The organism is Nesterenkonia aethiopica, assembly GCF_039534665.1.
In the GTDB taxonomy this organism is placed as follows: Bacteria; Actinomycetota; Actinomycetes; order Actinomycetales; family Micrococcaceae; genus Nesterenkonia; species Nesterenkonia aethiopica.
Genome location: NZ_BAAAVT010000008.1, coordinates 56778 through 114448 on the forward strand (window position 1 = coordinate 56778; position 57671 = coordinate 114448).

A 57671-nucleotide genomic window follows, 5' to 3' on the forward strand; every position below is an offset into this window, starting at 1 on the left:
GTCTCGGCCAGCACCTCGCCGGTCGGAGTGTTCGGGTGCAGGGGAGAGGTCTCATCGATCAGGCCCTCCTCCCCGCCATGGACCGCGGTGGAGGACACCAGCACCATCCGAACCCGCCGTCCGGAGCGGCCGCCCAGCCGATCGGCACGCTCCAGCAGTGCACGCAGGCCGTCACGGTACACCGCTCGGTAGCGCGCTGCGGAGCGCGCCCCGGCGGTCGGACAGAACACGACGGCGGCGGTGTCTTCGGGCAGCTCGGGCAGCTCCGAGCCGCGGGTGAGGTCCGCCGCGACGCGGCCGAACCCCTCCGGCAGCGTCGAGGGGTCACGCTTCCAGCCGTCGACGGCGCGGCCCGCCGACCGCAGCAGTCGTCCGATGCGGGCCCCCAGGTCGCCCGCGCCCACGATCACCACCCGGCCGACCTCGGAGGACTCTGCGGTGGGGCCGGTGCTCGCCGTGGGGGAGGTCATGGGCTTCAGGCTACCGGCCCCGTGCTGTTCAGGCCCAGTGCTGTTCAGGGCCAGGGCAGCTCAGCCCCAGGGCCAGGGGGCGCCGTCGAGCAGCTGCCAGCCGCCCAGGGCCAGCGCCGCGACGCAGACCAGCCAGAACAGCCCCACCCACAGGGCCGCGGGAGTGCGGGTGAGGCGGGCCAGCTGGTCGGCGTCGCTGTCACCGCCGCGGGTGCGTCGGCGCTGGCGCTGCAGCTCGACGACCGCCCGCGGCGCCGCGAGGAGCAGTGACCACACCACCAGCTGGGCGGCCGCCGAGAGCACCGGACCGGTGGCCCACCAGGACAATGCGCCCACCGTGGCGCCGAGCAGCAGCACCACCCACAGGCCGTAGAGGTTGCGCACCAGCAGGAGCATCAGGGCGCTGGTGATCACCAGGATCCACAGCACCGCCGCCGCGTGGCCGGCGCCCAGCAGCATCGCGCCCGCGGCCCCGGCCACGGCCGGGGCCGGGTAGCCCGCGCACAGCGTGGCGATCATGCCGGGGCCGTCCGCCCGTCCCCGGGAGACCGTCAGACCGGAGGTGTCAGCATGGAGGCGCACCCCCTGCAGTCGCCGGCCCGCCAGGGCCGCGACGACGGCGTGGCCCGCCTCATGCACCAGCGTCACCAGGTGCCGCACCAGGCGGTACCCGCCCGGGCTCCAGATCACGGCCAGCACGACGGCGGCCAGGAGCAGGGACACCTGCCATCCCACGGGATCCTGGGCGGCGGCCACCCTGTCCCAGAGCTGGGCGGGCCAGTCTGCGAGCGTCGACATGTGCGGTGCCAGGGAGGTCGCAGGCGGGGGCGACGCTGTAGCACCCGCGGAGGGGGCGGTCTCGGAGACGATCATGACGGACAGTGTGCCGTCTCCGTCCGGATGCGAGCTGACAGCGCGCGGTCGGCGTCGCCGACGTCTGACGTGACGCTGCTCACCGCGATACTCTGGCTGGACGTCTGACGGGACGACGGCGTCCTCTGCGGTGCGGCCGCGGCGTCGTCCGGCTCCCGGACAGGATGCGACCATCACTGCAGCAGAGGAGAGTCATGTCTGGAACTGTCATCGTCGCCGGTGCCCGCACGCCCATGGGGCGGCTGCTGGGAGGGCTGTCGTCGCTGTCGGCCGCGGAGCTCGGTGCGGTCGCCATCTCCGGCGCCCTGGAGCGTGCCGGGGTCTCCGGTGACGCGGTCGACTATGTGGTCATGGGTCAGGTGATCCAGGCCGGCGCGGGGCAGAACCCTGCACGCACCGCCTCGATCGGGGCCGGGATCCCCGCCTCGGTGCCGTCGATCACCCTGAACAAGGTGTGCTTGTCCGGCCTCAATGCCGTGGCCACCGCCGACCAGCTCATCCGCGCCGGGGAGTGTGAGATCGTCGTCGCCGGCGGGATGGAGTCGATGTCCAACGCGCCGCACCTGCTGCCCGGCTCCCGGACCGGTACCAAGTACGGCGACACCGCGCTGGTGGACTCCATGGCATACGACGCGCTCTACGACCAGGCCACCTCTCAGGCGATGGGGGCGCTGACCGAGTCCTGCAACACCGGCGAGGCCGAGGTCTCCCGGGAGGAGCAGGATCGGGTGGCCGCCGCCTCGCACCAGCGCGCCGCCGCCGCCCAGGAGAACGGCCTCTTCGCCGCGGAGATCGTCCCGGTGGAGGTGCCGCAGCGTCGCGGGGAGCCGCTGGTGGTCGACGCGGACGAGGGCATCCGGCCCGAGACCACCGCCGAATCGCTGGGCAAGCTGCGTCCCGCCTTCGCCCAGGACGGCACCATCACCGCCGGCTCGGCCTCACAGATCTCCGACGGCGCCGCCGCCCTGGTGGTCATGGCCAAGGAGAAGGCCCAGGAGCTCGGGCTGGCGTGGATCGCCGAGATCGGTGCCCACGGCATGGTCGCCGGTCCGGACTCCTCCCTGCAGCTGCAGCCGGCCAACGCCATCGCGGCCGCCTGCGCCAAGGAGGGCATCGAGGCCGCGGAGCTGGACCTGGTGGAGATCAACGAAGCCTTCGCCGCCGTCGGGGTGGCCTCGGCGCGGCAGCTAGGGATCGGGCAGGAGAAGCTCAACGTCAACGGTGGGGCCATCGCCCTGGGACACCCGGTGGGGATGTCCGGCGCTCGGCTGCTGCTGCACCTGGCGCTGGAGCTGGGACGCCGCGGCGGTGGGATCGGCGCGGCCGGCCTCTGCGGCGGCGGCGGTCAGGGTGACGCCCTGATCCTGCGGGTCTGGGCAGGAGGATCTGAGTCGCAGGCCTGACCGTTTTGCCCCGACATGATTCTGGAACCTCGCGAAGGTCAGCGGGGTTCCAGAATCATGTCGGGGCGCCAGTGGTGGACGATGACGCTGTGGCGCGTCAGGTCGAGGAGCGTATCGGACGATTGCCTCCTTGGCAATGCACTCAGCGTCGAATCTCCTTCTCTGTGACGATAATCACCTCTAAGTTAGTCGGGACAGCGCTGTCCACTGCCTGAGGGGGAGACCAGATGTCCGAGCCCGCCGCACCCGAGCGACCCACCGTCCGCAGAAGAAGAGGCCCCGCCGTGAGCTCCCGCGGAGCGACGACGGCCGTCGCCCTGGCGCTGGTCGGCGCGCTGCTGGCGCCGCCGTCGGCCTGGGCCGACGCCGAGCAGGAGTCCGCTCCGGAGCCAGACGTCCAGGCGGAGGAGCTCGAATGGCAGGAGATCACCTTCGGCCAGTCCACCGACCTGGACTTCTCCTCCAACGTGCTGCCGGAGAAGGTCGGCGTGAATCATGCTGTGCCTGATGAGCCCGGCACTATCGAGGGGGAGATCTTCATGGAGAGTCGCGGCGGTAAGCTCGCCCCGGGCCACGACGGCCTGACCTTCTACCATGTGACGCTCGACCCGAACGAGCACAATTTCGTCCTCGAGGCGGAGGTGACCGTCCACCAGCTCGGCCCCGAGACCGGGGCGAACCCGAACGGTCAGGAGGGCGCGGGGCTGATGGTCCGCGATCTCAACGGCGGACCCCGTCAGGACCCCATGCTCGAGGGCTTCGAAGAGGTCCCGGCGGCCTCGAACTACGCCTCCACCACCATGCTGCGTCATGGGTCGGTGGGGATGACACGCACCGGCGTCACAGAGCCGTGGGGGACGGTGGGCTCGGAGCGCAGCGCCACGGACCTCGGACGGCACGGACTGATGATCGACGAGCCGGTCACCATGCGCCTGGAACGCACCGACGACGCCTTCCTCATGTCCACCACCTATACGCATCTGGATGAGCCGGAGACCCACACCCACGAGCTCGAGGGCGCGGACTGGGTCCAGGACATCGAGCCGGACCTGATGACCGTGGGCTTCTTCGCCTCCCGCAACGTGGCGGTGACCTTCTCCGACGCCTCCCTGACCCTCAGCGATGCCGACACCCAGCCCCGCCCCGAGCAGCCCGAACCGGTCACCCCGGTCGCCTTCGACCTGCGTGCCCCCGAACATTCCGACAGCACCGACTATCCCTTCGCCGCATCCGCCAGCTACCCGGGCACCGTCGACGTCGCCGTCGACGGGGAGACAGTCCTGGCCGGTGAGCCCATCACCGCGGAGGAGGAGTTCACCGCGCAGCTGGAGCTGCCCGAGGGGGCGAGCACCATCAGCGCCACCTACCACCCGGCCGACGGGCCGGACTTGAGCCCGATCACCCGCGGCGTCGATGTCACCGTGCGCGAGTTTCGCGACGACGCCCCGCTGGTGGTCTCGCCTGAGGGAACCCCCGAGGGGGACGGCACCGAGGAGAGCCCGCTCGATGTGCACACGGCGGTCACCCACGTGCTGCCGGGCCAGGAGGTCCAGCTGCTCAAGGGCGACTATGAGCCGGAGAGCACCATCTCGCTGTCCCCGGCCTACTCCGGCACGGCCGAGGAGCCGAAGACGCTCACCGCCGCAGAGGATGCGGAGGTCACGCTCGACGGTCGGTCCGCCCTGCAGCAGATCATCCGCTTGGACGCTGACCATTGGGTCATCTCGGACATGGAGCTCACCCGCTCCGCCGGCAACGGGCTGCGCTCCTCAGGCTCGCACAACGTCGTCGACTCGATGGTCTTCAGCCATAACGGCAACTCCGGCTTCCAGCTCACCGGTTCCGGCGACTCGGAGGACTGGCCCGCCGAGAATCTGATCGTGAACTCTGAGGCCCACGACAATCGCGACCCGGCCGACATCAATGCCGACGGCTTCGCTGCCAAGCTCGGCGTCGGCCCCGGCAACGTCTTCCGCGGCAATGTGGCCCACCACAACATCGACGACGGCTGGGACCTCTACAACCGGACCAACGAGGGCCCCAACTTCCCGATCACCTTGGAGGACAACATCGCCCACCACAACGGGCAGCTCTCCGACGGCTACAACGCCGGGTCCGGCGTGGGCACCGGCTTCAAGGTCGGCGGCGAGGGCCTGCCGGTGGACCACGTGCTCGCCGGGAACCTGGCCTACGCCAACAACCTGGACGGCTTCTCCGACAACTTCAACCCGGGCCGGCTCGAGCTGACCAACAACACGGCGGTGGACAACGCCCGGTACAACTACATCTTCCGCACCAATCCGTATTTCGAGCCCGAGGAGCAGGGCGTCTTCCGCAACAACCTCTCGGCGCACACGGACAGCCATGACCGGGCGGACCAGGTCTCCGGCGACGTCGACGCCAGCAACGTCCTCTACGACGGCAGCCGCTCACAGACCTCCGACGGGCAGCGGCTCGTGGTGCAACGCGACCTGGTCTCCGCCACGCCGCCGGACTCCCACGCGCGCGACGAGGACGGGGCACTGGTCCACGGCGACTTCGCCCGACCCACGTTCCATTCGTTCCTCACCGGTGGTGGGATCGACGGTGGGCATGTCGGCGCGGTGGAGCCTGCGGGTCATCCAGGAGGACGCGACTGAGCGGAGGTGTGAGTCCACCCCGCCCCGAGTTGATTCTGGAACCCCGCAAAGATCAGCGGGGTTCCAGAATCAACTCGGGGCGCAAGCGGCTGCGGCGCCGACCGGAGCGGTCGGCGGCGGTGCCGCGTCCGTGCGATTCCTGGGCTCCCGGTCTCCTGGGCTCCCGGTCTCCTGGGCTCCCGGGGTTCGACACCTGAGGACACAGACTTGCCCTGATCGCGCAGATCAGGGCAGACTGTGAGGCAGGTCAAGAGTGCCAGCGTCAAACCCCGGTTTGCTGGCCGGCAACCCTCCAGTTCGCGGTGGGGTGCCCCGGGTGACGACCAGGCCCTGCCGCCCATGCGGTGGGGCAAGCGCGGGCCATCACACCACAGTGCGGCCCACAAACCCATGTCCTCGACGACAGGGCCGCCACACGGGCAACAGCTTCGGGCGTCACGCCTGGAGTGTCTCCGACGGTCCTGTCGACACGACCGCATTGAACGGAGACACCTCCCATGACGACCACCGAGCACACGCAGACCCCTCGGTTCGAGACCCAGCAGATCCACGCCGGCGTCGCCCCGGATCCGGTGACCGGCGCCCGAGCCCTGCCCATCCAGCAGACGACCTCCTTCGTCTTCCCCAGCACCGAGGCCGCCGGCAAGCGGTTCGGGCTGGAGGAGGTCGCCCCGATCTACACCCGCATCGGCAACCCCACGGTGCAGGCCGTGGAGGACAAGATCGCCGCGCTCGAAGGAGGTGTCGGTGCCCTCGCCGTCGGCTCCGGCCAGGCGGCGGCCTCGTTGGCGCTGCTCAACGTCGTCGAGGCGGGCGGCCACATCGTCGCCTCCCCGTCGCTGTACGGCGGCACCCAGAACCTCTTCAAGCACACGCTGACGAAGTTCGGCATCGAGGTCACCTTCGTGGAGGACCCGGACGACACCGAGTCCTGGCGGGCCGCCATCCGGGAGAACACCGCGGCCTTCTTCGGCGAGGTCGTGGCCAACCCGCGCGGTGACGTCCTGGACCTGGAGGCGGTCTCCGCCGTGGCCCACGAGCACGGCGCCCCGCTGATCGTGGACAACACTCTGACCACGCCCTACCTGATCCGGCCGATCGAGCACGGCGCCGACGTCGTGATCCATTCCGCCACCAAGTTCCTCGGCGGCCACGGCACGGCGATCGCCGGTGTGATCGTGGACTCGGGGAGCTTCGACTACACCGCCTACCCGGAGCGCTTCCCCGGCTTCAACACCCCGGATGAGAGCTACCACGGCCTCGTCTTCGGCCGGGATCTGGGCGCCGACGGCGTCTTCGGAGTGAACCTGTCCTACGTGCTCAAGGCCCGCGTGCAGCTGCTGCGCGACCTCGGCCCGGCGCTGTCTCCGCACAACGCCTTCGAGATCAACCTCGGCCTGGAGACTCTGAGCCTGAGGATCGAGCGCCACGTGGAGAACGCCCAGAAGGTCGCCGAGTTCCTGGAGGCACACCCGGCCGTGAAGCGGGTCTCCTACCCAGGCCTGGCCTCCAGCCCCTGGTACGAGCAGGCCCAGCGGTACCTGCCGAAGGGCGTGGGAGCGGTGCTCGCCTTCGAGGTCGACGGTGGCGCGCCGGCCGGCCAGGCCGTGGTGGACGCCCTCGAGCTGCACTCGCTGGTGGCCAACGTGGGCGACGTCCGCTCTCTGGCCATCCACCCGGCTTCCACCACCCACCGCCAGCTCACCGAGGACGAGCAGCGCGCCGCCGGCGTCGTGCCCGGTCTGGTGCGCCTGTCGGTCGGCCTGGAGCACATCGACGACATCATCGCCGACCTCGAGCAGGGGCTGGAGAAGGCGATCACGACCGCGGCCACCGGTCCGCAGAGTGAGAAGGCGGCCGCTCCCGAGCCGCAGCCGGTGGCCTGAGGCTAGCCTGAGAGGCCGATGAGGCCCGTACGAATCCGCCGGACCGTCCCGGCAGGCCTGTCCACACTATGAACGACGCAGGAGCTCCGACCCCGATGACCGCCCAGGTGCTGACCTCGACCCTTCGTCCCGACGGCGCGCTCGCCGTCGTCGACGTCGGGGCCCACACCTTCGACGCCGGAGGTGAGCTGCCGGACGTGCAGCTGGCCTACGAGACCTGGGGAACGCTCAACGCGGCGGGCGACAACGCGATCCTGGTCGCGCACGCCCTGACCGGAGACACCCACGTCGCCGCCACGGAGGCCGACCCGGCCCCGGGCTGGTGGGAGGGCCTGCTGGGGCCGGGGCGCCCGATCGACACCGAGAAGTGGTTCGTGGTCGCCCCGGCGATGGTCGGCGGGTGCTACGGCTCCACCGGGCCCGCCTCTCCGGATCCTGAGGGGCGGCCCTGGGGCTCTCGGTTCCCCTTCACCACCGTCCGCGATGCCGTCCGCCTGGAGGCGCGCCTGGCCGATCAGCTGGGGATCCGGCGGTTCCACACGGTGATCGGCGGCTCCATGGGCGGGGCTCGGGCGCTGGAGTGGGCGGCCACCTTCCCGGGCCGAGTGGGCTCGGTGGCGGTCTTCGCCTGCGGCGCGGCCGCCACCGCCGAGCAGATCGCCTTCGGGCAGGCACAGATCAAGGCCATCGAGAACGACCCGCACTTCGCCGGCGGAGACTACTACGGCGGGCCCGTTCCGGAGGAGGGGCTGGGCCTGGCCCGCCGGATCGCGCACATCACGTACCGCACCGAGCACGAACTGGAGGTGCGGTTCGGTCGTCAGCCCCAGGGGGAGGAGGACCCCTTCGGCTGGAGCGCCCGACGTCGGGGCCGCTACCAGGTGGAGTCCTACCTGGACCATCAGGCCCGCAAGCTGGTGGACCGCTTCGACCCGAACGCCTACATCGTGCTGACCGAGGCTCTGATGAGCCACGACGTCGGCCGCGGGCGCGGGAGCGTCGCCGAGGCGCTGTCCCGCGTCACCGCCACGCCGTTCATCGCCGCCGTGGAGTCAGACCGGCTGTACCTGCCCGAACAGTCCCATGAGCTGGCGGCACTGCTGCCCGGCGAGCACGAGGTCCACATGATCTCCTCACCCATCGGGCACGACGGCTTCCTCACCAGCCCGGAGCAGCTCGCGGACCAGATGCGGGAGACGCTGGGGCTCTGAGGCGCTGAACCTCACTCCTCCTCGGCGGCGCCGCTGCCGGGAGGCATCGAGCCGCCGAACAGCGGCTCGAAGGACGGCCGCTTCGCCGTGACCCCGTCCCCGGAGGAGCGTCCGCGCAGTCTGCGCACCACCCAGGGGAACAGGTGGTGGCGGGCCCAGACGACATCGTCGACCCGAGCCTCCCGCCAGGTGCGCTCCGGCACCGGCCGCGGTTCCAGGGGTTCGAGGTCGTGCTCCACATTGAGGGTGTCCAGCACCATCGCGGCGATGGTGTGGTGCCCCAGCGGGGAGAAGTGCAGGCGGTCCTCGTCCCACATCTGGGGGTGCGCCAGCTGCCGCAGGGACCACATGTCCGCCACCAGGGCGTCGTGTCGGGCGGCGACGGTGCGGATGTTCTCGTTGTAGATGGCGACCTTCCCGCGGATCGACCCCACCACAGGGGTCTCACGCACGTCGGGGCCGTTGAACAGCACCACCGCGGCACCCGTGGTGGAGAGGATCTGGACCATCGTGTCGAGGATGCGAGCGGTCTCGTCCGGATCGCCGCCGGGACGGATGACGTCATTGCCACCCGCGCACAGGGTGATCAGATCCGGCTGCAGGTCCAGGGCTGGGGCGATCTGATCGTCACGGATCTGTCCGATCAGCTTCCCCCGGACCGCCAGGTTCGCATAGGCGAAGCGCTTCCCGCCCGGGGAAGGGTCCGCTCCGGCAGCCAGCTCCTCGGCCACCCGGTCGGCCCAGCCGCGGTGGTACCCGGGCCGAGACTCGTCGGGATCGCCGATGCCCTCGGTGAAGGAGTCCCCCAGGGCCACGTAGCGCGTCCAGGGGTGTGTCGGAGTGGTCACCACACCAGCGTCCTGGCCGGGGCCGGGGTGCTGGTGGTCTGGTTGCTCGTCTGGTCTCTCGGCTGATCGGTCCACACGTCTTATTGTGCCTGAGGTTACCGGTCGGTTCCATCCTCCCTGAGGCGGACATCAGCCCGGTTGCACCAGCCGAAGGGACCGGAATGAGAAGATGGTCCGGCCGTCCAGCAGAACAGGCGGTCATCGACGTCGCGTACGAGGAGCAGCCCCGCATGAGTCCCACCCATCCCGAGCCCGTCGTCGTGTGGTCCCGCGAGCCGCAGGACCGCGAAGGCACCCCGCTGGTGGTGATGCTGCACGGCTACGGATCCCACGAGCATGATCTGTTCGGTCTGGTGCCCAGCCTGCCCGAGGAGTTCACCTACGCCTCCCTGCGCGCACCGGTGCCCATGGGTCACGGCGGCTACACCTGGTTCGACCTCGACCCGGAACGGCTGGCCTACTCCTCGGCCGCGGCGCGCGACGCCGTCGAGGACCTGTGGTCCTGGATCGCCTCGGTGAAGGACCAGCACACCTCGGTGACGCTGCTCGGCTTCTCCATGGGGATGGCGATGGCCACCTCCTTGCTGCGCGCTCGGCCCGAGGAGTTCGCCGCCGTCGTCGGGCTCTCCGGCTTCGCGGTGGACCCCGGAGAGAGCTCGGAGATGCAGGACTGGTTCGACGACGCCGCGCTCGCCGCCCGCCGGGTGCCGTTCTTCTGGGGCCGGGACCAGGACGACCCGATCATTCCCGAGGAGCACATCGACTACACCCACCGCTGGGCGAACTCGTCGGTGGAGCTGACCAAGGTGCTCTACGCCGGGGCCGGCCACGGTGTCGTGCCCCAGGAGATCGCCCATGTGGGCGAATTCCTCACCTACATGGTGCTGCGGTCTCGGAGGTCCGCCGGTCGAGCCTGAGGAGCACGACGACGGCGCCCGCTTGCCTCACTCTGCGCTCATCTCACGCTGCGCTCACCTCACTCAGCGGTCGGAGAGATGACGGCGCCGGGCAGCCCCAGCTCTTCGGCGTTGAGCCGGACCACCTGGCCGTGGCGCACCTGACGCCCCCGGCGCGTCTCCACCTCGCCGTCCACGGTCACCGCTCCGGCGTCGATCACCTCACGGGCCATCACCCCGTGCTCGACGACGCCGGCGAGCTTCAGCAGCTGCCCCAGGCGGATGGACTCGTCACGGATCGGGACCTGCTGCACGTCATCTGCGTTCATGGTGTCAGTGTCTCCCACGGGATGCGGCCGTGGCGAGCTGACCGCTTCTGACGCCGCGGCGCAGAAGGCGGCCAGGCGGGTCTACAGTGTTGCCCATGAGCGCAGTCGATCAGTCGCGGCAGTCCTCCGCCGCTTGGTTCGGATTCCTGCTCACCGCTCTCGTCGCCGGGGCGGCCATCCCCAGCCAGGGCCGCATCAACTCGGAGCTGGCCGCAGAGGTGGACGACCCGTTCCTCGCCGCGCTGCTGTCCTTCGGCACCGGGCTGCTCCTGATGCTGGTGATCGCGTACCTCACCCCCACCGGACGCCGCACTCTGGGACAGGTCCGGCCAGCCCTCCGGCGCGGCGAGGTCCGCTGGTGGTACCTGCTGGCCGGCTGCATCGGCGGCTATTTCGTGCTCACCCAGTCCCTGACCATCGGGCTCATCGGGGTCGCGGTCTTCACCGTGGCGGTGGTGACCGGGCAGACCCTCGGCGGGCTGCTGTGGGACCGCATCGGTCTGGGCCCGGCGGGGCGGAAGCGGCTCAACGCCGTCCGGGTGCTGGGCGCACTGCTCACCGTGCTGGCGGTGCTGTGGACGGTCTCGCCGCAGCTGGGAGGCCACGCCGGTTCCTGGGCATGGCTGCTGCTAGTGATCTTCCCGCTGACCGCCGGTTTCACCAACAGCGCCCAACAGGCTCTCAACGGACGCCAGTCGGCGGCCTACGGCAGCCCGATCCCCGCCACGCTCATCAACTTCGTGGCCGGAACGGCAGTGCTCCTGCTGGCCTACCTGGTGAAGGTGCTGGTCAGCGGGGTGGGGGAGACGCTGCCCACCGCTCCCTGGTACTACCTCGGCGGGCCGCTGGGCTGCGTGTTCATCGGGCTCGGGGCCGTGCTGGTCACCCGAGTGGGTGTGCTGCTGGCCGCCATGGGGATGATCGCCGGTCAGCTGATCGGCTCGCTGCTGCTCGACCTCATCGTCCCCGCCCCGGGAAGCGTGGTCACCCTCTCCACGGTGCTCGGCACGCTGCTGACCCTGGTCGCCGTCGTGATCGCCTCCCTGCCGGACATCCGCCGCACCCGCTGAGCCGATCCTCTGCCCGGTGCTGGGCCCCCGGGGCGGCTGACGGGCGGCGGCCGCTGACCTGGCCCTGACTCCGGACGTAGACTCGCCATTCCGCAGTCCTTCCTGCGCCCCTGGTCAGACGGGCCCGAGGGGTCGCGTCGGACGACGGGCAGCGCAGAGCACCGGGGGAGGTCACGATGGAGCAGGGCATCCACATCATCACCGTCGCCACGCGGGATCTGGCGACCGCGCGCCGCTTCTACGTGGGCGGGCTGGGCTGGCGCCCGATCTTCGAGGCGGCAGGGGAGATCCAGTTCTACCAGGTGGCGCCTGGGCAGGTCCTCGGGCTCTTCGACGCCGACAGTCTCAGCGAGGACATCGGGGACGGCCGGGACCACAGCACCCCCGGAGGCTTCACCCTGGCCCACAACGTCCACGACGCCGATGCGGTCCACCGCACGGTCGAACGCCTGGAACGTGCCGGCGGCACGGTGCTGAAGCACCCCCAGCCAGCCGCGGTGCCGGGCATGCTGCACGCCTATGTCCAGGACCCGGTCGGAGTGATCTGGGAGATCGCCTACAACCCTGGCTGGCGGGTCGCCGACGACGGCGCCGTCGTCTTCGACTGACGGTCCCCGCGCAGCCGTGCCCGCACCGTGCGTCCCCCGGGGACGGACGTGTTGCCGGGTGAATCGGCGGTGCGCGCGTCGGCGCGGTAAGCTTTCCCCCGTCTGTCCCGTCCCCTCCCGACCTGAGGTGTACCGCCCTATGGCCCCCAAGACTGCCCTCGACCATGTGATCACCCTGGCGAAGCGTCGCGGCTTCGTCTTCCAGTCCGGTGAGATCTACGGGGGATCACGGTCGGCATGGGACTACGGTCCCCTGGGCACGGAGCTGAAGGAGAACATCAAGGCGGAGTGGTGGCAGACCTTCGTGCGCGGTCGGGGCGACATGGTCGGCCTGGACTCCGCCATCATCCTGCCGCAGGCCGTCTGGCACGCCTCCGGGCACGTGAAGACCTTCACCGACCCGCTGGTGGAGTCGCTGCACACCCACAAGCGGTACCGTGCCGACCACCTGTTGGAGGCCTATGAGGCCAAGCACGGCCACCCGCCGGCCAACGGTCTGGCCGACATCAAGGACCCGGAGACCGGCCAGCCCGGCAAGTGGACCGAGCCGCAGCAGTTCTCAGGCCTGATGAAGACCTTCCTGGGTCCGGTCGACAACGAGGAGGGCCTGCACTACATGCGGCCCGAGACCGCCCAGGGCATCTTCGTGAACTTCTCCAATGTGATGACCTCCGCCCGGAAGAAGCCGCCCTTCGGCATCGGCCAGGTCGGCAAGGCCTTCCGCAACGAGATCACCCCCGGCAACTTCATCTTCCGGACCCGCGAGTTCGAGCAGATGGAGATCGAGTACTTCACGCACCCGGACGAGGCCGGCCAGTGGTTCGATCACTGGGTGGACGCCTGCTACGACTGGTTCATCGAGTTGGGGCTGAACCCGGAGAATCTGCGCAAGTTCGACGTCCCCGAGGACGAGCGGGCCCACTACTCCGCGGCCACCATCGACCTGGAGTACCGCTTCGGCTTCCAGGGCTCCGAGTGGGGCGAGCTGATGGGCATCGCCAACCGCACCGACTACGACCTCAGCTCCCACATCGAGGCCTCCGGCGAGAAGCTGCAGTACTTCGACCCGAAGACCGAGGAGCACTACACCCCGTACGTGATCGAGCCGTCCTTCGGCCTGACCCGCGCGATGATGGCCTTCCTGGTGGACTCCTACCATGAGGAGGAGGCCCCCAACGCGAAGGGCGGCGTGGACACCCGCACCGTGCTGAAGCTCCACCCGCGGCTCGCCCCGGTGAAGGCGGCGGTGCTGCCCCTGTCGAAGAAGCCGGAGCTGGCCGAGCCCGCCCAGCGGCTGGCCGATGAGCTGCGCCGGAACTGGAACGTCGACTACGACGAGGCCGGTGCGATCGGTCGCCGGTACCGCCGTCAGGACGAGATCGGCACCCCGTTCTGCCTCACCTTCGACTTCGACAGCCTCGAGGACCAGGCAGTCACCATCCGCGACCGGGACGAGATGACCCAGGAGCGTGTCAGCCTGGACCAGGTGCAGGGCTACCTGGCCGGCCGCCTCCTCGGCTGAGCACCACGACGTCGAGCGCGACGACGTCGAGCGCGACGCCCGGCACAGATGCCCGGGACAGACGCCCGGCACCGGCCCAGGGTCCCTGACCCTGCGGCACGGGGCCGGGCGTCGCTCGTTTGCCGTGCCGCGGCGGCAGGACTAGACTCGCGTGGCTGATCAACCCTGCGCCACCGCGCAGACGGACGCTTCCGAAGGACAGGCGATGAGCACCACCGAAGACACAGACCGGCTCACCCTCGAGTCCGGCCTGACCGTCCGGCCCTGGGCCGAGGGCGACGACCTCGCCCTGCTTGAGGTCTGGGGCGACCCGGAGAACGCGATGCACCACCAGGACCGCGCGCTGCTGCGGCCCTCCTCCAACGATCCCTGGTCACGGTGCATCGTCGCCGAGGACCAGGGGGTGCCCGTGGCTGCGGCCACCATCCTGCGCTCCTCGCTGCACCCGGACCGGCTGTCCTTCTACGCGGAGGTCGCCCCGGACCACCGCCGCCGCGGGGTGGCCGCAGAGATGCTGGCGATCCTGGAGGCCGAGGCCAGCAACTGCAGCGCCACCGGTCTGAAGGCCCGCTGCGCCAAGCGTTCCGCCGCCCAGTGCTTCCTCAAGGACAACGGCTTCACCAAGATCCAGACCACCCGCCGAGTGATCGTCCAGCCGGGCGCCCTTCGGCTTCCGGACCTGGAGCGAACCGGCCTGGATCTCCAGGAGATCGCCACCGGGTCGGTGGAGCTGAGCCGTTTGGTGGCCGACTACTACAACGCCGTCCACGACTGGGACCGCGCGGAGATGACCGTGGGCAAGGCCCAGCAGCTGCTCCTCGGCGACGCCACCGGCGCCACGGGCGCAGTGGCCCTGCGGGACGTCTCCGAGGGCGGCGACGGCGCCGTCCTCGCCTTCGCCGTCAGCTACACCCCGGCCCGCACCGAGGACCCCGCCGACGTCCTGGTCGGCTGGAACCCGGAGCTCGACGCCGCCGAGGCGGAGCAGCACATCCGGTCCCTGCTGGCCCTGCTGGCCGCCCGCCACCCGGTGGAGCTGGAGGTGGACGACTCCATGGCCCCGCTGAAGACCGTCACCGACGAGCTCATCGCCTCCGGCGACGCCGAGATCGACTTCGAAGCCTTCATCTACGCCCGCTGACCGCCCGGAGGCCCCGCCTCCGCCGAGCACACCCGGATGCCATGACCGCACAGACCCTTCCCGAGGAGCAGCCGCTCCCTGACGGCCCGACCCCGGCTGGGTCGGGCGACCGACGTGCCCTCCTGCCGCCGCTGCACCTGGGCCCCATCACCGTGGAGACCCCGGTGGTGCTGGCCCCCATGGCAGGGATCACCAACACCGCCTTCCGTCGGCTCTGCCGTGAACATGGCGGCGGGCTCTACGTCAATGAGATGGTCACCGCACGTGCGCTGGTCGAACGGCGGCCCGAGTCGATGCGGATCATCAAGCACGAGCCGGACGAGATCCCCCGCTCGATGCAGCTCTACTCCGTGGACCCAGTGACCACCGGACATGCGGTGCGCATGCTGGTCGAGGAGGACCGCGCCGACCACATCGACCTCAACTTCGGCTGCCCGGTGCCCAAGGTCACCCGCAAGGGCGGCGGCTCGGCCCTGCCCTGGAAGATCCGGCTCTTCGAGTCGATCGTCGCCACCGCCGTGCGGGAGGCCGGGCGGCGCGGCATCCCCGTGACGGTGAAGATGCGCAAGGGCATCGACGAGGACCACCTCACCTTCATCGAAGCTGGCAAGGTCGCGCGCGACTCGGGCGTCGCCGCCGTCGCGCTCCACGGTCGCACCGCGCGCCAGCACTACTCAGGCCAGGCCGACTGGTCCGCGATCGCCGCCCTGCGCGAGTCCCTGCCGGACATCCCGGTGCTGGGCAACGGCGACATCTGGTCCGCCGAGGACGCGGTGCGCATGGTCGAGCAGACCGGCGTCGACGGCGTCGTCGTCGGCCGGGGCTGCCAGGGCAGGCCCTGGCTCTTCGGCGACCTGCAGGCCGCCTTCGAGGGCCGGGATGACCGGCACCGTCCGGATCTGCCCATGGTGATCTCCACCCTGCTGCGGCACGCCCAGATGCTCATCCCGTACTTCGACGGCGACGAGCGCAAGGCCATGCAGGACATCCGCAAACACGTGGCCTGGTACTTCAAGGGCTATCCGATCGGCGGGGCGCTGCGCTCCCAGCTGGTCACCGTCGAATCCCTGACCCAGCTGGAGGACCTGCTCGGCCAGCTCGACCAGAGCATCGGGTACCCCGGTGCCGACGCCGAGGGGCCCCGCGGCCGGGCCGGTTCGCCGAAGAAGGTGCATCTGCCGGAGGACTGGCTGGCCTCCCAGGAGCTCAACGAGGCCCAGCGTGAGATGATCGCTGCCGCGGAGGTCGACACCTCCGGCGGATGAGTCGTCCGTGCGGGCCACTAGGATGTCGCAGGTGCCCGTTCTGCGTCCTGTCCCACCCTCGCGCCGGATCTCCTGGAGGAGGCTCGCCAGCCCGCTCAGCGTGCTGGCGGTGGCCGTGCTCGCCGTCGCGATGGTCGCACAGTCCCTCGCCACAGTCGTCTCTGGCCGGCTAGCCGAGAATCCCACCTTCGACGGGGTGGTGCTGCTCGGCGCCCTGATCGTCGGGGCGGCGGCCGTGCAGGTCAGCGCGCAGGTCGCCTGGGCCCAGGTCATCGACCGCGCGGCCGGGAAGCTGCGTCGGGACCTGCTCGCGGCCGCCTTCGCCCAGCCGCTCAGCGTGCTCAGCGAGCAGGCTGTGGGGGAGGTGCTCGACCGCATCGACGACGACACCAACGCCATCAACACCCTCATGCGGGAGCAGTGGTGGGGCATGATGGCCACCGTCCTCGGCGCCGTTCCGCTGTGGGTCGTCGCGGGGGTGATGTGGTGGCCGGCCTGGATCATCATGCCGGTGCTCGTGGCCGCCACCCTGCTGATGGTCCGCCCGCTCTTCGCGATCATCGCGCAGCGCAAAGTCATCAACGAAAGGGCCTGGACCGACCACGCCGCCGCCTTCGAGGAGGTCGTGGCGGCCCGTGACGACCTGCGCACCAGCGGCGGTCAGGCCTTCGGCATGCGGCGCGTCGCCGGCCTGGCCGCGGGGATCCACCGCACCTTCCGGCACATGGTCGTCAAGGAGGCCGACCTGATCCTGCGCTCGCAGACGGTCCTGCAGGCGATGTTCGCCGGGCTGCTCGTGACAGGCGTCGCGCTGGTCATCACCGGCGGGATGGCGCTGCCCCAGCTGATCACCCTGGTGATGGCCACCACGCTGCTGATCGGACGTGTCGGCGAGCTCATCAATCAGCTGCCCCAGCTGCAGGAGGGGCTCGGCGCAATCACCCGCGTGAAGCAGATGATGCAGGTCGAGCCCGAGCCCGACGGCGGCGCCGCGCTCCCAGCGACCCACGCCCTGGAGTTCCGCGGCCTGCACTTCTCCTACACGGAGGGGTCCTTCGCCCTGCAGGACGTCTCGCTGAGCGTCGACGACGGAGAGACCCTGGCGCTGGTGGGACGCACCGGCTCGGGGAAGTCCACGCTGGCCTCGTTCGTCACCCGCGCCACCGAGCCCCCGCTGGGGACGGTGTTCCTCGGCGGCACCGACGTCAGAGACATCGATCTTCAGCAGCTGCGCCGCGGGATCGGCGTGGTCACGCAGCGCACCGAGCTGCTCTCCGGCACGTTGGAGGAGAACATCACCCTCTTCGCCCCGCTCCCCCGGGAGCGGGTCCAGGCAGCCGTGGAGGAGCTGGGCCTCACGGATTGGGTGGCGCGACTGCCTGATGGGCTGGACACCCGCATGGGTGCGGGCGGGGTCACGCTCTCCGCCGGGGAGGAGCAGCTGGTGGCCTTCGCCCGGCTGTTGGTCCGCGAGGTGTCCGTGGTGATCCTCGACGAGGCCACGGCCCGGATGGACCCACTCACCGAGCGCCGAGTCATCCGCGCCTCGGACCGGCTGCTGGCCGGGCGCACCGGGCTGCTCATCGCGCACCGGCTCACCACTGTCGCCCGGGCGGACCGTGTGGCCGTCCTCGATCACGGTCGAGTCATCCAGCAGGGAGCCTACGGTGAGCTCGCTGCCGCGCGGGGACCGTTCCGAGGGCTGCTGGCGGCCTCGAGGGAACACCAGGGCAATATGGATGACGATCCCGGTGATGTCCTCACCGACACCTCGTCCGGAGCCTCCGACGGGGCCACCGGTCCGGTGGCCATCGGGGGCACGCGTCGGAGGAGCGATGTGCCGACGACGTCTGACATCGGGGACGGGCCGAGCCTGACCCGTGCCGTGCTCGCCGCCTTCGGCCACCTGCCGCGGTGGGGACTGGTCGGCCTGTCCATGTTCCTGCTCATCGCCCTGTTCTCCCCGCAGGGGCTGGTCACCAACTGGCTGTGGGGGCGCATCGCGGACTCCTTGGCCTCGGGTCATCACGAGGTGTGGGGACTGGTGATCCTTCTGGCGGGAGCCTCCGTGCTGATCATGCCGGGAGTCTTCGCGCTGGGCGTGAATCTCTACCCCCGCTGGTGGGTCTCCTGTCTGTCCCGGCATCGGACGCGGGTCCTGGACGGTCAGCTCGGTGAGCCCCGGCTGGAGACCACGCCGCCGGGTGAGGTCGTGGCCCGCGCCATGGACGGCGACCGCATCCAGGACTACGCGGACCGTTGGGCGGATCTCTGCAATGCGGTGCTGATCGTGCTGCTCTCCGTCCTGCTCTCGGGGAGCTGGGTGGTCGGAGCGGTGCTCGCCAGTGTGCTGATCCTCTCCGCGGCGGCCTCGTGGGCCGGCAGACCTGCAGCGGGGCGCTCTGCCACGCGTGCCGCCGACGCGCGCGTGGAGTTCGGCCGGGTGCTGGTCTCGGCGCTGGACGCCGCACGGACCGTGAAGCTCTCCGCGGCCACCGGGCCGGTGCACCAGCACCTGAACACCGTGGACCGCCGGCGTGTGGACGCCCAGATCAGGGAGCATCGCATCCAGGCCCTCCTGGACGGCGTGCCCGGGCTGGTGATCGCCGTCGGGGTGACCTTCTCCTGGGCCATGTACTTCATCGGCGCCTGGGGGCTGGCCACCACGGTGCTCGCCTCCGGCAGCGTGATGGGCTTCACCTGGTACGGCCTCTGCGCAGGATCAGTCGTGACCAAGGCGCCGGGGGCTCGTGCCTGGCAGGTGGCCACCCAGCGGCTGGCCGGCGGGGAGAGCATCTTCCGCCGGGTGGACGGGGTCGACGAACTGACCGGAGACTCCCCTGCCCCTGGGCCCGAGGAGCGGGACGAGCTCCGCAGCCTCAGCCTCGAGGGCTTCTCCGCGGTCCACTCGGACGGCATCATCGGGGTGGAGCAGGTGGACCTCACCGTCGCCCGCGGCGAGCTGATCCTCATCCTCGGGGGCATCGGTTCGGGCAAGTCCAGCCTGCTGCGGAGCCTGGCGGGCCTGGTGCCGCACCGCGGGAGAATCCTCTGGAACGGAGCAGAGGTCACCTCGGACACCTTCCTGCGGCCCCGTCGCGTGGCCTACGTCGCCCAGATGCCCCGGGTGCTCTCCGGGACGTTCGAGGAGAACATCCGGCTCGATCGCGATCGGGAGGCTGGCGAGGCCATCCGCATTGCGCAGATGGAGCAGGACATCGCCGAGGCCGGAGGCCTGCACGCCGCCGTCGGGCACCGCGGCGTGCGCCTGTCCGGCGGTCAGGTGCAGCGCCTGGCCACCGCGCGTGCCCTGGCCACCGGCTCCGAGCTGCTGCTCGCGGACGATGTCTCCAGCGCCCTCGACGCGTCCACGGAGATCGAGCTGTGGCAGGCGCTGCGGGACAAGGGCGTTACGGTGATCGGTTCCACCTCCAAGCGCGCGGCGCTGGCTCGGGCGGATCGCGTGGTGGTCCTCGAAGCCGGCCGGGTCGCCGCCGTCGGCCCGTGGCGTCAGCTCAGCGGCAGATGGTCGCACCTGGCCGGCTGAGGCGCGCCGGTTCAGGCGTTGGGCGCCACATCGGTGCCGGCGCCACGGCGGCGGATCGCGGGTGTCGCAGCGGGTGCCGAAGCAGGTGCCGTTGCGGAGTCGGTCGGGGCTGCTGACGGGGTCGGCGGCGGTGAGGTGGCAGGACGTGCCGTCTCGGCTCGCGGAGCAGGTGCCGTCGAGCGGTCAGCGGCAGGGGAGGCCGGGGAGGCTGGGGAGCCGTCGGCGCCGAGCACGGTGAACCCGGCGTCGCGGATCATCGTCAGGTCATCGGCGGCGCCCTGGCCCTCGGAGGTGAGGTAGTCGCCCAGGAACAGGGAGTTCGCCACCTCCAGGGCGAGGGGCTGCAGGCTGCGCAGGTGCATCTCGCGGCCGGCGGCGATTCGGATCTCCTTGTCCGGGCACATCATGCGGGCGACCGCGAGGATCCTCAGGCAGGCCAGCGGGGTGAGGTTCCACGTTCCTTCCAGCGGGGTGCCGTCGAAGGGCATCAGGAAGTTCACCGGGACGGAGTCCGCGTCGAGATCCCGCAGCGCGGCCAGGGCCTCCACGAGCTGCTCGTCGCTCTCGCCCATGCCCACGATCAGACCGGAACAGGGGGAGAGTCCGGCGTCGACGGCGCGGCCGACGGTGTCCACCCGGTCGTCGTAGGTGTGGGTGCTGCAGATCTCCGGGTAGTGCGAGCGGGCGGTGTTCAGATTGTGGTTGTAGGCGTCGACGCCGCAGCTGCCCAGTCGTTCCGCCTGCCCCTCCTTCAGCAGTCCCAGGCAGGCGCACACCTCGACGTCGGGGTGATCGGACTTCAGCCGGGTGACGATCCGGCCCACCCTGTCGACGTCCCGATCGGTGGGCCCGGTGCCGGAGGCCACCAGACAGACCCGGCGCGCGCCGGCGGCGATCCCGTGCGAGGCCTGGGCCACGGCCTCCTCGGGCTTGAGCCACGTGTACTTGAGGATCTCCGCACCGGTGCCGAGCCGCTGGGAGCAGTACGTGCAGTCCTCGGGGCACAGGCCCGTCTTGAGGCTGACCAGGTAGTTGACCTTCACCGTGGCGCCGAAGTGCTGCCGGCGGAGTCGAGAGGCGGCGGCCACCAGGCGGACGGTGGCGTCGTCGGGAGTGCGGAGCAGCTCCAGGCACTCGTGCTCGGTGAGGCGGCCTCCGCCGAGGAGGCGATCAGCCAGGAGCTCTGGGTCTGTCATATGCGGTGCGATGGGAGCTTCCGGGGTCACGTCGTCTCCGTCCTCGATGCGGGCGGTGCCCGTCCACAGAGCCCCAAGGGAAGTCACCTGTCCCTCCTCAGAGAGATTTGAACACTGTTCAATAAGGGTGCAGTAGGAGGCTACCTGATCCGAGGCCGTTCGCGTCGGCGAAGCGCCTGGGCATGGCCCCACCCATGCTGCCCCTGCTCTAAGCTGGAAGGCATGTCTGTGCAGAACGTCGAACGGGTCGAGGCGGGCTATGCCGCCCTGCGTCCGGGCTACCGCCCCGCCGACGAGGAGCGGTGGGTGCCCGAACACGGCAAGTCCGTCTACCGGTCCTCCTTCGAGCGGGACCGGGCCCGCCTGCTGCACTCTTCGGCGCTGCGACGCCTCGGCGCGAAGACCCAGGTGGTCTCACCCGACGCCGACGACTTCGCTCGGACCCGGCTCACCCACTCGCTGGAGGTCGCCCAGGTGGGGCGTGACCTGGGCCGGATGCTGGGGTGCGACCCCGACGTCGTCGACGCCGCCTGCCTGTCGCATGACCTGGGCCACCCACCGTTCGGGCACAACGGCGAGAACGTGCTCAACGAGCTCATGGGGGACGCCGGCGGCTTCGAGGGCAACGCCCAGACGCTGCGGCTGCTGACCCGGCTGGAGACCAAACGGTTCCACCCGGACGGCCGCTCCGCAGGGCTGAATCTGACACGGGCCTCCCTCGACGCCGCAGTGAAGTACCCGTGGCGCCAGCACGAGGCGCCCCTGAAGCCGGATGGGACACGCAGCCAGAAGTTCGGCGCCTATGAGGACGACGTCGACGTCTTCCGGTGGATCCGCCAGGGGGTGGAGGGCCGACGACAGTCCATGGAGGCCCAGGTGATGGACGCCGCCGACGACATCGCTTACTCCGTCCATGATGTGGAGGACGGCATCTTCTCCGGCCAGTTCCAGCTGCGTTTCCTGGAGGTGCCGCTGCAGCGCAAGCGCGTGGTGCAGGTGACCAAGGAGTGGTACCTGCCCCAGACCGAGGAGGATCGGATCGAGGAGGCCTTCGACCGCCTCGCCGCCACGGAGGGCTGGGTGCGGGAGTCGGACGGCTCACGGCGCTCCCTGGCCGCGTTGAAGAACATGACCAGCGAGCTGATCGGACGGTTCTGCGGTGCCATCTACTCCGCCACTCGTGAGGCTCACGGGGACCACCCGCTGGTCCGCCACGAGGCGGATCTGGTGGTGCCCGAGGAGACCCTGGTGGAGATCTCCGCCATGAAGGGCCTGGCTGCGGCCTACATCATGACCTCCGAGCAGCAGAAGCCGGTCTACCTGCGGCAGCGCGAGGTGCTCGAAGGGCTGGTGGGTCTGCTCTCCGAGACCGAGGACCGCTACCTGGAGCCCATGTTCAAGCAGGACTGGCGGGATGCCGCCGACGACTCGGCCCGCCGACGCGTGATCGTCGACCAGATCGCCTCCCTGACCGACGGGGCCGCCCTGGAGTGGTATTACGCCTTGGTGCAGGGCAAGCCGTTCACCAACCGGCTCTTCGGCTGAGCGGGTCGGTTCAGCGGGCCGCCGCCTCCTCTTCGGAGCGCAGCACGCAGAACTGATGGCCCTCCGGATCGGCGAAGACCACCCAGCCGGAGCCTGGGCCATGGATCCCGCGACGGTCAGCCACCTCCACTGCGCCCAACTCGCGGACCCGCTCGACCTCCGCGTCGCGTCCGCCCTGACGCGGACGCAGGTCCAGATGGGCCCGCGGGGTTCGGGAAGCGGCGACGTCGTCGACCTCGAGGAACAGCAGACGGTGCCCGGTGACGGGGTCGACGATCATGCAGTGGTCGTGGCCGGGCTCGTTGGGGTCCCCGGGAATGTCGGTGTAGTCCAACAGTCGCTTCCACCGTTCGGAGAGCGCGTAGGCGTCGGTGCAGGAGAACGTGGTGTGGGAGACGAACGAAGTCATGGAGGCAGGCTAGGGCCCGCACGCGAGCGGGGGAAGGTCTGTAGACTCGGGAGCCGCGCAGGGTGCCGCGCATGGCGCCCGCCTGTGATGCCCGCACGTCCCCGATACGTCATGGTGGAGACCCGATGGCCGACCAGAACACCCTGACCCTGCTCAGCGCCGAGGAGCTGCGCCGCATGATCGCCGACGGCGCCGACCCTCTGCTGATCGACGTGCGTACTTCGCCGGAGCATCGCAGCGCGCACCTCCCTGGATCCCTGCTGGTGCCCGACGAGCTGGTGAGCCGGGAGACCCAGCGGTTGGCCGACGCACTCGTCGCCGTCGACCGCCCCGTGGTGCTGCTCTGTCAGGCCGGGCCTCGCTCCCAGCAGGCGCAGGAGGCACTGACCGCGGCCGGGCTGACGGACTCTCGGGTTCTTGCCGGCGGCCTGAACGCCTACCGGGCGACGGTCGGAGACGACGCCGTCGAGATCGGCGAGGGCCCCTGGGCGATGGAGCGGCAGGTGCGGATGGCGGCCGGTTCGCTGGTGCTGGTGGGCCTGCTCGGCGGCCGTCTGCTGAGCCCCAAGGCTCGGGTGGTCTCTGGCGCCATCGCCTCAGGGCTCGTCTTCTCGGCGGCCACGAACACCTGTGGGATGGCGAAGGTGCTCGCCCAGATGCCCTGGAACCAGAGCCCGCAGGGGCCGGTCCGGATCGAGGACGTGCTGCAGGAGATCCAGGCGGTCAGCGCACCCGCCTGACCCGACTGATCGATCGGACCCGGCCGCGCCGTTCAGGCGCGTTGCGGAGACCGAGTGATGTCCGCGGGGACGACGTCGTACGCGGCGAACAGCGTCGCGGAGTCCACGAAGAGGCTCAGCCCCTGTGCACCCGCGCCCATGGCGATGCGCCCGGTGATCGACTCATCCGCGTAGACCGGCCAGCGGACGCCTTCGGCGGTCTCCGCGCCGAAGGGTGTGATGGTGCCGGGCCGATATCCGGTGGCCTCCACCGCCTCCTCGGGGGCGGTCATGGACATCTTCTTCATCCCGGCCAGCCGACGCAGCTTCGCCCAGTCCACCTGGCGGTCGCCTGGAATGAGGGCCAGCACGTAGCTGTGCTCGCGGGTGGTCTGGGTGACCTTGGCCTTGGCGACCAGGGTCTTGACGATCTGTCGCGGTTCGATACCGATGGCCGCCGCGGCCTCCTCCAGGGACTGCGCCGGACCGCGGGACACGAGCTCGACGTCCACCCCGTGAGCCTCGGCGTCGGCGAGCAGCCTGGCCACGGAGGTACGCTCGGCTGCGGAGAGTCCGACGGCGGCGTCGAGGGCGGGCAGGCTGCGGCCGGGCTGATCGGTGGTCTTCTCCATGGTCTGATCAACCCGGCCGGACGCGAGGAGATTCCCGGGATCGAGGGATCAGGCGGCGGCCAGCACCAGAGTCGCGAAGCCCATGTGGCCGTGGTGTCCGCGCAGCCAGGCACGTCTGCCGGCGTCGAGCCTCTGGCGCAGCTCACCGGCCTGCGGGTGTTCCGGGTTCTCCAGCAGCCACAACTCCTGGTTGCGCGTCATGCCGCACTCGAAGTGGTTCCACTCGTCGTCGGTGGCCTCATGCAGGTCCAGCAGGCGCCAGCCCGATTCGGCGGCGGCCTCGACGACGTCGGGCAGCAGCTGGCTGTCAGCCGCGGAGGCGCCCTCCCACATGTGGTCGAACCGGTCCTGGCTGGGCACCTGGGTCCAGTGGTCCACGCCGAAGAGCAGACGGCCGCCGTCGACGGTCAGCGACCGCAGCCGCTGGAGCGCCTCCGCCGGTGAACCGCCCAGTGCATGCCAGGCCCCGAGGCAGATCACGGCCTGAGCCGGGTCCGTGAGCTCCTCGGTGAGCTCGCCGGCGTCCTGGACGCGCAGCTCCACGCGGTCCTGCACGCCCAGCTGCCGGGCACGCCCCTGCCCGCGGGCGATGTCCATCTCCTCGAGATCCACGCCGATGCCGTGGCTGCCTGGCAGAGCCATCAGGGTGCGGAGCAGCTGCTCCGCCCAGCCGCAGCCGACATCGAGCACGGTGCGCGGCGATACCTCGGTGAGCTCAGCGATGAGCTGCTCGGATCGGGCCACGCTCATGGGGGAGCCGAAGGTCAGGTCGAGGCCATTGACCGGGGGCCGGCCCTCCTGGTTCTCGGACGCGTCCTGTGCCGTGCTCGGAGTCTCAGAGTTGCTCATGGGGGCCGACCCTAGCCTGACCTGGCGCGACGCGGAACCCCGCAGTGCCTAGCGGGTCCTGCACCCGGTTGACGTCAGTTGCCTGCGGACTCCTGCTGGGCGAAGATCCTCCGTAGGTCCTCGACGCTGTCGACCGTGGCGGGAGTGCGGACGCCGGGTACGAAGGCCGATCGTACGTCGTCCAGCAACGCGGGGGAACGCAGCAGCTGGGTCGCAGTCATGGCCAGCAGCAGCGCGCCGTCCAGCACGGCCTCGTCTCCACGGGGGCCGCCCGCAAGGTCCGTGGCCTGCTGGCTGTGCATGTTCAGGCCCGTCTGCAGCTCCACATTGGGGTGGATGACCGGGACGATCTGACTGACGTTGCCCATGTCTGTGGAGCCCGGGAACGCCTCCTGCAGCGGGGGCACCGTGGTCCTGCCCAGGCGTGCGAAGGCGCTCTCCACGAGATCCTGGAGGACCGGGTTGGGTCGCAGAGCGGCGTAGGGCGGCGTCGGCAGCTGGAGGTCCACCTCGGTGCCGGTGGCCAGGGCGGCACCCCGGGCACAGTTGATCACCCGCGGCACCACGTCGTTGAGGAGCACATCGGTCCTGGGGGCCCGGACGAACGCCCGAATGAAGGAGCGGGAGGGAATGATGTTCGGTACGTCGCCGCCGTCCTCGATCACCGCGTGGACCCGGACGTCGGAGGGGAGCTGTTGGCGCAGCAGGCCGACGGCGTTCAAGGTCAGCACTGCGGCGTCCAGCGCGTTGACTCCCCTCTCAGGGTTCACCGCGGCGTGGGCCGGAGTTCCGGTGAACTCGAAGGTCAGCGCCACCCGTCCGAGGGTGCTCATGCCGGAGAGATTTTCGCCGGCGGGGTGGATCATGATGGCCGCATCCAGATCGTCGAAGCAGCCGGCCTCCACCATGTAGGCTTTGCCGCCTCCGCCCTCCTCTCCAGGGGTGCCGATGACGACGATCCGTCCGGCCGCGCCATGCTCGCCCCGCTCGAGCAGCTGCTCGATCAGACGCTTGACCAGCAGTGCGCCGCCGAGTCCTGCGGCGGCGATGATGTTGTGGCCGCACCCGTGGCCGATGCCTTCCAGCGCGTCGTATTCGCACACGAAGGCCAGCGTCGGGCCACCATCGCCGTAGACGGCTTCGGCCCGGAATGAGGTATCCAGACCGCCGATGTCGGTCTGGACGGCGAAGCCCTCCTCACGGAGTGTCCGGGTCAGGAGTTCGAAGGCGTGGTGCTCCTGGAACCGGATCTCAGGGTGTGCGTGGATGCTGTGGCTGATCCCCAGCAGGTCGTCGCCGATGGCGGTCAGGCCCGCCCGGAGTGACGCCTCATCACCGGGTGCCAGCGAAGTGCCCGAGTGGCAGGTGCTCGTCTCGTCGTGCGTCGAGGTCATGGGGAGGGTCCCTTTCGTCGGGTGTGTGATGGGTGGACACGGGCCGCCGTCGACAGCGTCGGTGCCAGGGCCAGCTCGGTGCTAGCCGATGGACAGAGACTCTCCCGGCCCGATGGGGATGCCCAGGGAGATCCAGATCACGAAGAGGATGATCCAACTGATGTAGAAGGCGACGGCGTAGGGAATCATCAGGGCGAAGACGGTGCCGATGCCCGCCTTGCGGTTGTACTGCTGGATGTAGCCCAGGGCGATCGCCAGGATGGGGCTCAGCGGGACCAGCATGTTCACTGAGGAGTCGGCGATCCGGAACGCGAGCTGCGTGTAGGCCGGATCCACCCCGGTGATCATCAGCATCGGGATCACCACGGGGGCCATGAGTGACCATTGGGCGGATCCGCTGGAGATGACCAGGCCGAACAGGAGGCTCACGAGGCTGACGATCACGAGGCTGCCGATGGGGCCGATGTTCAGCCCGGTCAGCACCTCGGCGCCCAGCACCGCGAACCACAGTCCGAGGTTCGACCAGCTGAAGTAGGCGATGGCCTGCGCCACGGCGAAGATCAGCACCAAGAGGTTGCCGAGGTCTCTGGCTGAGGCGACCATGAGCCGGGGGATGTCATTGATGCTGGAGATCGTCCCCACCGTCTTGCCGTAGACGGTCCCGACCAGGACGAACATGAGGAACAGCAGCGGCACGATGGAGGACATGAAGGGGGAGGGGATGACGGACCCGTCTTCGCCGCGGAGGATGCCGCCCTCGGGGACGATGAGCAGTGCGGCCAGCACCACGAAGACCAGGAAGGCGATTCCCGCGTTCCGCAGGCCCTTCTTCTCCAGGTCCGTCACCGGTGCGGTGTCCGCATCGGGTGGTGCCTCGCCGTCGTAGGCTCCGAGCCGGGGCTCGACGATGCGCTCAGTGACCAGCACGCCGATGACGGTGAGGACGATGGTGGAGGCACTCATGAAGTACCAGTTGGACACCGGCGTCACGACAGCGGACTCATCGACGATGGCCGCCGCGGAGGTGCTGATGCCGGAGAGCAGAACATCGGTGCCGGCGATGATGATGTTCGCAGAGAAGCCCGCACCGACGGCGCCGAAGCCGGCGGCCAGTCCCGCGATGGGGTGGCGCCCGGCGGAGAGGAAGAGCAGGGCGGCCAGCGGCGGGACCACGATCGCGGCGGACTCGGAGGCGATGTTGCTGATGATGCCGATGAGGATGACCATGAACGTGATCAGCCGCGGATGCCGGACTCGCGCCATGGCGGCCCGCAGCGCCGTCTTCAGGAACCCCGACTCATTGGCCAGCCCCAGTCCCAGCAGGAGCACCACCACCAGTCCCAGGGGCGGGAAGGACAAGAAGTTGTCCAGCATCGAGGTCAGCATGAAGGCCACACCTTCGGCGGTGGCCAGGCTCTTCACGGGGGTGGTCTCGTCCGTCATCGGGTTGGTGACCTCAGCGCCGGCCCACGCCGCGACGGCGGAGATCACCACGACCACGAAGGCCAGGAAGACGAACAGGATGAAGGGGTGCGGCAGCAGATTGCCGACCTTCTCCACCCCGTTCAGGAAGCGGAAGCCGGCCCGTTGCAGACGGCCTCCTCGCTTCGTCCTCTGCTGCTCAGTTCGCGTGCGTGAGCTCATGGTTCCTCGTCCCTTCTCTGAACCCGGTGCGGGTTGATCAGCGATGCTACTCAGCGCGGAAGCTCAAAGACAGAGAAGAGGTATGCGCCTTTGGAGGAGGCGGCTGTGATCTCGCATACCTTCACAGAATCCGGTCATCAGGAGGGGCAGAGGTGGGTCCGACCTGCGCTGCACGTGATCCTCCATGAGACCTGCGAGCACGACTCTGCCACCGGGGGAGCCATGCCGCCCCCGGTGGCGCCGTGCCATGATGAGGCGGCCATCGGTCGCCTCACAGGGATGTGCGGAGTTCATCCCTCCAACAGGGCGAAGACCCGGCAGGGGCTCGCGGTTCCTCCGACGATCGGCAGAGGCGAGACCACGATCAGCGCCCCGGTGGGCGGCAGCCTGTCGAGGTTCTGAAGCGAGGTGATCCCGTATTTGTCCCGGCCCAGCAGGTAGTGGTGCACGGGAAAGGGGGGATCCAGCTGGGCGGCGTTGCCCTGGTCGATTCCCACGGTCTCCACGCCGAACCCTGAGAGCTGCGTCTCCTCAGCCAGCCACCGGGCGCACTCTGCGGAGACCCCAGGGGTGTGGGAGCCCTTCTCGTCCGCGTTGACGAAGGCCTCCTGATCGTCGGAGTACCGATCCCAGCCGGTGCGCAGCAGCAGCCAGCCGTTGGTCGGCAGAGCCCCGTGCTCAGCCTCCCAGGCGGTGACATGGTCGATCTCCAACAGGAAGTCCGGGTCGTCCTCCACCGCGGCGGACACGTCGAGCACCGCGGCAGGACCGATCAGCCGAGCCGGCTCGATCTGGGACACGTCCTTGCCGTCGCGCCCGGTGGCCCAGTGCACCGGAGCATCCAGGTGGGTGCCGATGTGTTCTCCGGTGTGGATGTTGTGGTGCTTCCAGAAGGGCCCCTTGTCGTCGTAGGCGGCGACCTCCTCAAGACTGAAGTCGATCAGATTGGGAAACGGCTCCGGGAGCCGCAGCGCCGGGGTCTGGGCCGAGAGGGTGTTGGTCAGGTCGATGACCCGAAGATCTCCCTGAGCCAGTCCGGCGGTGAGGGCGGTGACGAGTGACATGGGTGCTCCTGGGTTCTCAAGGGGTGGAGAGCGGTACGGGCTTCTGGGGCTCGGATCTCCGGGGATCAGCGGCTCGGGGTGGGCTGGGAGGCGGGCGTGATGGCGGGCTGGACGGCGGCTTTCTCCTCGACCGCCGAACTGGTGGGGCGCCGTCGCGGGATGCCCGCCAGGCAGAGCGCGGCCAGCCCGGCGACGAGGGCGAAGACGTAGAAGTTCCACTCGAAGCCCAGAGCGGAGGCGGCGATCCAGCCCCCGACCATCGGCCCCATGATGGCGCCGAGCCGGGCGAAGCTCAGGGCCCAGCCGGCAGCGGTGGCGCGGGCGTTGGGCGGATAGTAGTCCGTGATGAACCCGGTGAGCACTGCCGAGGTGGCGATTGCGCCGAGCCCTGCCACGCCGACCAGCACCATGTTCACGATGAACGGGAAGTCCATCATCAGCAGGAGCACGCCGACGCCGCCGAGCGCGTAGAAGAGGACCAGGACCTTCTGCTGGCCGTGGCGGTCCGCCAGCCATCCCACCAGGATGCCGCCGAACCCGGCGGTGAGGCTGAAGACCAGGAGGAAGGTCAACGAGCTGCCGAGGTCGTATCCCGCATCCCGCATGATCGAGGGCAGCCAGGTGTTGAGTCCGTAGACCAGCAGCAGACCCATGAAGAGTCCGACCCAGAACAGAATCGTGGAACGGATGAAGCGGCGCGTGAACATGACGGCGAGCACCTGGCGCCACGGCACGGCCGAGACCTTCTCCGCCTCCGGGATGCGCAGCGCCTCGGCGTCGAAGGGAGTGATGCCCATGCGCGTGGCCTGGGCCTGCGCATCCGTCTCGCGTCCCTTGTTGACGAGGAACTCCAGAGACTCCGGCATCATGCGGGAGATGACCGGGTACAGCAGCAGCGGGACGGCGCCCAGACCGACCACCCAGCGCCACGCCTCCGGATCGTCCACCGCAGTGAAGGTCACCAAGGCGGTCAGCGCGGCGACGACGATGCCGAACGAATACGCCGAGAACATCAGGGCGTAGTTCATGGAGCGACGCCAGGGCGGCGAGAACTCAATGGTCATGGCGGCCGCGATGGGGATCAGCCCGCCCATGCCGAGACCCCCGATGAATCGGAAGAGCCCGAAGACCTCCGCGGTGGGCGCCAGCGCCGCGCCCAGCGCCGCGGCGTTGTAGATGACGAAGGAGACCAGCAGGACCCGACGGCGCCCGAAGAGGTCGCTGAGCTGGCCGATGAACATCGCTCCGAGAAGCATCCCGATCAGCCCGTAGGAGCCCAACGCCCCGAGCTGGACCGGGGTCAGGCCCCAGGGCGCGTAGTCCGCCAACGAGGGCAGGACCGCGCCCAGGACGCCGATGTCATACCCTTCGGCCAGGATCGTGAGCCAACAGGCCAGCAGCACGGTGGTCGTGACGCGGGCGGGGACATTCCAAACTGGTCGTGCTGTGGACATGACGTTCTCCTGGGTGTCGTCGGTCAGGCCGGTCCAGTGCTCTCGTTCAGTTCCTTCATCCGGTGTGCCTGTGCAGTTCTTTCGTGCCGTGTCCTCGGTCAGTGCCCTCGGTCAGTGCCCTCGGAATGCTTCGGCGAGCCACCAGGCCCCGCCGTCGGAGGCGACCTTCGCATCGATGACGAGCACGGAATCGACGCCCTCGGCGATCCTGGCGCAGACCGTCGTCAGATCCTCGCGGCTGCGCACCGTCATCGCCTCGGCGCCGAAGCCGCGGGCGATCGAGGCGATGTCCGTCTCCGGGAACTCCACGATCTCGAGCTCCTCAGCGCTGGCGTCGAAGTGGTGGACCTCCGCCCCGTAGGCCGAGTCGTTGTAGACCACCACGACCATGGCCAAGCCCTCCCGCACGGCGGTCTCCAGCTCCGAGATGCTCATCAGGAATCCGCCGTCGCCGGTGCCGAGCACCGTGAGCCGTTCGGGGGCCGCCAGCGCGACTCCGACGGCGCCGTAGAGGCCCAGCCCGATGGATTGGAAAGCCTGGGTCATGCAGAAGCCGGCCTCGTCGGGCACCCGGAAGTACGCTGCCGGGTAGCCCATCGAGTTCCCCGAGTCGATGACCACGCTGCGCTGTGCCGGCAGGGCCTCGTCGAGGGCGATGCTCAGCACCCGGGGATCGATGGTGCCGTCACCGCTGAGATCCTCGAACGGCTCGTGATTCTTCCGCGACATGGTCGCGATGCGCTCGCGCATGGCAGGAGTCCGTCGCCCCACCCGGCCCGGATGACCGCTGCGGGAGGTGAGCTCCTCGCGGACGGCGGCGGCCGTTTCGGCGGCATCTCCGAGCACGGCCAGGGACACCGGTCGGTGCGCCCCCAGCGCCTGTGCCTCCACATCGACCTGGACGACCCGCGCATCCTCGCCGATCAGTCCGCCGTGGCGCATCGTCCACATGTTCAACGCGCAGCCGAAGGCGACGATGAGGTCGGAGTCTCGGATGGTCGCGGCGGTGAAGTCTGAGGAGAAGCCGCCGGAGATGCCCAGGCTGAACGGGTCCGTCCGGAACAGGCCGTGGGCCGCCGCGGAGGTGGCGGTCAGGGCTCCGGTGGCCTCCGCCAGCGCTCGCAGCTCTTCTCCGGCATGCCGACCGCCCCGGCCGGCGATGATCACCGGGCGTTCGGCAGCGGCCAGTGCGTCGGCCAGCTCGGTGACGGCATCCTGGGAGGGCCGGACCCGGGCGGCCAGAGGCGCGGCAGGTGCAGGGGAGAGAGCCTCAGCAGGGACAGGGGCGACCTGCAGATCGGTCGGCACCGAGAGCACCACGGTCCGGCGTTCCACCACGGCGGTGCGAAGAGCGCGGACGGTGTCCTGGACAGCGGTGGCTGCGCTGTGCACACGCTCGGCGACGGCGCCCACCGATTCCGCCAGGGCGTCCTGCCCGATGCGGAAGTTCGACAGGACCGCGGAGGTTCCCGTGTCCGCGGTCAGGACGATCATCGGGGTGCGGGACTTGGCCGCCTCCGTGATCCCGGTGACGGCGTTCGTCAGGCCGCAGCCCTGGTGGGTGGTGACCACAGCAACGGTCCCGGTGGTCCGGGCATAGGTGTCGGCCATGGTGGCCGCCCCGCCTTCGTGCCGCGCCGCCGTCCACGCCGCACCATGGCGTCGCAGGGCGTTCGTCATGGTGAAGTTGCCGCTGCCGACGACGCCGAAGACCCGCCGTACGCCGAGTTCGGCCAGAGTGCGGCCCACCGCGTCAGCGACCGTCAGCTGCGCCTCATCTGCCGAGCTCATGTGGTCAGGGCCTCCTTCTCCCGGGCGCCCACGGCGCCGTTGCTGGGGTGGGGACGCCAGCGCAGATGGGTGGCGGCCCCCTCGTCATCCTGCCGGACGAGGGAGAGACGAGGCCGCACGGCGTCGGTCCTGGCGCTGGGCGGCTTGCGGCGCCCGGCACGGAACTGCTTCGGCCAGGTCGCGCCGGGGATCCCGTCGACGCCCTGCTCAGCCGCGGCGTTGAGCGACCAGTTCGGATTGTACAGGTGGGGTCGACCCAGGGCGCAGAAGTCCGCCCGCCCGGCCAACAGGATGGAGTTCACGTCGTCGTAGGAGGCGATGGCGCCCACCGCGATGACGGCGGCCCCGGAGGGGGCGGCGACCTCATTGCGGATCCGGTCGGCGAAGGGGGTCTGGTAGCTGCGCCCGTAGACCGGCTTCTCCTCCTTGAGGACCTGACCGGTGGAGACGTCGACAGCGGCGGCCCCGTGCTCGACGAAGGCCCGGGCGATCTGGACGGCGTCGTCCTCCGTGGTGCCGTCCTCATGCCAGTCGGTGGCCGAGATGCGCACGATCATGGGCCTGTCCTGCGGCCATACCTTCCGCACCGCGTCGAAGACCTCCAGCGGGAAGCGCAGCCGATTCTCCAGCGGACCGCCGTACTCGTCGGTGCGACGGTTGGCCAGCGGGGACAGGAAGCTGGAGAGCAGGTACCCGTGGGCGCAGTGCAGCTCCATCAGGTCGAATCCGGCCTCGACGGCACGTTCCGCGGCGGCGACGAAGTCCTCGGTGACGTGCCGCATGTCCTCGCGGCTCATCTCCCGCGGGATCTGCGAGTCGGGCCCGTAGGGCACAGCCGAGGGGCCCACCACGGGCCAACCGCCCTCCTCCAGCGGATCGTCGATCCCCTCCCACATCACCTTCGTGGACCCCTTGCGACCAGCGTGGCCCAGTTGCACGCCGATTCTGGCATCGGTGAAGCTGTGCACGAACTCGGTCACCGCACGCCAGCTGGCCACATGCTCCTGGTTCCACAGCCCCGAGCAGCGGGGCGTGATGCGCGCTTCGGGGGAGACGCAGACCATCTCCGTCATCACCAGTCCGGCGCCTCCCAGGGCCTTTGACCCCAGATGCACCAGGTGAAAGTCGCCGGCGACACCATCGGTGGCGGAGTACATGTCCATCGCCGAGACGATCACCCGATTCTTCAGCGGCAGCTCGCCGATGCGGCCCGGCTGGAACATCGCAGGGATGACCTGTTCGCTGTCCGTCCACTCGGCGAAGCGCCTGTCGATGCGTTCGGCATACTCGGGGTCGCGCTCACGCATGTTCTCCTGCGTGATGCGGCGCGACCGGGTGAGCAGATTGAAGGTGAACTGGTGGGGGTCCTGTCCGAGGTACTGTGCGATGTTCTCGAACCACTCCAGCGAGGCCTGGGCCGCGCGCTGGGTGGACGCCACCACGGGCCGGCGCTCCTGTTCGTAGGCGGCCAGCGCGGCTTCCACCGTGGGGTGCTCATGCAGACAGGCCGCCAGCGCGAGCGAGTCCTCCATGGCCAGTTTGGTGCCTGAGCCGATGGAGAAATGTGCGGTGTGCGCCGCGTCGCCGACCAGGACGATGTTGTCCTTGTGCCAGGTCTCGTTTCGGACTGTGGTGAAGTTCAGCCATTTGGAGTTGTTGGCGAGCACCTGGTGGCCGCCCAGCTCCTCGGCGAAGATCTCCCGGATCCGGTCGATGGCGTACTCGTCGTTGACCCCGGGAGGGAAGACCTCATCCTCCGTGGCGTCGAAGCCGGCGCGCCGCCAGACGTCCTCGTGCATCTCCACGATGAATGTCGAGCGTTCCGCCGAGTAGGGGTACCCGTGGATCTGCATGGGGCCCCATTCGGTCTCTCTGATGTGGAAGGTGAAGGCCTCGAAGACCTGGTCGGTGCCCAGCCACATGTACTTGTTCTGCCGCCGGTCCAGCGAAGGCCTGAAGTCCTCCGCATAGCGGCTGCGCACACGCGAGTTCACACCGTCGGCGGCCAGCACGAGATCGTACTCGGCGGCCAGCTCCTCGACGTCGGGCGCTCTGGTGGAGAACCGGACGTCGACGCCCAGGTCCTCGCAGCGGCGCTGGAGCAGCGTCAGGAGTTCATGCCGGCCCATGGCCGCGAAGCCCTGGCCACCGACGGTGTGCTTCTCGCCGCGGAAGTGCACGTCCATGTCGGTCCAGCGGGCGAAGCGCCGCTCCATGCCGGAGGCGACCACGGCGTCGGCGGTCGCGATGCCGCCGAGGGTCTCGTCGGAGAAGACGACGCCGAAGCCGAAGGTGTCGGTGGCCGCGTTCTGCTCCCAGAGGGTCACCCGGTGCGCCGGGTCGAGCTGTTTCATCAACGCGGAGAAGTACAGGCCTCCCGGCCCTCCTCCGATGACTGCGATCTTCATGATGCTTCTGATCTCCTTGGTGGACGTCCCTCAGAGGAACGGTCGTCGAACGATGGTCAGGCCCGCGCCAACCGGCGCAGTCGGTAGTGCTGCGTCTTGCCGGAGGGGTTCTTGGGCAGTTCATCCACGAATCGGATCTCGCGCGGGTATTTGTACGGCGCAATGGTGGCCTTGACGTGGTCCTGGATCGATCTGGCGAGCTCCGCGCCAGGATCGAATCCGTTCCGAAGCACGACGAAGGCGCACACGATGCTGCCCCGCTCGGGGTCGGGCTTACCGATCACCCCCGCCTCCCAGACGGCGGGATGGGAGCAGATGGCCTCTTCGACTTCGGGAGCTCCGATGTTGTACCCCGAGGAGATGATCATCGAGTCCGAGCGCGCCCGGTAGACGAAGTCACCGTCCTCGTCCTGATGGAAGGTGTCCCCGGTGATGTTCCAGCCGCTGCTGACATAGGACATCTGCCGCTCGTCGTCGAGGTAGCGGCATCCGGTGGGGCCGATGACGGCGAGTCGACCGGATGTTCCTCGTGGCGCCTCCTGGCCGTTCTCGTCCAGGATCCGGGCACGGTACCCAGGGACCGGCTTTCCTGTCTTGCCGGGGGAGTCGGTGCCGAGCTCCGTAGAGATGAAGACGTGGAGGAGCTCGGTGGCGCCGATGCCGTTGAGCAGCTTCACCCCGGTGGCCTCGTAGACGTCGTGCCATGTGGTGGCGGGAAGGTGCTCACCGGCAGAGACGCCCACTCGGAGCCCGCGGAGCAGCTCGCCGCGACCCTCCTTGATGATGGCGCGATACGCGGTCGGTGCGGTGAACAGGACACTGACCTCGTGCTCAGCAACGAGTTCGGCCAGCTGCAGGGGAGTGCTCTTCTCTGTCAGCAGAGAGGAAGCGCCCACCCGGAGCGGGAAGATCACCAACCCTCCCAGTCCGAAGGTGAAGGCCAGCGGGGGAGACCCGGCGAACACGTCGTTGCGGGTGGGGCGCAGGCGATAGCCGGAGAAGGTGTCCGCGATCGCGAGGATGTCGCGGTGGAAGTGCATGGTGATCTTCGGAGTGCCGGTGGACCCGGAGGTCGGGCCGAGCAGGGCGACGTCGTCGGCGGCGGTGTCCACCGCGGCGAAGGGCTCGCTGTACCTGGCCGCCCGGGCGGTCAGTTCCGAAGCATCAGTGCGGGATGCGGGTGCGGCTTCGCCGCTGGAGACCGGCACGACGGGCACACCGAGGCTCTCCCGGTCCACGCCGTCCAGGAACCGGTCGTCGATGAGCGCCACCGTGGGCTTGGTCAGCTTCACCAAGGTCGCGACCTCGTGATGCCGCAGGATCGGCATCGTGGTCACGACGACGGCGCCTGCTTTCAACACACCCAGCCAGCAGGCCACCAGCCAGGGGTTGTTCGGGGCACGAAGCATCACCCGGTTTCCTGGGACGACGCCGAGCTCTCGGGTGAGCACGTGGGCCACTTGGTCCGCGCGACGTCGAAGCTCCGGATAGGTGACCACCGCCCCCTCGGCCGTCCGCAGAGCGATGCGGGGGGAGCCGTCGGCCTCGTGGCCGAACTGTGCCACGGCGTCGTCGATCAGGACCTTCGCGGCATTGATCCGTTCGGGGTACTGGACCTCGGGCACGGTGAACTCGACGTCGGGCCACAGCTCCCGTGGTGGGAGACTGTCGCGGCAGAAGGTGTCCTCATGGGCGCTGGGCGAGAGTGTCATCATGTGTCCTTCGGAGTCTTCAGCAGGGGTCAGCGGGGCAGGCGGATCATGCCCTCCTGGGCGAGGGAGGCCACCAGGGTCCCGTCGCGGGTGTAGAACCTGCCGCCTGAGAGTCCGCGTTGGCCGGAGACGTTCTGGGACTCGCTGAGGTAGAGCAGCCAGTCGTCCACGCGGGCGGGCCGGTGGAACCACATGGAGTGGTCGAGGGAGGCGGAGACGAACCCCTCGGCGGTCCAATGGGCGCCGATGGCCCGCAAGGAGGGCTCGAGGATCGTGTAGTCGCAGGCGTAGGCCAGGGCGGCCTGGTGGACGGCGGGGTCGTCGCTGGGCAGACTCTCGAACGTCTTCAGCCAGAGCGCCTGCCGCGGGGTGCAGGAGGGATCGGCGGCGACGTAGACGGGACCGGGTACGTGGCGGATGTCGAAGCTGCGACCGTGGGCCCAGTAGTCGGCGGCTCGGTGGAGTGCGTCAGAGACCTCGGCGGTCTGAGCGGTCCCGGGCTCCGGGGAGCCGAGCACCCCCTGCGTCGTCAAGGCTTCTGCGGCGCTGGGCACGTCTTCAGGTGCCGGGATCGCTCCTGCGATGCAGTCCTCGAGTGCCGGGAAGTACTCGGGACCGTCCTGGGGTACAGAGAACGAGCCGAGCCCTGTGTAGATGATCTTCCCGTGTTGGTAGGCCCGCACCTGGCGCGTCGAATATCCGCGCCCGTCACGCAGGTTCTCGACCTCGTAGGTGATCTCGGCGTCGACGTCGCCGGGGCGCATGAAGTAGCTGTGCATGGAGTGGAGCGACTTGTGCGCCTGCTGAGGGTCCATCTCCGCGAAGGAGCTCTGCATGGCCCGCACGCCCTGGGCGACGAGGTCTCCGCCATAGGCCTTGGGCCAGGGCACGTACTGCGTCCGCGCCGTCCAGACGGTGGGGCCGGCGGATGGCTCCGGCGCGGGGCTCAGCTCCAGAGCGGCGAGCATCCGTGCGCTGTCAGGGGTGTTGATCAGGATCGCCTCACGGGTGCTCATGCTCGCCGAAAGCCTTCCAGTGTCTCGTCCGCCACGTCGTCGAGGTTGACCACGATGTTCTCGGGAGTGCGGGTGGTCAGCCAGACCAGGTCCTCGGTCACGGACATGTTGGCCTCCACATGCGGCATGTAGGGCGGGACGAAGACCCAGTCTCCGGCGGTCATGTCCACGTACTCCTGGTAGTCCTTGCCGAAGTAGATCCGACCGTGCCCGCTGAGCACGTATCCTCCCGTCTCGGCCTCCCCGTGGTGGTGGGGCACCGAACGGTAGCCGGGCTTGTTGGAGACCTGGCCGAACCAGATCTTGGTGGCGGGAGTGTGCTGGACGGACACACCGGAGACTCGGATGCAGTCGCCTGACTGCGTGGTGTTGGTGTCCTCCTCGCCGGAGCGGGTGACCACCGGAACGGTCTCGGCCGCTGCCTGGGTGACGAGATCCTCGGGGGCTGTGTGGGTCATCTCGGGGTCCTTTCTGAGAGGTGGATGGTGACAGGGTTCGTCGGGATGCCCTCCGTCAGGTGGGCTGATGGACGATGAGGTTCTCCAGGGCACCGATGCCTTCGACCGCTGTGGTCACCAGGTCGCCGTCGGCGAGGAACTGGGGCGGTTCCATGCCCATCCCGACCCCGCCCGGCGTCCCGGTGAGGATGAGGTCGCCGGGTCGGAGGCGCGTGAAGTGGGAGACGTAGGCCACCAACGCGGGACAGTCGAAGACCAGCTGGTCCGTGGTGGAGTCTTGGACGATCTCTCCGTTGACTGCACACGTGATGCGCAGGCCCTGGGCGGGATCCATCGCGTCCGCGGTGACCACGACCGGGCCTACCGGCGTGGTCGCGTCGTGGGCCTTGCCCTGGAACCACTGCAGGGTGCGGCGTTGCCAGTCACGCATGGAGATGTCGTTGCTGACGGTGTATCCGGCGATGCCGTCTTTCGCCTGCTCCGAGGAGGCTTGGAAGAGCTCTGCGCCGATCACGACGGCGAGCTCCGCCTCCCAGTCGAGCGCGGCGGCCGCCGGAGGGCTGATCGCCGAGGTCGGTCCGGTCAGCGTGTCGGCGAACTTGGCGAAGAGTGTGGGGAACTCGGGCAGCTCGCGTCCCATCTCGAGGATGTGGTTCCGGTAGTTGAGCCCGCAGCAGATGACCTTCTCTGGGTCCTGGACAGGGTTCTCGAACGCGATGATGTCCTGCTCGTCCACCCGCGGGCCGGAGGCCTGGCCCTGCCAGTCAGGATGCCTGAGCAGTTCGGAGACGGAGGACAGTGCTGTGTCCAGCAGGGTCCAGCCAGCGCCGTGGTCGGCGACGACGCGCCTGGTGGTGGGATCTCCGTGAAGGCGAACGGTGGCGAGTCTCATCCCGCTCCTCTCGTGCCTGGGGGATCGGCCGTGGTCCGCAGAACGCTCCATGCATATTGTTCTCGTAACGACCGTCAGGAATGTGTAAGATCGAAGCTAGCACAGCAGATGTGGGCTGCGCCATAGGTCAGCCAGGAGAATCTGCACTCATCCGAGCCGCTGGAGGACACCGTGTTCATCAACGAGATCATCGCCCCTGACCGCCTCGCCCCTGCCAAGGGCTTCTCCCATGGAGTCAAGGCGGGCGACACCGTCTACCTGGGAGGGCAGACCGCGCTGACCAAGGACGGCGTGATCGTCGACGGCGGCGTCGTCGACCAGTTCCGCCAGGCGTTGAGCAACGTGCTGGAGACCCTGCGCGAGGCTGGGGGACGGCCCGAAGACCTGGTGACCCTGACGATCTATCTCACGGATGTCGATGACTACATGGCGCACGGCCGGGAGATCGGAGCAGTCTGGCAGGAGATGGTCGGCAAGCGGTACCCCGCCATGGCCGGCATCGGCGTCTCTCAGCTGTGGCAGAAAGAGGCTGTGGTGGAGATCCAGGGCGTGGCGGTGATCCAGAGCCGCTGAGGGTCGATGGCCCGGTCGTCCCCGTCAGCGCCCCGCCTGAGTCAGTGCCCGAGGACGGCGTGGGCGTGGCGTGAGGACGGCTCGGCCAGGGCCTCGTGCAGGTCGGTGAAGAGGCGTCGGGCGTCCTGGCCATGCCAGCGCTCCGGCAGGATCTCCGGGGGCAGACCGGGATCCAGATACGGCAGTCCGCGCCAGTGGGTGAGGGTCGGGATGTACAGTGCGAATGCCTCGTTGGGAGAGAGGACCCTGCTCCGGACATCGTCGAGGAGCGCGGAGTGGTTCGCCACGAAGCGTTCGTACTGCTGTTCGAGCAGCTCCAAGTTCCACCACTCGGGCCGAGGGCGACGGTCCCCCGTCAGTTCGGCTCGGAAGAAGATGACGTGTTCGTCGAGGGCGTGCCGGGAGAAGTAGTCCTCGGCCTCTTCCTTGAGGTGCACTGGCGCGATCCAGAGGCCTGGCGCCACAGTTCCGAAGCCCAACTTGGTCAGCCCGGAGCGGATCCGGTGGCGGAGGCCGCGCTGGGTCTCGGACAACGTGAAGGCCGCGAGCAGCCACGGATCGTCCATACTCGCGTGACGCGGCGCGAAGATCCGCTGATCGCCGGCGGAGAACGCGTCGTGCAGCTCGGGGGAGAGGCGATACTCGCTGTGCTGGCCCTGCCGCCGGTTGATCAGCGTGCCCTTCTTCAGCAGTCGCGAGATCGACGCACGGACGCCGGAGGGCTCTACGCCGGTGTCCGCCAGCAGCTGGACCAGGTGCGCCACCGGAATCCACCCGTCCGTGCCGCGTCCGTAGAGCCCGAACACCGTGAGCAGAAGGTCGCGGTGTGACGGAAGGGGAGGGCGCGGCATGACGGTGATCGGAACTCTCTTCGGGACCTGGGCACGGCGAGTTCGAGAGTACCAGGCGGCCGTTGCGACGCCTGTGCATGACAGCAGGCGTCCTGGGGCGTCGGTGCAGGTCAGGCCGATCCATGGGCGAGCGCATCAAGTGAGCCCGGCGAGGGCGGGGAGGTAGGTCGCCACTGCGGGAAACAGCGCCACCAGCACGATGACCAGGAGGTCGGAGCCGATCCAGGGCAGGGTTGCACGGTACAGCTGGGGGAGTGTGTACTCCGGGGCGACCCCTTTCAGGATGAACAGGCCCATGCCGAACGGCGGTGAGGTGTTGCCGATCTGGAGGGAGATGAGCACCAGGATGCTGAACCAGATCGGGTCCCAGCCGTACCCGGCGGCGATGGGCATGAGCAGCGGGGCCGTCACGAGCATGATGGAGGCCTGATCGATCATCGCGCCCAGCAGGATGATGATCAGCAGCACCGCAGCGAGCATCACGGCACCGTGATTGATCGTCGCAGCCGTCCACTCGACCAAGCGGCCGGTCACCCCCACATAATTCATCAGCTGGCCGTAGACGGAGGAGGCCATCACGAGGAAGAAGATCGCCGCGCTGGTCATGACCGTGCTCCGGGCAGCGCTGAGGATGTCCTTGGCGGTCAGGCGTCCTCGGGACACGCTGAGCGCACCGGCCAGGACTGCGCCGAGTGCCGCTGACTCCGTCGGAGTCGCGACGCCGAAGAGGATGAGCCCGAGGACCATCGCCACGAGCGCGCCCGGCATCGCCAACCGTACGGCGGTCCCCCCCCCCCCCATCGCGCCCCTGACCTCGGCGGCCCCGTGCGGAGCGGTGGTGCGGCGCAGGCTCCAGACGATGACGATGCATGCATAGCCTGCGGCCATGAGCGCAACTGGAACGATGCCGGCGATCAACAGAGGCCCGATAGGCACCTGGGCGATGCCGCCCCAGAGGATGGCGATGGCACTGGGTGGGAGGATCATGGCGAGGCCTCCCGAAGCCAGGATGGCTCCTGCGGCCAACTGGGGGTCGTAGCCTTCCTGCCGCATTCGTGGAAGGAGGGTGCGTCCGAAGAGCGCGGTGTTGGCCAGCGCCGAGCCGGAGAGGACGCCGAACGCCCCGCCGCCCGCCACGGCGACCATGGGCATGCGGCCCGGCACCTTCCGGAGGATGTGCGCGATCTCGACCAGGGCGTCCTGGGCGATGCGAGATCTGAACAGCATCTCACCCATCAGGATGAACAGCGGGATGGCTGAGAAGGTGAAGCTGTTGACGCTGCTGATGATGCTCAGTCCCACCAGGTCACCGGTCTGTGCCACCGACCCGAAGACGACGAGACACGCGGCGATGCCCACCCCCAGCATGGCGAAGGACACCGGCACCCGGGCCAGCAGGACGACGATGAGCGCAGCGAAGAACAGCAGGAGAAATGTGTACCACTCCATGATCGACCCTCACCGGTCCCTGGTCTCGTCGGCGCAGGACGCAGAGTTGCGCGGGCGACAGCTCAGGCGCACCGCGAGGACGTAGGCGAGCGTCAGGAGTCCCATGGCGACCGGTGCCGTCAGGATCCAACGGGGCCACGCAAGTTCTCCGAGCATGGTGATTCCCGTCGTGAGATCTTTGACGGCGAGGAGGACAGCGGTCCCGGCGAGAAAGACGGCCACGACGGCCTGGACGCCGAGGGCGATGCGATCAAGGATCCGCAGTGCGCGCGCAGGTGCGATCAGGTCGATCAGATCCATGCGGAAATTGCGGTCCAGCGCTGTGACGGCGGGGAGTGCCAGCACGGTCAGCAGGACCATGCTGGCGGCGGCAAGCTCCACCGACCCGGGGACACCGATGCCGGCGGCGCGGAGGATGACGGTGCCGGAGACGAAGAGGGTGAGGAGCAGGACCGTGCCCGCGGCGAGGTGGAACAGCCAGCGGGCCGGGGTCCATACCGTCTGGGCCAGCTCGCGATCTGCCTGGTGATCCTCCGACGTCGTGGACATGTCGCGGGCGAGGTCCTCGTGAGTCTGCACATCACTCATCACTGATCGGTCCTTCCTCGATGCCGATGAACGCCCCACCGGGAACGCATCGGCTCAGGTCGTGCTCATCCCACCCGTCACGGATCTGGTCCCGGATGCGCGCGGCCGTCGGGGTCTGTCGCTCCATGCGTTGCCACGGCAGGCTGTCCCAGATGCGGTGGTAGGCGAGATGGAGGAACTCTTCGGCGTCTGCCTCGTCGAGCGTGTGGTGCTGCATGCCTTTCTCCTGCCAGATGAGGGTCTCCTCGAGGGACTCCGTGACGTGGAAGTCGAAGATCTCCGGTTCGATCTCGGCCGCTGTGTCCCGCAGGACGCTCCGCGTGCGTGCGTCCAGTCGAGCCCATGTGTGCGGAGAGACGACGAAGTTTCCGATGGAGTCGTAGAAGCGAGGGCTGAGGGCATAGTTGACGACGTCGTCGATGCCGACGCTGGTGGGGCCGATCGAGGCCATGTTGCTGCCCTGGACGACTCCCCGCTCCAAGGCCGTGAACGTCTCGCTGAGCGGCAGAGACACGGGCGTTCCGCCCAGCTGTGAGATCAGCGGGGAGGTCGCTGCGCTGGACCGAATGGACCACCCAGACATGTCGAGGCCAGTCAGCGGATGCATGAGCAGGAACACCTGGGGCATTCCCGCGATCGACCGGCCCAGATACGTGAGACCGAGGGCCTCATGGTGGAGCTGGTCCCAGAGCTCGGCCAGGCCAGTCTCGCGCTCGTCCATGGGGGTGTAGGGAGTGAAGCGAGCCATCTCCATGCCAGGGATCTGCTCCACGTAGTAATCGGCCGGAAGCTGCGCCATGTCAAAGATGCCGGATTCCACTGCCTCGATCAGCAATGTGGGAGAGACGATGTCGGGCCCTCCGCGGAAATGGACGTGGATCCAGGGCGCGTTGTGCTCCAGCCGCTCGATGAACTTCCACACGCCGACGTTGTTCGTATGGCTGCGAGCCATCCCGGAGGCGAATTCGAGCACGACGTCGGTGCCGAGAGGGGGTGAAGCCCCGAGGCGTCCCGGGGAGCCGCAGGCTGCGAGCGGGGTGGTCGCAGCGGCGAACCCGCCGGCCATGAACGTTCTGCGAGATAATCTCATGCGTCATCAGAGCCGTTTCTGAGAGGTGATGATCCTGTCTGCGTGATGTTCCTGACAGCATCGCGGAAAGGGCAGTGCAGGAGGTATGTGGTTTTCTGCGTCCACTTGCTTCGAACGCATACCTCGACACGCAGAGGCAGCGACACGAGCGCCGTCGGTACGTGGGTCAGGGCTGTCTGGCAGGGGCTGTCTGGCAGGGGCCTTCTGACACGAACGCGTGGCGCGCCTGAGGCTATGCTGAAGGACGTACCGCGAACCGGGAGGACTCGATGGCCAGCACTGCGGAACGGCTGCTCGACGGTCGCGTCCGGCTCAAGCACCTGACTCTCGTGGCGGCGATCGCGGAGCAGGGCAGCCTGGTGGGAGCCGCCCACGCCCTGAACGTGACCCAACCGCATGTCAGCCGGGGGCTCCAGGAGATCGAAGCCGCAATAGGGGCGCCGCTCTTCGAACGCGGCGCCCGCGGAGTGATCCCCACGCCGCAGGGCGGGATCTTCATCGACCACGCCCATGCCGTGCTCAACACCATGCGCCATGCGGGTGCCCGATTGGAGGACTATGCGCTGGGGCGCACCTCCGGACACGTCCGCGTCGGAGTCAACCTGGCCACCGTGCATCGGCTGCTGCCCGAGGCGATCCTGCTCTTCAAGCAGGGGTTCCCCCATGTGACCGTCTCGCTGCTCGAGGAGTATCAGCATGCCCTCACCGGAATGCTGAACCGCGGAGAGATCGACATGATCATCGGCAGGCTGCCGACCGAACGTGCAGACGAGCACCGGTACCTCCGGCTCCTCGATGACCCCCTGGTGCTCGCCGTGAGGAACGGCCACCCCGGCGTCGGCGTCACCGTCACCGTGCCGGACCTCATGTCCTACCCCTGGGTCCTGCCGGGCCACTCGTCGGTCTTCCGCGGCGAGCTGGACGGACTGTTCCGCATCCACGGCCTGGACCAGCCGCGCAACCTCATCGAGAGCTCCACCTTCACCGCGACGAAGCCGATCCTGGAGCAGACCGATGCCATCGCGGCCCTGCCGCAGTCCCTGGTGGACGAGGAGGACATGCTGGCCCCGCTGGCGCCGAGCCTCGACGCCGTCCCCGCAGAGATCGGCGTCACCATCAAAGCAGGGTCCGTCTCGGACAACGCGCGGACCCAGCTCATCGCCAGTGTGCTCGACGCCGCCAGAGGGACGGTCCCCTCACCCCAGCAGGTCGCCGACTCGCTGAGTCTCGCCCACGACTTCGTCGAGGACGCCGACGGCGGCCCATCTTCGCGCACCCTCCGCTGACACTCTCGAACCAGGAGATCTGAGCCGTCCGGCCCCCTGCGGGCGAGCGGCGCCGATCCGAGCGCGCGGGGTATGCCGATTTCGGCAAGTCACGGGATGTTCCGGCATTGGTCTCGCGTGGCGTCTCCGGCCCAGGATGATGTCCATGGCCGACATCATCGGAGCGGGGGAGGCGCCCTACACCCGCCACCCCCAGGACGGGACCACGACAGCCCGTGTGCTGTTCCGTGCCGCCCGGCAGGCAGTGGACGAGTCAGGGATCGCCTGGAGCGACATCGACGGACTCGGAGTGTCCAGCTTCACCCTGGAGCCCGACCATGCCGTGGACCTGGCTTGGCGCATGGGGCTCGGCGAGCTCGGCTGGCTGCACCAGGACACGAACGGCGGAGCCAGCGGGGTCTCCATGCTCCAGGCCGCCGTCGACGCCGTCGAGGCGGGCCGTGCGGAGAACATCCTGCTGATCGCGGGCGACCGCATGGACATGTCAGACTTCGAACACCTGGTCAGCCGCTACAACTCAGCCACCGCGGAGCACCTGGCTCCCTTGCCGATGAGCGGGCCGAATGCGCTGTTCGCCCTGCTGACCCAGCGCCAGATGTCGGCGCTGGGGCTGGCCCGGGAGGACTACGGACATCTGGTCCTCTCCCAACGCCGGTGGGCGAGCGGCAACCCCGGTGCCGTGTACCGCGAGCCGATGACGATGGCGCAATACCTGGAGGCTCCGGTGGTGGCTCCGCCGCTCGGACGGTATGACTGCGTCCCTCCGGTCACCGGGGCCGACGCCGTCGTGGTGCAGGCGGCGGACCGCGCCTCTCCCTCCGGCGGGAGCGGACGGGCGCGGGTGCGCATTCTGGCGGCCGAGATCACCTACAACGTCGATGACCAGGACACCGACGGTCTGACCACCGGTCTGCGCGGCGTCGCCCCGCGGGCCTGGAAGCGTGCGGGGTTCGGTCCGGAGGACCTCGACGTGGTCCACGTCTACGACGACTATCCCGCGATGAACATCGCCCAGTTCCTGGACATCGGGCTCTGTGCCGAAGGCGACGTATCCCGGTTCATCCGTGAGGAGGTCGCCACCGGCCGGACGCCGGTCAACACCTCGGGAGGACAGCTCTCCGCGGGCCAGGCCGGTGCCGGGGCCGGTATGCATGGCGTGGTGGAGGCGGTCCGTCAGCTGAGCGGCCGCGCGCCGGGGCGTCAGATCACCGGTGCCTCCCGCGCTGCGGTCACCGGCTACGGCATGGTCCTCTACCGCTACGGCGCCTGCGCCGGCATGACCGTGCTGGAGGCCGCATGACCATCCACCTCTTCCGCTGTCAGGACTGCGGATTTCGCTGTTTCCCAGTTCGACTGGCCTGTCGCCGCTGCGGCGGGGAGGGCTTCGAGCCCGTCCCTGCCACCAGAGGCCGCGTCCTGGGTGCCACGCCCACGTCGGTAGGCGTCGCGGTGGTGGACGTGGACGTCGACGGCGTCCGTCTCGTCGCCTCATGCCCGGTCATGCCGACCGTGGGCGAGGAACTGCGGCTCGCCGCCTCCTCAGAAACCTCAGGCAGCGGCTCGCTGCTGTTCGTCCCCGGTGCGCAGCACACACCAGCTCAGGAGAGTGAACAACACCCATGATTCCCCGATTGGACAGGTCCCTGCAGGAATGCACCATTCCTGCCATGCTGCTGCGGCGCGCCGAGGAGGCTCCCGAGTCCCCGCTCGTGCGGTGCGGCGCCCACAGCCGTGGGGCTCGCGAGCAGATCGACGCCGTCTCCCGGACAGCCGGGATCCTGCAACGGCAGGGGGTCTCGCGAGGCGACCGGGTGGCGCTGCTCAGCGTCAACTCCCTGCCGATGCTTGACGTGATCCTAGCCGCAGCGTGGATGGGCGCCGTCGCTGTCCCGCTGAACACCGCGCTGACACCGGCACAGCTGCGCCATGCCCTGACCAACTCCGGAGCCCAGCTGATCTGCGTCGACGCTGCGGGACTGCAGTCGCTCACCGCCCTTGACGACTATGCCGAGCTCACCACCGTGTGGATGCTCCCGAACCCCACATCGACCGCCGACGGTGGGCACGGCGATGTCGCGGACGCGGTCCCGGGCCTGAGCGTGGGACCGATGCCGACCGTCGATGGGCCCGGCGTCGAGCCCGCTGACGTCGGCCCCGGGGGCATCGCCGCGATCCTCTACACCTCCGGGACCACGGGACCTGCCAAGGGTGTGCTCTGCCCGCATGCGCAGTTCTACTGGTGGGGCCGCAACATGGCGGAGCATATGGGCTTCACCGCCGACGATGTTCTGTTCACCACTCTTCCGCTGTTCCACACCAACGCGCTGAACGCCTTCATGCAGGCGGTCGTCTCGGGGGCGACCTTCGCCGTCGCCGAGAGGTTCTCCGCCTCGACGTTCTGGTCGCAGGCGGCCCAGACCGGGGCGACGTTCACCTACCTGCTGGGCGCTATGGTGGGCATCCTGCTCAACCGGTCCCAGGAGGAGTTCGACCCCGCGCACCGGGTCCGGGCCGCGCTGTCCCCGGCGACGCCGGCTCGCATGGTCGAGGAGTTCCGTGATCGGTTCGGCGTCACCCTGTTGGACGGTTTCGGCTCCACGGAGACGAACTTCGTCATAGGGGTGCCCCGAGATGAGCCGCGCCCCGGCTATATGGGGGTCCAGCTGGAGGGCTTCGAGGCCCGCGTGGCCGATGAACACGGCTCCGCTCTGCCCGATGGGCAGGCCGGCGAGCTGCTGCTGCGCAGCGCCCAGCCGGCGGCCTTCGCGCGGGGGTACTTCAACATGCCGGAGGAGACGGTCGGAGCTTGGGATGACCTGTGGTTCCACACCGGTGACCGCGTCGTCCGGGAATCTGACGGGTGGTTCCGCTTCGTGGACCGGATCAAGGACATCATCCGGCGTCGCGGAGAGAACATCTCCTCCCTGGAGGTGGAGGAGGCCGCGCGGGCCCACGACGACGTCGTCGACGCCGCCGCCTACGCCGTCGCCTCCGAGCTCGGCGAGGAGGAGGTCCAGCTGTCGATCGAGGTGCGTCCGGGGGCCGCCGTCGAGCCTGCCGAGCTGATCACCTTCCTGGAGCCGCGGTTGCCGTACTTCGCGGTGCCGCGCTACCTCACCCTCGAGGATGAGCTGCCGCGCACCGCCAACGGGAAGGTCAGCAAGGCGGTCCTGCGGGCAGCGGCCGGGGATCTGAAGCGGTGGGACCGCCAGCGGGAGGGGCAGCGCGTCTGAAGAGCCACAGTCTGCGCCGGGGACCTGTGGAGAACCTGACCGCAGATTTGCGCCGAGTGGCTAGAGTTGACCTGTGGCCGGACTGATCAAGCGTGAAGACATCGACGCCGTGCGCGAGCGTGTCGACCTGCGCGAGGTCGTCGAGCAGTACGTGACCCTCAAGGGTGCCGGCATCGGCTCCTGGAAGGGCCTGTGTCCGTTCCACGACGAGCGCACGCCGAGCTTCCACATCCGTCCGCACGTGGGCACCTATCACTGCTTCGGCTGCGGGGAGTCCGGCGACGTCATCGCCTTCCTGATGGCCATGGAGCACACCTCCTTCCAGGAGACGGTGGAGCGGCTCGCCCATAAGGCCGGCATCACGCTGCGCTATGAGGACGGCGGGACGGGCCCCACCAAGCAGGAGATCGGCCGTCGGCAGCGGCTGCTGGACGCCCACAAGATCGCCGACGAGTTCTTCCAGGCCCAGCTGCAGAGCCCGGAGGCGCAGATCGGGCGTGACTTCCTCACCGGGCGTGGCTTCACCCGGGAGCACGCGGAACAGTTCAGCGTGGGCTTCGCCCCGAAGAGCTGGGACGCGCTGCTGAAGCATCTGCGCTCCAAGGGCTTCCGCGATGACGAGGAGCTGCGCCTCACCGGCCTGTTCTCTGAGGGGAACCGGGGCCTCTACGACCGTTTCCGGGGCCGGCTGATCTGGCCGATCCGGGACATGACCGGCAACACCGTGGGCTTCGGCGGGCGTCGGCTCTTCGACGACGACAAGGGACCCAAGTACCTGAACTCCCCGGAGACCCAGATCTACAAGAAGTCCCAGGTGCTCTACGGCATCGAGATGGCCAAGCGGAACATCGCCAAGAAGCGCGAGCTGGTCGTCGTGGAGGGCTATACGGATGTCATGGCCTGCCATGTGGCCGGAGTGGACACCGCGGTGGCCACCTGTGGCACCGCCTTCGGTGAGGGGCACGTGAAGATCTCCCGGCGGCTGCTCTCCGACGACGGCGGCGGGGGAGAGGTCATCTTCACCTTCGACGGCGACGAGGCCGGCCAGGCGGCGGCGCTGAAGGCCTTCAAAGAGGACCATATGTTTCTGGCGCGCACGTTCATCGCCGTCGGGCCGGAGGGCATGGACCCCTGCGACGTGCGCCAGCACCGCGGCGACGACGCGGTGGAGGAGCTCATCCGCTCCCGCCGTCCGCTCTTCGAGTTCGCCATACGCGCGGGCATGAAGGACTACGACCTCTCCACGGTGGAGGGGCGGGTGGGGGCACTGCGCTACGCGGCCCCCGTGGTGGCGAGCATCAAGGACTCGGCCCTGCGTCCCGCCTACACCCGCGAGCTGGCGGGTTGGCTCGGCATGGATATGGACGAGGTCACCCGGGCGGTGAGCCGTTCCCACGGCCAGGCGCCCCAGATGAGCGGAGGACCTCGGCGTCGGCAGCCGAGGCCCGACGACGGCAGGGGCGAGCGACCGCGTCGGCCGGATGCGCGTCGGCCGGATGCGCGCCGGCCGGAACCGGGTCGGCACGAATCGGGCCGGCACCAATCGGGTCGGCACCAATCGGGTCGGTCGGGAGCGCGGCAGGACGAGTCACATCGCACGGAGTCGCGACGGCAGGGGCCCCCCGAAGGCGGCCCCGACACCTCGTGGGATGTGCCTGAGGACGCCTACGTGGATGGCTCCCCGCCCGATGCCTTCGGTGCTGAGGGCCACGGCGGTGCCGTGGCCGGACAGGGTCCTGAGCAGCAGGGCCAGCTCTTCCCCCGCCCGGACACCCGAGACCCTGCGGTGATGATGGAGCGGCAGGCTCTTGAAGTGATCCTGCAGCACCCCACGCGTCTGACCGCAGAGCAGTGGGAGGAGATCTTCACGGTCCGTTTCACCGCTCCGGCGCACGCGGCGGTCCATGCGGGGATCCGCAGTGCGGCCGCCTCCGCCACCGACCCTCGCAACTGGATCAGCGCGGTCAGCGACGAGGTGCCGCAGCCGCTGCGCTCGCTGGTGGGGGAGCTGGCTGTGGCTCAGCTGCCTGCTCGCACCGAAGATGATGTGGAGGTCTATTGCCAGTCGATCCTCAACCGCTTGGTGGAGCTGCAGATCACCCATCAGAAGGCCGATCTGTTGGGCCGGCTCCAGCGGATGGACCCCACGGACGCTCCGGAGGAGTACCAGCGGCTGAACCGTGAGGTCATGGAACTGGAGCGGCGCCGTCGTGCATTGCGCGCTGAGGACTGAGCCGCGCCCGGAGGGCCGGGCCCCGCGTCTCCCTGTTTCCAGTGGGCGCCGATGTGAGTGAGATGTGAGGGATCTCTGGCAGAGTCGATGCCGTCCGAGGCAGAGCGGACAGCGAGCCGACGTCTCGGCTCAGGCGCGGCGCCCGCTGCGGTGGTGTCAGCGTCTTCCCCACGGGTGCCCGGTCGCCACAGGGGTGCGGCGGTCGGGCACCCGAACGCCGGCGCACGGCCGCGTGGCCGTCTCGGCATGTGACCCATTGCGTGCTCCACCTCTCACCGACTGATGCCCTCTTGGTAACGTGGAGGACGTTTCTGCGTGACGACGGGGTCGCGCGGACCTCCACCATGTACCCCTCGCGGAGCCTCTCCGCGGCCAGACAGAGGAGATTCGCATGCCCCATCAGTCCATCGCGCCTGCGCACGCCCGCATCGCCGCCACGCATGAGATCCCCGAGGCCATGCGCCGGGACGTCGGCCTGCTCGGCGAGCTGCTGGGGCAGGTCCTCACCGAGTACGGCTCCGCAGGACTTCTGGAGGACGTCGAGGCGCTGCGCGAGCTGACCATCGCCGCCCTGGAGGACCCCGACGGCGACATCCTCGCCCAGGCCGAGGAACTCGTGGCGTCCTTCTCCGCGGACCGCGCCAAGGAGGTCGCCCGGGCCTTCACCTGCTACTTCCTGCTGGCGAACCTCGCCGAGGAGCAGCACCGGATCCGCACGCTGCGTGCTCGCGACGGTGAGATCCCCCTGCAGGACCAGCAGCCGGCGGACTCCGTCGCCGCGGCCTTCGCCCACCTCCGGGACGAGGTCGGCCAGGAGGAGGCGGAGCGGCGCCTGAAGGAGCTGCGCTTCCACCCGGTGCTGACCGCGCACCCCACGGAGGCGCGGCGCAATGCCATCGCCGCCTCCGTGCGCCGCGTCGGCCAGCTGCTGGACGACCGGGACGACCCCCGCATGGGCACCGGCGCTCTGGCCCAGAACCGCCGCGAGCTGCTCGAGGAGATCGACAACATGTGGCGCACCGCCCAGCTGCGGGTCTCCAGCCCGTCTCCGCTGGACGAAGTCCGCACCGCCCTGTCCGTCTTCGACACCTCGTTCTCGAAGGTATTCACCCAGGCCTACCGCCGGATGGACGACTGGCTGCAGGGTGAGGCCGGCGGCACGGAGGCGCCGAAGGCTCCTGCGTTCATCCGCCTGGGCTCCTGGATCGGCGGGGATCGGGACGGCAACCCCAATGTGACCGCCTCGATCACCCGCGCCGCCGTCGCCCAGGCCGCCGACCGTGTCCTGGGCGACCTGGAGTCCCGGGCCCGCACCGTCGGGCTCGCCCTGACCCTCGACGACCGCTACACCCCGCCCAGCGACGGTCTGACCGCCCTCTGGGGTCGCCAGCGGCAGCTCTCCGAGGAGCTCACCGACCAGGCCGTCCAGCACTCCCCGCGAGAGCCGCACCGTCAGGTGCTGCTCGCGGTCGCCGGGCGGTTGGCCGCCACCCGAGCCCGCGACGCCGACCTGTCCTATGAGTCGCCGCAGGAGCTGGTCGCTGACCTGAAGGTCGTGCAGGATTCGCTGGCAGCCGGTGGGGCCAAGCGTGCGGCCTACGGCGATCTGCAGGAGCTGATCTGGCAGGTGGAGACCTTCGGCTTCCACCTGGCCGAGCTGGAGGTGCGCCAGCACTCCAAGGTGCATTCGCAGACGCTGGCCTGGCTTCAGGACCCGGAGGGAATCGAGAAGACGGCGGTGCCCGGGGAGGAGGTCATCGAGACCTTCCGGGCGATCGCCTCGGTGCAGCAGCGCTTCGGCGTCGACGCCTGCCGCCGGTACATCGTCTCCTTCACCCAGTCCGCGCAGAACCTCGCCGACGTGTACACCTTGGCGGAGAATGCCCTGGGTGGAGCGGAGCACGCACCGGTGCTGGACGTCATCCCGCTGTTCGAGACCTACGAGGACCTGCAGAACGCGCCGAGGATCCTTCAGGAGATGCTGCAGAACCCGGCCGTGCAGCGCCGCCTGGAGCAGACCGGGCGTCGCCTGGAGGTCATGCTCGGCTATTCCGACTCCGCCAAGGACGTGGGGCCGGTCGCGGCCACCCTGGCGCTGTACGAGGCGCAGGAGAAGATCGCGGCCTGGGCGGTGGAGAACGGCATCACGCTGACCCAGTTCCACGGCCGCGGTGGGGCGCTGGGCCGCGGCGGTGGCCCTGCCAATCGTGCGATCCTCGCCCAGCCGCCGCATTCGGTGGACCTGCGCTTCAAGGTCACCGAGCAGGGCGAGGTGATCTCCGCCCGCTACGGCAACCCGGAGATCGCGCTGCGCCACATCGAGCAGGTCGCCGCCGCCACGCTGATGGCCTCCGCTCCCTCCACGGAGCGCCGCAATGCAGAGGCCGCTCGCCGCTTCTCCTCGTTGGCGGAGCAGATGGACGCCGTCTCCCGGGAACGCTTCCACGGCCTGGTCGACGCCGAGGGCTTCGCCCCGTGGTTCGCGCAGGTCACCCCGCAGGACGAGGTCGGCCTGCTGGCCATCGGCTCGCGTCCGGCCAAGCGGGGGCTCTCGGTGGAGTCTCTGGAGGACCTGCGGGCCATCCCGTGGAACTTCGCCTGGGCGCAGGCGCGCATCAACCTCACCGGCTGGTACGGGCTGGGCTCGGCCCTGGAGGCGGTGGGCGACCTGGAGCAGCTGCGCTCCGCCTATGCCGACTGGCCGCTGTTCCGGGCGCTGATCGACAACATCGAGATGTCGCTCGCCAAGACGGACCGACGCATCGCTGAGCGGTACCTGCGGCTCGGCGACCGTCAGGATCTCGCGGAGCTCGTCCTCGAGGAGCTGGATCTGACCACCAAGTGGGTGCTGGCCATCACCGACCAGTCCCGCCTGCTGGAGGACCACCGCGTGCTCGGGCGTGCCGTGGAGCTGCGGAACCCGTATGTGGATGCGCTCTCCCTGCTGCAGCTGCGCGCGCTGCAGGCGCTGCGCACCCAGGACCACGACGGCGCCGACGTCGATGACCCCCGGAACCTTCTGCTCATCACGCTCAAGGGTGTGGCCGCCGGCCTGCAGAACACCGGCTGATCCGCCGGGTCCGTCCGGCCTTCACCGCGTCGAGCTGCCCCGTGAGCCGCCGTCGAGGGGAGCAGCGCGCGAACCCCCTGTGGCAGACTCGTGTCGTCGACGACTCCGGCCTGGACCGTCGTCGGAGCGGAGGGGGCAGCATGGGACGGGTGAGGGCGGCGACGCTCAGGGCATCGGCCCTGGGCGCCGGGGCGGTGCTGGTGCTGAGCGGCTGTGGGATCTCCGACGGCACCGACATCGCCGCGGTGCTCGCCGATGAGGAGTTCATCGAGGGTGAGGTGGACTGCGGGAACGCCTCCGTGGACGTCACCTCGGTGTTCACGTGTTCCTTCGAGGACCTTCCCATCGCGGAGCCTATGGCCGGTTCACTCCTCGACGTCGAGTACATCGACGAAGGCGAGATCAGGGTGGAGGGCGTCTCGATCGACCCAGCCGATCCGGGAGATGCCCTGTACCGCCGTCTCCAGCCCGGCCTGGTCCAGCTGACCGAGGCTCCCTTTCGGGCTGCCGAGCCGGTGCGTCCCGGCCAGGACGGGACGCTCTTCGTGCCCGGCACCCGGGTGCTGGTCGAGGGGGTCTGGGGCCCGACCGCCGTCTCTGCGCAGTCGATGGGAACCGAGACCGACGACGACCGCGCCGTCGCCTACTTCCCCGCCGAGGGGGAGGAGCTGCTCCTGGTGCAGCTCTTCGTCCAGGACTGGGCGGCCCCGGAGGACGAGGATCCGGAGGAGCCCGGGGTCCTGTGGGCTGAGGGCGACGGTGAGCGTACTGAGGTGCTCACCTTGGACGGTGCGCAGATCGAGGGGAAGAGCCTGCTCCTCTCCGTCCCGGAGGACGCCCCGGCGCATCTGGTGCTCGAGTTCGATGGGCACGAGCAGCACCTGGACGCCCGCACCGGGCAGCGCCAGGTGCCCGCGGACGATCCGGCCGCGGGCTGGTACAGCCTCGACCCGGTGCATCCGCGCCAGTCCATCATCTGGGCGCCCGGTCTCCTCGAGGGGGAGCAGGACCTGGACGGGGTCCAGGAACGGTTGACGCTGGACCTCACGATCACCGAGGCCGGCCTGCAGGGTTGGGCGCCCGAGCACGCGTGGTTGACTCTCGACATGAGGCTCGGCATGTATCCCCAGGGCACGTTCCTCGCACCGCGCGAGTTCGAAGCCGCCGCGGTGGACGTGGACCTGATCCTCACCATCGACGGCGAGGAACACAGCGTGCCTCTCGAACTGGAGGCGGACAACCCGCGGCGCGGGGCCTTGACGGCGGATGTGGTGGGGGAGGTCCCACCGGCCGGCGAAGAGATCCTGCTGCGCCTGGACGGTGAGGCGGAGGTGTTCCAGATCAGCCGGGACGAGGTGATCGGCACAGTGCAGCTCCTGTCCGAGGAGGAGGTTCTGCTGACGGCGCGAGACTGAGGGCACCTGGGGGATGGGACCCGCTGCGAAGGCGCCGATGGGCCGACGTCGGGGGATCCGGAGTAGGATTCTCCCATGACAGTTACCTCTGGCAACCGTTCCGTGCAGCCGCTCATCGCCCCTGACGCCGACCCGCATCTGTGGTTGGAGGAGGTCACCGGCGACGACGCACTGGCCTGGGTGCGGGCGCGCAACGCCCGCGCCGAGGAGGAGCTGGTCGACGACACCTTCGAGGCTCTGCAGTCCGACATCCGCGAGATCCTCGACGCGAGCGACCGCATCCCCGTGGTGTCCCGCCGCGGAGCGCACCTCTACAACTTCTGGACCGACGCCGAGCACCCGCAGGGTATCTGGCGCCGCACCACCGAAGAGTCCTACCGCACGGACGAGCCCGAGTGGGACGTGCTGATCGACCTCGACGAGCTCTCCGCCGCCGAAGGCGTGACCTGGGTGTGGCACGGCGCCACTGTGCTGCGGCCCCGGCAGGACGGTGAGCCGTGGCGGCACGCTCTGGTCTCGCTGTCCCGGGGCGGCTCGGACGCCGACGTCACCCGAGAGTTCGACCTTGTTGAGCGCCGATTCGTGGATCCCGAGGAGGGCGGATTCGCCAAGCCCGAGGGCAAAGGCTCCGTGAGCTGGATCGACGCGGACACCGTCTACATCAGCACCGATCACGGTGAGGACGCCGTCACCACCTCCGGGTATCCGCGCGCCTGCCGCCGGTGGCGCCGCGGCACGCCCCTTCAGGAGGCCGAGACGGTGGTCTCCGTGGAGCCCGACCACATGGTGGCCGCCGCCGGACACCTCGGCACCCCTGGGTTCGAACGCGACATCGCGGTGCGCGTGCTGGGCTTCTATGACCGGGAGACCCTGCTGATCGACGACGGCGGCCTGCGTCGTGTGGCGGTCCCCACCGATGTGCGGGTCAGCATCCATCGCGATCTCTTCCTGTTCATGCCCCGCACCGAGACGACCCTGCAGGGGCAGACGTTCCCCGGCGGTTCGCTGGTGGTCGCCGACATCGACGACTTCATGGCCGGCCGAGCCGAGCTGACGGCGCTGTTCACCCCGGACGCATCCACCTCGCTGCAGGACGTCACCGCCACACCGCAGTGCCTGGTGCTGACCGTCATGCAGGACGTGGTGCACCGGCTGGAGGCCCATGTCCGCACCTCGCAGAGCCCCACCGACTGGCGCCGGTCGCCGGTCTTCGAGGATCTGACCGGCACCCTGTCCGTGGCGGCGGTGGACCCGGAGGAGTCCGAGCAGGTCTGGATCACCTCCGAGGACCACCTCAAGCCCACCACTCTGCACCTGGGGGACCTCTCCGGGCTGCTCGACGGCGGGCAGGAGACGCACGAGGCGCTGAAGTCCGCTCCGGAGCGCTTCGACGCCTCCGGCCTGACCTCGGTGCAGCGTTTCGCCACCAGCGATGACGGCACGCGGGTGCCCTACTTCCTGGTCGGCCCGCAGGAGCTGCTGGCCGAAGGCTCCGGCGCGGCGCCGCGGCCCACGATGCTCTACGGCTACGGCGGCTTCGAGATCTCGATGACCCCGGGCTATCTGGGGGTGGTCGGCAAGACCTGGCTGGAGTCGGGCGGAGTCTACGCGGTGGCCAACATCCGCGGCGGCGGCGAGTACGGCCCGGACTGGCACCGTGCTGCGCTGCGGGAGAACAGGCATCTCGCCTATGAGGACTTCGCCGCCGTCGCGAAGGACCTGGTGGCCACCGGCGTCACCACGGTGCCGCAGCTGGCCTGCCGCGGAGGCTCCAACGGCGGCCTGCTCACCGGGAACATGCTCACGCAGTATCCCGAGCTGTTCGGAGCGGTGGTCATCCAGGTGCCGCTGCTGGACATGAAGCGATTCTCCCATCTCCTGGCCGGAGCCTCCTGGCGCGCCGAGTATGGGGACCCGGACACTGAGGACTGGGAGTTCATCCGGGGCTTCTCCCCCTATCACCTGCTGCAGGAGGGGCGTCGATATCCGGCGGTCCTGCTGACCACCTCCACGCGGGACGACCGGGTCCACCCGGGGCATGCCCGCAAGATGACGGCAGCTCTGGAATCCCTGGGGGCCGATGTGAGGTACTGGGAGAACACTGAGGGAGGACACGGCGGCGCCGCCAGCCCTGAGCAGCAGGCCCGGCTCAACAGCTTCATCTACCGGTTCCTCCAGCAGCAGCTCAGCTGATCCCGTGCCGGAAGCTCTCTCCAGGGCTGCGGGCGGTGCGCCGGGGACGCCGGACCCACTGGGAATCTGAGTACGGCGTACGGTATGCTGTCCGGGTCCTCCTCATCACCCTGCTGGAGAAAGGAGCACGCATGAGCGTGCCGACAGCGGATCCGGCCGTCGAGACCCGCGGCCTGGTCAAGAGATTCGGCGACAACACCGCCGTGGACGGCGTCGATCTCTCCATCTCCCGTGGGGGCATCTACGGAGTGCTGGGGCCCAACGGCGCCGGCAAGACCACCGTGATCCGGATGCTCGCCACCCTGCTGCGTCCCGACGGCGGCGAAGCCCGCGTGCTGGGTCATGACGTCTTCGCCGAACCCGCGACCATCCGCGAGAAGATCGCCCTGACGGGTCAGTTCGCCTCGCTGGACGAAGACCTCACCGGCATCGAGAACCTCGTGCTGCTGGGCCGTCTGCTCGGGTTCCCCGGCCGGACCGCGCGGCGCCGGGGCCACGAGCTCCTGGAGGCCTTCGGGCTCGCCGAGGCGGCGGGTCGCCAGGTGAAGAAGTACTCCGGCGGCATGCGCCGTCGCCTGGACATCGCGGGCTCCCTGCTGGTCACCCCGGAGCTGATCTTTCTGGACGAGCCCACCACCGGGATCGATCCGCGGTCCCGGAACCAGGTCTGGGACATCATCCGGACCCTGGTGGGGGCCGGCACCACTGTGCTGCTGACCACCCAGTACCTGGAGGAGGCGGACCAGCTGGCGGACCGGCTGGCCGTCATCGACCACGGTCGGGTGATTGCCGAAGGCAC

Annotated in this window: 45 protein-coding genes and 1 riboswitch (2 of these 46 cut by a window edge); of the genes, 23 read left to right on the top strand and 22 right to left on the bottom strand. The window is 69.3% G+C overall.

Annotation, left to right across the window (positions count from 1 at the left end; genetic code table 11):
- Nucleotides 1-470 carry the beginning of an NAD-dependent epimerase/dehydratase family protein gene (locus ABD658_RS07460; protein ID WP_344744192.1) on the bottom strand. It extends 544 nt beyond the left edge of the window, so only the first 470 of its 1014 coding nucleotides appear in the window; its start codon is at nucleotides 468-470; its stop codon lies off the left edge, out of view.
- A 60-nt stretch (nucleotides 471-530) separates the two neighbouring features.
- A complete protein-coding gene (locus ABD658_RS07465; protein ID WP_344744194.1) occupies nucleotides 531-1268 on the bottom strand; it encodes a M50 family metallopeptidase in 738 nt (245 codons plus the stop codon).
- A gap of 269 nt (nucleotides 1269-1537) precedes the next feature.
- Here ABD658_RS07465 and ABD658_RS07470 point away from each other — a divergent pair, with 269 nt between their 5' ends.
- From ABD658_RS07470 to metX, 4 genes are all read left to right on the top strand, one after another.
- The gene (locus tag ABD658_RS07470) at nucleotides 1538-2746 is read left to right on the top strand and encodes an acetyl-CoA C-acyltransferase (protein ID WP_344682498.1); all 1209 of its coding nucleotides are present in this window, start codon (nucleotides 1538-1540) and stop codon (nucleotides 2744-2746) included.
- Nucleotides 2747-3030: 284 nt separating this feature from the next.
- Entirely contained in the window at nucleotides 3031-5385 is a 2355-nt protein-coding gene (locus ABD658_RS07475; protein WP_344682496.1) for a right-handed parallel beta-helix repeat-containing protein, read from the top strand.
- 245 nt (nucleotides 5386-5630) lie between these two features.
- Nucleotides 5631-5747, top strand: a riboswitch (SAM riboswitch).
- Nucleotides 5748-5882: 135 nt separating this feature from the next.
- Nucleotides 5883-7271, top strand: coding sequence for an O-acetylhomoserine aminocarboxypropyltransferase/cysteine synthase family protein (locus ABD658_RS07480; RefSeq protein WP_344682494.1), 1389 nt, complete (start codon nucleotides 5883-5885; stop codon nucleotides 7269-7271).
- 95 nt (nucleotides 7272-7366) lie between these two features.
- Nucleotides 7367-8482 (top strand): homoserine O-acetyltransferase MetX, encoded by a 1116-nt coding sequence (metX, locus tag ABD658_RS07485; RefSeq protein ID WP_344682492.1) that lies wholly within the window; start codon nucleotides 7367-7369, stop codon nucleotides 8480-8482.
- 11 nt (nucleotides 8483-8493) lie between these two features.
- Here metX and ABD658_RS07490 read toward each other — a convergent pair whose 3' ends face one another.
- The gene (locus ABD658_RS07490; RefSeq protein WP_344682490.1) at nucleotides 8494-9330 is read right to left on the bottom strand and encodes an SGNH/GDSL hydrolase family protein; all 837 of its coding nucleotides are present in this window, start codon (nucleotides 9328-9330) and stop codon (nucleotides 8494-8496) included.
- Between the two features lie 230 nt (nucleotides 9331-9560).
- Here ABD658_RS07490 and ABD658_RS07495 point away from each other — a divergent pair, with 230 nt between their 5' ends.
- Complete coding sequence (locus ABD658_RS07495) at nucleotides 9561-10247, top strand: alpha/beta hydrolase (protein WP_344682488.1); 687 nt, start codon at nucleotides 9561-9563, stop codon at nucleotides 10245-10247.
- Between the two features lie 59 nt (nucleotides 10248-10306).
- Here ABD658_RS07495 and ABD658_RS07500 read toward each other — a convergent pair whose 3' ends face one another.
- Nucleotides 10307-10555 carry an RNA-binding S4 domain-containing protein gene (locus tag ABD658_RS07500; protein ID WP_344682486.1) on the bottom strand — a complete coding sequence of 83 codons (249 nt, stop codon included), beginning with the start codon at nucleotides 10553-10555 and terminating at the stop codon, nucleotides 10307-10309.
- Between the two features lie 95 nt (nucleotides 10556-10650).
- Between ABD658_RS07500 and ABD658_RS07505 the strand changes: the two genes are divergently transcribed.
- From ABD658_RS07505 to ABD658_RS07530, 6 genes are all read left to right on the top strand, one after another.
- Complete coding sequence (locus ABD658_RS07505; RefSeq protein WP_344682484.1) at nucleotides 10651-11625, top strand: DMT family transporter; 975 nt, start codon at nucleotides 10651-10653, stop codon at nucleotides 11623-11625.
- A 176-nt stretch (nucleotides 11626-11801) separates the two neighbouring features.
- Nucleotides 11802-12233 carry a VOC family protein gene (locus ABD658_RS07510; protein ID WP_344682482.1) on the top strand — a complete coding sequence of 144 codons (432 nt, stop codon included), beginning with the start codon at nucleotides 11802-11804 and terminating at the stop codon, nucleotides 12231-12233.
- 139 nt (nucleotides 12234-12372) lie between these two features.
- Nucleotides 12373-13755 carry a glycine--tRNA ligase gene (locus ABD658_RS07515; RefSeq protein WP_344682480.1) on the top strand — a complete coding sequence of 461 codons (1383 nt, stop codon included), beginning with the start codon at nucleotides 12373-12375 and terminating at the stop codon, nucleotides 13753-13755.
- Between the two features lie 205 nt (nucleotides 13756-13960).
- Nucleotides 13961-14896 (top strand): GNAT family N-acetyltransferase, encoded by a 936-nt coding sequence (locus ABD658_RS07520; RefSeq protein WP_344682478.1) that lies wholly within the window; start codon nucleotides 13961-13963, stop codon nucleotides 14894-14896.
- A gap of 41 nt (nucleotides 14897-14937) precedes the next feature.
- Nucleotides 14938-16161, top strand: coding sequence for a tRNA dihydrouridine synthase DusB (gene dusB, locus ABD658_RS07525; protein ID WP_344682476.1), 1224 nt, complete (start codon nucleotides 14938-14940; stop codon nucleotides 16159-16161).
- Nucleotides 16162-16183: 22 nt separating this feature from the next.
- The gene (locus ABD658_RS07530) at nucleotides 16184-19708 is read left to right on the top strand and encodes an ATP-binding cassette domain-containing protein (protein WP_425574496.1); all 3525 of its coding nucleotides are present in this window, start codon (nucleotides 16184-16186) and stop codon (nucleotides 19706-19708) included.
- 11 nt (nucleotides 19709-19719) lie between these two features.
- Here the strand turns inward: ABD658_RS07530 and bioB are convergent, their stop codons facing one another.
- A complete protein-coding gene (gene bioB / locus ABD658_RS07535; RefSeq protein WP_344682591.1) occupies nucleotides 19720-20904 on the bottom strand; it encodes a biotin synthase BioB in 1185 nt (394 codons plus the stop codon).
- A gap of 222 nt (nucleotides 20905-21126) precedes the next feature.
- On the opposite strand from bioB, the gene ABD658_RS07540 reads away from it, so the two are divergent.
- On the top strand, nucleotides 21127-22449 hold the full coding sequence (locus tag ABD658_RS07540; RefSeq protein WP_344682472.1) for a deoxyguanosinetriphosphate triphosphohydrolase: 1323 nt from the start codon (nucleotides 21127-21129) through the stop codon (nucleotides 22447-22449).
- 10 nt (nucleotides 22450-22459) lie between these two features.
- On the opposite strand, the gene ABD658_RS07545 is transcribed toward ABD658_RS07540, so the two are convergent.
- Entirely contained in the window at nucleotides 22460-22858 is a 399-nt protein-coding gene (locus tag ABD658_RS07545; protein WP_344682470.1) for a VOC family protein, read from the bottom strand.
- A 125-nt stretch (nucleotides 22859-22983) separates the two neighbouring features.
- Between ABD658_RS07545 and ABD658_RS07550 the strand changes: the two genes are divergently transcribed.
- Nucleotides 22984-23598 carry a rhodanese-like domain-containing protein gene (locus ABD658_RS07550; protein ID WP_344682468.1) on the top strand — a complete coding sequence of 205 codons (615 nt, stop codon included), beginning with the start codon at nucleotides 22984-22986 and terminating at the stop codon, nucleotides 23596-23598.
- Nucleotides 23599-23630: 32 nt separating this feature from the next.
- On the opposite strand, the gene ABD658_RS07555 is transcribed toward ABD658_RS07550, so the two are convergent.
- The 12 genes from ABD658_RS07555 to ABD658_RS07610 all read right to left on the bottom strand — a co-directional run bounded on the left by ABD658_RS07555 (nucleotide 23631) and on the right by ABD658_RS07610 (nucleotide 38891).
- Nucleotides 23631-24209 (bottom strand): aminoacyl-tRNA deacylase, encoded by a 579-nt coding sequence (locus ABD658_RS07555; RefSeq protein ID WP_344682466.1) that lies wholly within the window; start codon nucleotides 24207-24209, stop codon nucleotides 23631-23633.
- 48 nt (nucleotides 24210-24257) lie between these two features.
- Complete coding sequence (locus tag ABD658_RS07560; RefSeq protein WP_344682464.1) at nucleotides 24258-25058, bottom strand: SAM-dependent methyltransferase; 801 nt, start codon at nucleotides 25056-25058, stop codon at nucleotides 24258-24260.
- A gap of 74 nt (nucleotides 25059-25132) precedes the next feature.
- The gene (locus ABD658_RS07565; RefSeq protein WP_344682462.1) at nucleotides 25133-26452 is read right to left on the bottom strand and encodes a M20 family metallopeptidase; all 1320 of its coding nucleotides are present in this window, start codon (nucleotides 26450-26452) and stop codon (nucleotides 25133-25135) included.
- Nucleotides 26453-26533: 81 nt separating this feature from the next.
- Nucleotides 26534-28096 (bottom strand): AbgT family transporter, encoded by a 1563-nt coding sequence (locus tag ABD658_RS07570; RefSeq protein WP_344682460.1) that lies wholly within the window; start codon nucleotides 28094-28096, stop codon nucleotides 26534-26536.
- Nucleotides 28097-28386: 290 nt separating this feature from the next.
- A complete protein-coding gene (locus ABD658_RS07575) occupies nucleotides 28387-29160 on the bottom strand; it encodes a cyclase family protein (RefSeq protein WP_344682458.1) in 774 nt (257 codons plus the stop codon).
- A 65-nt stretch (nucleotides 29161-29225) separates the two neighbouring features.
- Nucleotides 29226-30614 (bottom strand): MFS transporter, encoded by a 1389-nt coding sequence (locus ABD658_RS07580; protein WP_344682456.1) that lies wholly within the window; start codon nucleotides 30612-30614, stop codon nucleotides 29226-29228.
- A 111-nt stretch (nucleotides 30615-30725) separates the two neighbouring features.
- Nucleotides 30726-32405 carry a thiamine pyrophosphate-binding protein gene (locus tag ABD658_RS07585; RefSeq protein WP_344682454.1) on the bottom strand — a complete coding sequence of 560 codons (1680 nt, stop codon included), beginning with the start codon at nucleotides 32403-32405 and terminating at the stop codon, nucleotides 30726-30728.
- Entirely contained in the window at nucleotides 32402-34813 is a 2412-nt protein-coding gene (locus ABD658_RS07590; protein ID WP_344682452.1) for a bifunctional salicylyl-CoA 5-hydroxylase/oxidoreductase, read from the bottom strand. The genes ABD658_RS07585 and ABD658_RS07590 overlap by 4 nt, the downstream gene beginning before the upstream one ends.
- 56 nt (nucleotides 34814-34869) lie before the next feature.
- On the bottom strand, nucleotides 34870-36525 hold the full coding sequence (locus ABD658_RS07595; RefSeq protein WP_344744241.1) for an AMP-binding protein: 1656 nt from the start codon (nucleotides 36523-36525) through the stop codon (nucleotides 34870-34872).
- Between the two features lie 29 nt (nucleotides 36526-36554).
- Nucleotides 36555-37541, bottom strand: coding sequence for an acyl-CoA thioesterase (locus tag ABD658_RS07600; protein ID WP_344682448.1), 987 nt, complete (start codon nucleotides 37539-37541; stop codon nucleotides 36555-36557).
- A complete protein-coding gene (locus ABD658_RS07605; protein WP_344682446.1) occupies nucleotides 37538-37999 on the bottom strand; it encodes a cupin domain-containing protein in 462 nt (153 codons plus the stop codon). The genes ABD658_RS07600 and ABD658_RS07605 overlap by 4 nt, the downstream gene beginning before the upstream one ends.
- 55 nt (nucleotides 38000-38054) lie before the next feature.
- Complete coding sequence (locus ABD658_RS07610) at nucleotides 38055-38891, bottom strand: fumarylacetoacetate hydrolase family protein (RefSeq protein WP_344682444.1); 837 nt, start codon at nucleotides 38889-38891, stop codon at nucleotides 38055-38057.
- A gap of 177 nt (nucleotides 38892-39068) precedes the next feature.
- On the opposite strand from ABD658_RS07610, the gene ABD658_RS07615 reads away from it, so the two are divergent.
- The gene (locus tag ABD658_RS07615; RefSeq protein WP_344744243.1) at nucleotides 39069-39464 is read left to right on the top strand and encodes a RidA family protein; all 396 of its coding nucleotides are present in this window, start codon (nucleotides 39069-39071) and stop codon (nucleotides 39462-39464) included.
- Nucleotides 39465-39505: 41 nt separating this feature from the next.
- Here ABD658_RS07615 and ABD658_RS07620 read toward each other — a convergent pair whose 3' ends face one another.
- The 4 genes from ABD658_RS07620 to dctP all read right to left on the bottom strand — a co-directional run bounded on the left by ABD658_RS07620 (nucleotide 39506) and on the right by dctP (nucleotide 43442).
- Entirely contained in the window at nucleotides 39506-40315 is an 810-nt protein-coding gene (locus ABD658_RS07620; RefSeq protein ID WP_344682440.1) for a PaaX family transcriptional regulator, read from the bottom strand.
- 135 nt (nucleotides 40316-40450) lie between these two features.
- Complete coding sequence (locus ABD658_RS07625) at nucleotides 40451-41764, bottom strand: TRAP transporter large permease (RefSeq protein WP_344682438.1); 1314 nt, start codon at nucleotides 41762-41764, stop codon at nucleotides 40451-40453.
- A 9-nt stretch (nucleotides 41765-41773) separates the two neighbouring features.
- Nucleotides 41774-42352 carry a TRAP transporter small permease gene (locus tag ABD658_RS07630; RefSeq protein WP_344682436.1) on the bottom strand — a complete coding sequence of 193 codons (579 nt, stop codon included), beginning with the start codon at nucleotides 42350-42352 and terminating at the stop codon, nucleotides 41774-41776.
- Entirely contained in the window at nucleotides 42345-43442 is a 1098-nt protein-coding gene (dctP, locus tag ABD658_RS07635) for a TRAP transporter substrate-binding protein DctP (RefSeq protein ID WP_344682434.1), read from the bottom strand. The genes ABD658_RS07630 and dctP overlap by 8 nt, the downstream gene beginning before the upstream one ends.
- Nucleotides 43443-43711: 269 nt before the next feature.
- Between dctP and ABD658_RS07640 the strand changes: the two genes are divergently transcribed.
- From ABD658_RS07640 to ABD658_RS07680, 9 genes are all read left to right on the top strand, one after another.
- Nucleotides 43712-44728 carry a LysR family transcriptional regulator gene (locus ABD658_RS07640; protein ID WP_344682432.1) on the top strand — a complete coding sequence of 339 codons (1017 nt, stop codon included), beginning with the start codon at nucleotides 43712-43714 and terminating at the stop codon, nucleotides 44726-44728.
- A 145-nt stretch (nucleotides 44729-44873) separates the two neighbouring features.
- Entirely contained in the window at nucleotides 44874-46028 is a 1155-nt protein-coding gene (locus tag ABD658_RS07645) for a thiolase family protein (RefSeq protein ID WP_344682430.1), read from the top strand.
- Nucleotides 46025-46351 carry a PhlB family protein gene (locus ABD658_RS07650; protein ID WP_344682428.1) on the top strand — a complete coding sequence of 109 codons (327 nt, stop codon included), beginning with the start codon at nucleotides 46025-46027 and terminating at the stop codon, nucleotides 46349-46351. The genes ABD658_RS07645 and ABD658_RS07650 overlap by 4 nt, the downstream gene beginning before the upstream one ends.
- Nucleotides 46348-47961: an AMP-binding protein gene (locus ABD658_RS07655; protein ID WP_344682426.1), complete on the top strand. Its 1614-nt coding sequence runs from the start codon at nucleotides 46348-46350 to the stop codon at nucleotides 47959-47961. Before ABD658_RS07650 ends, ABD658_RS07655 begins: the two co-directional genes overlap by 4 nt.
- Nucleotides 47962-48034: 73 nt before the next feature.
- Nucleotides 48035-50194 carry a DNA primase gene (dnaG, locus tag ABD658_RS07660; protein WP_344682424.1) on the top strand — a complete coding sequence of 720 codons (2160 nt, stop codon included), beginning with the start codon at nucleotides 48035-48037 and terminating at the stop codon, nucleotides 50192-50194.
- A gap of 391 nt (nucleotides 50195-50585) precedes the next feature.
- Nucleotides 50586-53264, top strand: a complete 2679-nt coding sequence (locus ABD658_RS07665) for a phosphoenolpyruvate carboxylase (RefSeq protein WP_344682422.1) — start codon at nucleotides 50586-50588, stop codon at nucleotides 53262-53264.
- 41 nt (nucleotides 53265-53305) lie between these two features.
- The gene (locus ABD658_RS07670; RefSeq protein ID WP_344682420.1) at nucleotides 53306-54679 is read left to right on the top strand and encodes a hypothetical protein; all 1374 of its coding nucleotides are present in this window, start codon (nucleotides 53306-53308) and stop codon (nucleotides 54677-54679) included.
- A 75-nt stretch (nucleotides 54680-54754) separates the two neighbouring features.
- On the top strand, nucleotides 54755-56872 hold the full coding sequence (locus ABD658_RS07675; RefSeq protein WP_344682418.1) for a prolyl oligopeptidase family serine peptidase: 2118 nt from the start codon (nucleotides 54755-54757) through the stop codon (nucleotides 56870-56872).
- A gap of 131 nt (nucleotides 56873-57003) precedes the next feature.
- Nucleotides 57004-57671, top strand: partial view of an ATP-binding cassette domain-containing protein gene (locus ABD658_RS07680; protein WP_344682416.1) — the 5' portion only. 364 nt of this gene lie beyond the right edge of the window; only the first 668 of its 1032 coding nucleotides appear in the window; the start codon lies at nucleotides 57004-57006; its stop codon lies beyond the right edge, outside the window.

Excerpts from the sequence above, each read along its gene's own strand:
- ABD658_RS07465 (WP_344744194.1), bottom strand. The coding sequence starts at position 1,268 with ATGTCGACGCTCGCAGACTGGCCCGCCCAGCTCTGGGACAGGGTGGCC.
- ABD658_RS07470 (WP_344682498.1), top strand. The coding sequence starts at position 1,538 with ATGTCTGGAACTGTCATCGTCGCCGGTGCCCGCACGCCCATGGGGCGG.
- ABD658_RS07480 (WP_344682494.1), top strand. The coding sequence starts at position 5,883 with ATGACGACCACCGAGCACACGCAGACCCCTCGGTTCGAGACCCAGCAG.
- metX (WP_344682492.1), top strand. The coding sequence starts at position 7,367 with ATGACCGCCCAGGTGCTGACCTCGACCCTTCGTCCCGACGGCGCGCTC.
- ABD658_RS07495 (WP_344682488.1), top strand. The coding sequence starts at position 9,561 with ATGAGTCCCACCCATCCCGAGCCCGTCGTCGTGTGGTCCCGCGAGCCG.
- ABD658_RS07500 (WP_344682486.1), bottom strand. The coding sequence starts at position 10,555 with ATGAACGCAGATGACGTGCAGCAGGTCCCGATCCGTGACGAGTCCATC.
- ABD658_RS07505 (WP_344682484.1), top strand. The coding sequence starts at position 10,651 with ATGAGCGCAGTCGATCAGTCGCGGCAGTCCTCCGCCGCTTGGTTCGGA.
- ABD658_RS07510 (WP_344682482.1), top strand. The coding sequence starts at position 11,802 with ATGGAGCAGGGCATCCACATCATCACCGTCGCCACGCGGGATCTGGCG.
- ABD658_RS07515 (WP_344682480.1), top strand. The coding sequence starts at position 12,373 with ATGGCCCCCAAGACTGCCCTCGACCATGTGATCACCCTGGCGAAGCGT.
- ABD658_RS07520 (WP_344682478.1), top strand. The coding sequence starts at position 13,961 with ATGAGCACCACCGAAGACACAGACCGGCTCACCCTCGAGTCCGGCCTG.
- dusB (WP_344682476.1), top strand. The coding sequence starts at position 14,938 with ATGACCGCACAGACCCTTCCCGAGGAGCAGCCGCTCCCTGACGGCCCG.
- ABD658_RS07530 (WP_425574496.1), top strand. The coding sequence starts at position 16,184 with ATGTCGCAGGTGCCCGTTCTGCGTCCTGTCCCACCCTCGCGCCGGATC.
- bioB (WP_344682591.1), bottom strand. The coding sequence starts at position 20,904 with ATGACAGACCCAGAGCTCCTGGCTGATCGCCTCCTCGGCGGAGGCCGC.
- ABD658_RS07540 (WP_344682472.1), top strand. The coding sequence starts at position 21,127 with ATGTCTGTGCAGAACGTCGAACGGGTCGAGGCGGGCTATGCCGCCCTG.
- ABD658_RS07545 (WP_344682470.1), bottom strand. The coding sequence starts at position 22,858 with ATGACTTCGTTCGTCTCCCACACCACGTTCTCCTGCACCGACGCCTAC.
- ABD658_RS07550 (WP_344682468.1), top strand. The coding sequence starts at position 22,984 with ATGGCCGACCAGAACACCCTGACCCTGCTCAGCGCCGAGGAGCTGCGC.
- ABD658_RS07555 (WP_344682466.1), bottom strand. The coding sequence starts at position 24,209 with ATGGAGAAGACCACCGATCAGCCCGGCCGCAGCCTGCCCGCCCTCGAC.
- ABD658_RS07560 (WP_344682464.1), bottom strand. The coding sequence starts at position 25,058 with ATGAGCAACTCTGAGACTCCGAGCACGGCACAGGACGCGTCCGAGAAC.
- ABD658_RS07565 (WP_344682462.1), bottom strand. The coding sequence starts at position 26,452 with ATGACCTCGACGCACGACGAGACGAGCACCTGCCACTCGGGCACTTCG.
- ABD658_RS07570 (WP_344682460.1), bottom strand. The coding sequence starts at position 28,096 with ATGAGCTCACGCACGCGAACTGAGCAGCAGAGGACGAAGCGAGGAGGC.
- ABD658_RS07575 (WP_344682458.1), bottom strand. The coding sequence starts at position 29,160 with ATGTCACTCGTCACCGCCCTCACCGCCGGACTGGCTCAGGGAGATCTT.
- ABD658_RS07580 (WP_344682456.1), bottom strand. The coding sequence starts at position 30,614 with ATGTCCACAGCACGACCAGTTTGGAATGTCCCCGCCCGCGTCACGACC.
- ABD658_RS07585 (WP_344682454.1), bottom strand. The coding sequence starts at position 32,405 with ATGAGCTCGGCAGATGAGGCGCAGCTGACGGTCGCTGACGCGGTGGGC.
- ABD658_RS07590 (WP_344682452.1), bottom strand. The coding sequence starts at position 34,813 with ATGAAGATCGCAGTCATCGGAGGAGGGCCGGGAGGCCTGTACTTCTCC.
- ABD658_RS07595 (WP_344744241.1), bottom strand. The coding sequence starts at position 36,525 with ATGACACTCTCGCCCAGCGCCCATGAGGACACCTTCTGCCGCGACAGT.
- ABD658_RS07600 (WP_344682448.1), bottom strand. The coding sequence starts at position 37,541 with ATGAGCACCCGTGAGGCGATCCTGATCAACACCCCTGACAGCGCACGG.
- ABD658_RS07605 (WP_344682446.1), bottom strand. The coding sequence starts at position 37,999 with ATGACCCACACAGCCCCCGAGGATCTCGTCACCCAGGCAGCGGCCGAG.
- ABD658_RS07610 (WP_344682444.1), bottom strand. The coding sequence starts at position 38,891 with ATGAGACTCGCCACCGTTCGCCTTCACGGAGATCCCACCACCAGGCGC.
- ABD658_RS07620 (WP_344682440.1), bottom strand. The coding sequence starts at position 40,315 with ATGCCGCGCCCTCCCCTTCCGTCACACCGCGACCTTCTGCTCACGGTG.
- ABD658_RS07625 (WP_344682438.1), bottom strand. The coding sequence starts at position 41,764 with ATGGAGTGGTACACATTTCTCCTGCTGTTCTTCGCTGCGCTCATCGTC.
- ABD658_RS07630 (WP_344682436.1), bottom strand. The coding sequence starts at position 42,352 with ATGAGTGATGTGCAGACTCACGAGGACCTCGCCCGCGACATGTCCACG.
- dctP (WP_344682434.1), bottom strand. The coding sequence starts at position 43,442 with ATGAGATTATCTCGCAGAACGTTCATGGCCGGCGGGTTCGCCGCTGCG.
- ABD658_RS07640 (WP_344682432.1), top strand. The coding sequence starts at position 43,712 with ATGGCCAGCACTGCGGAACGGCTGCTCGACGGTCGCGTCCGGCTCAAG.
- ABD658_RS07645 (WP_344682430.1), top strand. The coding sequence starts at position 44,874 with ATGGCCGACATCATCGGAGCGGGGGAGGCGCCCTACACCCGCCACCCC.
- ABD658_RS07650 (WP_344682428.1), top strand. The coding sequence starts at position 46,025 with ATGACCATCCACCTCTTCCGCTGTCAGGACTGCGGATTTCGCTGTTTC.
- ABD658_RS07655 (WP_344682426.1), top strand. The coding sequence starts at position 46,348 with ATGATTCCCCGATTGGACAGGTCCCTGCAGGAATGCACCATTCCTGCC.
- ABD658_RS07665 (WP_344682422.1), top strand. The coding sequence starts at position 50,586 with ATGCCCCATCAGTCCATCGCGCCTGCGCACGCCCGCATCGCCGCCACG.
- ABD658_RS07675 (WP_344682418.1), top strand. The coding sequence starts at position 54,755 with ATGACAGTTACCTCTGGCAACCGTTCCGTGCAGCCGCTCATCGCCCCT.